General features: G+C 73.6%; 59 protein-coding genes (1 of these 59 running past the window's edge). 36 read left to right on the top strand and 23 right to left on the bottom strand.

The annotated features are described in order from the left end of the window. From OG767_RS00755 to OG767_RS00790, 8 genes are all read left to right on the top strand, one after another. A protein-coding gene (locus OG767_RS00755; RefSeq protein WP_405091723.1) for an LCP family protein crosses the window boundary here: on the top strand, window positions 1-55 show its end. It extends 1,190 nt beyond the left edge of the window; only the last 55 of its 1,245 coding nucleotides appear in the window; its start codon lies off the left edge, out of view; its stop codon occupies window positions 53-55. A 140-nt stretch (window positions 56-195) separates the two neighbouring features. Next, a complete protein-coding gene (locus OG767_RS00760) occupies window positions 196-1,416 on the top strand; it encodes an LCP family protein (RefSeq protein WP_405091724.1) in 1,221 nt (406 codons plus the stop codon). Between the two features lie 184 nt (window positions 1,417-1,600). After that, window positions 1,601-2,518 carry an LCP family protein gene (locus tag OG767_RS00765; RefSeq protein ID WP_405091725.1) on the top strand — a complete coding sequence of 306 codons (918 nt, stop codon included), beginning with the start codon at window positions 1,601-1,603 and terminating at the stop codon, window positions 2,516-2,518. Window positions 2,519-2,546: 28 nt separating this feature from the next. Further along, a complete protein-coding gene (locus tag OG767_RS00770; protein WP_405091726.1) occupies window positions 2,547-2,882 on the top strand; it encodes a rhodanese-like domain-containing protein in 336 nt (111 codons plus the stop codon). A 13-nt stretch (window positions 2,883-2,895) separates the two neighbouring features. Further along, on the top strand, window positions 2,896-3,687 hold the full coding sequence (locus OG767_RS00775; RefSeq protein WP_405091727.1) for a glycerophosphodiester phosphodiesterase: 792 nt from the start codon (window positions 2,896-2,898) through the stop codon (window positions 3,685-3,687). A 76-nt stretch (window positions 3,688-3,763) separates the two neighbouring features. Next, the gene (locus tag OG767_RS00780; RefSeq protein ID WP_405091728.1) at window positions 3,764-5,218 is read left to right on the top strand and encodes an ATP-binding protein; all 1,455 of its coding nucleotides are present in this window, start codon (window positions 3,764-3,766) and stop codon (window positions 5,216-5,218) included. A gap of 64 nt (window positions 5,219-5,282) precedes the next feature. After that, complete coding sequence (locus tag OG767_RS00785) at window positions 5,283-5,699, top strand: ATP-binding protein (protein ID WP_405094099.1); 417 nt, start codon at window positions 5,283-5,285, stop codon at window positions 5,697-5,699. 48 nt (window positions 5,700-5,747) lie between these two features. After that, on the top strand, window positions 5,748-6,632 hold the full coding sequence (locus OG767_RS00790) for a DUF5926 family protein (RefSeq protein WP_405091729.1): 885 nt from the start codon (window positions 5,748-5,750) through the stop codon (window positions 6,630-6,632). A 73-nt stretch (window positions 6,633-6,705) separates the two neighbouring features. On the opposite strand, the gene OG767_RS00795 is transcribed toward OG767_RS00790, so the two are convergent. Next, complete coding sequence (locus OG767_RS00795; protein WP_405091730.1) at window positions 6,706-7,920, bottom strand: arginine deiminase; 1,215 nt, start codon at window positions 7,918-7,920, stop codon at window positions 6,706-6,708. Window positions 7,921-8,082: 162 nt separating this feature from the next. On the opposite strand from OG767_RS00795, the gene OG767_RS00800 reads away from it, so the two are divergent. The 4 genes from OG767_RS00800 to pheA all read left to right on the top strand — a co-directional run bounded on the left by OG767_RS00800 (window position 8,083) and on the right by pheA (window position 11,029). Next, entirely contained in the window at window positions 8,083-8,817 is a 735-nt protein-coding gene (locus tag OG767_RS00800; RefSeq protein ID WP_107156450.1) for a hypothetical protein, read from the top strand. 231 nt (window positions 8,818-9,048) lie between these two features. Continuing rightward, on the top strand, window positions 9,049-9,504 hold the full coding sequence (locus OG767_RS00805; protein WP_107156449.1) for a hypothetical protein: 456 nt from the start codon (window positions 9,049-9,051) through the stop codon (window positions 9,502-9,504). A 30-nt stretch (window positions 9,505-9,534) separates the two neighbouring features. Further along, window positions 9,535-10,062, top strand: a complete 528-nt coding sequence (locus tag OG767_RS00810) for a hypothetical protein (protein ID WP_405091731.1) — start codon at window positions 9,535-9,537, stop codon at window positions 10,060-10,062. Window positions 10,063-10,072: 10 nt separating this feature from the next. Further along, complete coding sequence (pheA, locus tag OG767_RS00815) at window positions 10,073-11,029, top strand: prephenate dehydratase (protein WP_107156447.1); 957 nt, start codon at window positions 10,073-10,075, stop codon at window positions 11,027-11,029. 44 nt (window positions 11,030-11,073) lie between these two features. On the opposite strand, the gene OG767_RS00820 is transcribed toward pheA, so the two are convergent. The 3 genes from OG767_RS00820 to OG767_RS00830 all read right to left on the bottom strand — a co-directional run bounded on the left by OG767_RS00820 (window position 11,074) and on the right by OG767_RS00830 (window position 12,749). After that, entirely contained in the window at window positions 11,074-11,796 is a 723-nt protein-coding gene (locus tag OG767_RS00820) for an AIM24 family protein (RefSeq protein WP_281934036.1), read from the bottom strand. A 95-nt stretch (window positions 11,797-11,891) separates the two neighbouring features. Continuing rightward, the gene (locus OG767_RS00825; RefSeq protein WP_199199675.1) at window positions 11,892-12,236 is read right to left on the bottom strand and encodes a metallopeptidase family protein; all 345 of its coding nucleotides are present in this window, start codon (window positions 12,234-12,236) and stop codon (window positions 11,892-11,894) included. 84 nt (window positions 12,237-12,320) lie between these two features. Continuing rightward, on the bottom strand, window positions 12,321-12,749 hold the full coding sequence (locus OG767_RS00830; protein WP_281934034.1) for an OsmC family protein: 429 nt from the start codon (window positions 12,747-12,749) through the stop codon (window positions 12,321-12,323). 126 nt (window positions 12,750-12,875) lie between these two features. Here OG767_RS00830 and OG767_RS00835 point away from each other — a divergent pair, with 126 nt between their 5' ends. The 3 genes from OG767_RS00835 to OG767_RS00845 all read left to right on the top strand — a co-directional run bounded on the left by OG767_RS00835 (window position 12,876) and on the right by OG767_RS00845 (window position 15,481). After that, a complete protein-coding gene (locus OG767_RS00835; RefSeq protein WP_405091732.1) occupies window positions 12,876-13,610 on the top strand; it encodes a hypothetical protein in 735 nt (244 codons plus the stop codon). Window positions 13,611-13,847: 237 nt separating this feature from the next. Beyond that, window positions 13,848-14,669: an HAD family hydrolase gene (locus tag OG767_RS00840; protein ID WP_107156443.1), complete on the top strand. Its 822-nt coding sequence runs from the start codon at window positions 13,848-13,850 to the stop codon at window positions 14,667-14,669. Then, window positions 14,669-15,481 carry an HAD family hydrolase gene (locus OG767_RS00845; protein ID WP_405091733.1) on the top strand — a complete coding sequence of 271 codons (813 nt, stop codon included), beginning with the start codon at window positions 14,669-14,671 and terminating at the stop codon, window positions 15,479-15,481. The genes OG767_RS00840 and OG767_RS00845 overlap by 1 nt, the downstream gene beginning before the upstream one ends. Window positions 15,482-15,518: 37 nt before the next feature. Here OG767_RS00845 and OG767_RS00850 read toward each other — a convergent pair whose 3' ends face one another. Then, window positions 15,519-16,106, bottom strand: a complete 588-nt coding sequence (locus OG767_RS00850; protein ID WP_405091734.1) for a bacterial proteasome activator family protein — start codon at window positions 16,104-16,106, stop codon at window positions 15,519-15,521. Between the two features lie 56 nt (window positions 16,107-16,162). Here OG767_RS00850 and OG767_RS00855 point away from each other — a divergent pair, with 56 nt between their 5' ends. Together OG767_RS00855 and OG767_RS00860 are read left to right on the top strand one after the other, a co-directional pair. Further along, the gene (locus tag OG767_RS00855) at window positions 16,163-16,990 is read left to right on the top strand and encodes an alpha/beta hydrolase family protein (protein ID WP_405091735.1); all 828 of its coding nucleotides are present in this window, start codon (window positions 16,163-16,165) and stop codon (window positions 16,988-16,990) included. A gap of 47 nt (window positions 16,991-17,037) precedes the next feature. Continuing rightward, the gene (locus tag OG767_RS00860; protein ID WP_405091736.1) at window positions 17,038-18,258 is read left to right on the top strand and encodes an ABC transporter substrate-binding protein; all 1,221 of its coding nucleotides are present in this window, start codon (window positions 17,038-17,040) and stop codon (window positions 18,256-18,258) included. A 75-nt stretch (window positions 18,259-18,333) separates the two neighbouring features. Here OG767_RS00860 and ddaH read toward each other — a convergent pair whose 3' ends face one another. Continuing rightward, on the bottom strand, window positions 18,334-19,167 hold the full coding sequence (ddaH, locus tag OG767_RS00865; RefSeq protein ID WP_405091737.1) for a dimethylargininase: 834 nt from the start codon (window positions 19,165-19,167) through the stop codon (window positions 18,334-18,336). Window positions 19,168-19,226: 59 nt separating this feature from the next. On the opposite strand from ddaH, the gene OG767_RS00870 reads away from it, so the two are divergent. Both OG767_RS00870 and OG767_RS00875 read left to right on the top strand, forming a co-directional pair. Next, window positions 19,227-19,685 (top strand): Lrp/AsnC family transcriptional regulator, encoded by a 459-nt coding sequence (locus OG767_RS00870; protein ID WP_107156437.1) that lies wholly within the window; start codon window positions 19,227-19,229, stop codon window positions 19,683-19,685. Between the two features lie 56 nt (window positions 19,686-19,741). Then, entirely contained in the window at window positions 19,742-20,698 is a 957-nt protein-coding gene (locus OG767_RS00875; RefSeq protein WP_405091738.1) for a zinc-binding dehydrogenase, read from the top strand. Between the two features lie 14 nt (window positions 20,699-20,712). Here OG767_RS00875 and OG767_RS00880 read toward each other — a convergent pair whose 3' ends face one another. The 3 genes from OG767_RS00880 to OG767_RS00890 all read right to left on the bottom strand — a co-directional run bounded on the left by OG767_RS00880 (window position 20,713) and on the right by OG767_RS00890 (window position 22,743). After that, window positions 20,713-21,810, bottom strand: a complete 1,098-nt coding sequence (locus OG767_RS00880; protein ID WP_405091739.1) for a T3SS (YopN, CesT) and YbjN peptide-binding chaperone 1 — start codon at window positions 21,808-21,810, stop codon at window positions 20,713-20,715. Between the two features lie 79 nt (window positions 21,811-21,889). Next, window positions 21,890-22,147 (bottom strand): DUF6457 domain-containing protein, encoded by a 258-nt coding sequence (locus OG767_RS00885; RefSeq protein ID WP_281934018.1) that lies wholly within the window; start codon window positions 22,145-22,147, stop codon window positions 21,890-21,892. Continuing rightward, a complete protein-coding gene (locus OG767_RS00890) occupies window positions 22,144-22,743 on the bottom strand; it encodes a molybdenum cofactor guanylyltransferase (RefSeq protein ID WP_405091740.1) in 600 nt (199 codons plus the stop codon). The genes OG767_RS00885 and OG767_RS00890 overlap by 4 nt, the downstream gene beginning before the upstream one ends. A 92-nt stretch (window positions 22,744-22,835) precedes the next feature. On the opposite strand from OG767_RS00890, the gene fdhD reads away from it, so the two are divergent. After that, window positions 22,836-23,690 carry a formate dehydrogenase accessory sulfurtransferase FdhD gene (gene fdhD, locus OG767_RS00895; protein ID WP_405091741.1) on the top strand — a complete coding sequence of 285 codons (855 nt, stop codon included), beginning with the start codon at window positions 22,836-22,838 and terminating at the stop codon, window positions 23,688-23,690. Window positions 23,691-23,779: 89 nt separating this feature from the next. Here fdhD and OG767_RS00900 read toward each other — a convergent pair whose 3' ends face one another. Further along, window positions 23,780-24,883 (bottom strand): DUF4192 domain-containing protein, encoded by a 1,104-nt coding sequence (locus tag OG767_RS00900; protein WP_405091742.1) that lies wholly within the window; start codon window positions 24,881-24,883, stop codon window positions 23,780-23,782. A 161-nt stretch (window positions 24,884-25,044) separates the two neighbouring features. On the opposite strand from OG767_RS00900, the gene OG767_RS00905 reads away from it, so the two are divergent. The 5 genes from OG767_RS00905 (at window position 25,045) to OG767_RS00925 (ending at window position 31,873) form a co-directional block, all read left to right on the top strand. Beyond that, window positions 25,045-25,959 carry a fructosamine kinase family protein gene (locus OG767_RS00905; RefSeq protein WP_405091743.1) on the top strand — a complete coding sequence of 305 codons (915 nt, stop codon included), beginning with the start codon at window positions 25,045-25,047 and terminating at the stop codon, window positions 25,957-25,959. Further along, window positions 25,956-26,972: a GTP 3',8-cyclase MoaA gene (moaA, locus tag OG767_RS00910; protein WP_405091744.1), complete on the top strand. Its 1,017-nt coding sequence runs from the start codon at window positions 25,956-25,958 to the stop codon at window positions 26,970-26,972. Before OG767_RS00905 ends, moaA begins: the two co-directional genes overlap by 4 nt. A gap of 2 nt (window positions 26,973-26,974) precedes the next feature. Then, window positions 26,975-27,220: a MoaD/ThiS family protein gene (locus tag OG767_RS00915; RefSeq protein ID WP_107156430.1), complete on the top strand. Its 246-nt coding sequence runs from the start codon at window positions 26,975-26,977 to the stop codon at window positions 27,218-27,220. An 11-nt stretch (window positions 27,221-27,231) separates the two neighbouring features. Then, the gene (locus tag OG767_RS00920) at window positions 27,232-28,590 is read left to right on the top strand and encodes a metallophosphoesterase (protein ID WP_405091745.1); all 1,359 of its coding nucleotides are present in this window, start codon (window positions 27,232-27,234) and stop codon (window positions 28,588-28,590) included. Between the two features lie 94 nt (window positions 28,591-28,684). After that, window positions 28,685-31,873 (top strand): UvrD-helicase domain-containing protein, encoded by a 3,189-nt coding sequence (locus OG767_RS00925; RefSeq protein ID WP_405091746.1) that lies wholly within the window; start codon window positions 28,685-28,687, stop codon window positions 31,871-31,873. A gap of 112 nt (window positions 31,874-31,985) precedes the next feature. Here the strand turns inward: OG767_RS00925 and OG767_RS00930 are convergent, their stop codons facing one another. Beyond that, a complete protein-coding gene (locus tag OG767_RS00930) occupies window positions 31,986-32,699 on the bottom strand; it encodes a prepilin peptidase (protein ID WP_405091747.1) in 714 nt (237 codons plus the stop codon). An 11-nt stretch (window positions 32,700-32,710) separates the two neighbouring features. Next, window positions 32,711-33,754 carry an EamA family transporter gene (locus tag OG767_RS00935; RefSeq protein WP_405091748.1) on the bottom strand — a complete coding sequence of 348 codons (1,044 nt, stop codon included), beginning with the start codon at window positions 33,752-33,754 and terminating at the stop codon, window positions 32,711-32,713. 84 nt (window positions 33,755-33,838) lie between these two features. On the opposite strand from OG767_RS00935, the gene OG767_RS00940 reads away from it, so the two are divergent. Both OG767_RS00940 and OG767_RS00945 read left to right on the top strand, forming a co-directional pair. Further along, complete coding sequence (locus tag OG767_RS00940; protein WP_405091749.1) at window positions 33,839-34,756, top strand: flagellar basal body protein FliL; 918 nt, start codon at window positions 33,839-33,841, stop codon at window positions 34,754-34,756. Window positions 34,757-34,886: 130 nt separating this feature from the next. Beyond that, complete coding sequence (locus OG767_RS00945; protein ID WP_405091750.1) at window positions 34,887-36,122, top strand: ATP-binding protein; 1,236 nt, start codon at window positions 34,887-34,889, stop codon at window positions 36,120-36,122. Between the two features lie 81 nt (window positions 36,123-36,203). On the opposite strand, the gene OG767_RS00950 is transcribed toward OG767_RS00945, so the two are convergent. Beyond that, on the bottom strand, window positions 36,204-36,749 hold the full coding sequence (locus tag OG767_RS00950; protein WP_405091751.1) for a GNAT family N-acetyltransferase: 546 nt from the start codon (window positions 36,747-36,749) through the stop codon (window positions 36,204-36,206). Between the two features lie 125 nt (window positions 36,750-36,874). Here OG767_RS00950 and OG767_RS00955 point away from each other — a divergent pair, with 125 nt between their 5' ends. After that, window positions 36,875-37,420, top strand: coding sequence for a DoxX family protein (locus OG767_RS00955; protein WP_405091752.1), 546 nt, complete (start codon window positions 36,875-36,877; stop codon window positions 37,418-37,420). 203 nt (window positions 37,421-37,623) lie between these two features. Continuing rightward, entirely contained in the window at window positions 37,624-39,060 is a 1,437-nt protein-coding gene (locus tag OG767_RS00960) for a glycosyltransferase 87 family protein (RefSeq protein WP_405091753.1), read from the top strand. 10 nt (window positions 39,061-39,070) lie between these two features. Here the strand turns inward: OG767_RS00960 and OG767_RS00965 are convergent, their stop codons facing one another. The 4 genes from OG767_RS00965 to moaC are packed head-to-tail and all read right to left on the bottom strand — an operon-like array spanning window position 39,071 to window position 41,751. Continuing rightward, complete coding sequence (locus tag OG767_RS00965; protein WP_405091754.1) at window positions 39,071-39,502, bottom strand: molybdenum cofactor biosynthesis protein MoaE; 432 nt, start codon at window positions 39,500-39,502, stop codon at window positions 39,071-39,073. After that, window positions 39,499-40,755 carry a molybdopterin molybdotransferase MoeA gene (locus tag OG767_RS00970; RefSeq protein WP_405091755.1) on the bottom strand — a complete coding sequence of 419 codons (1,257 nt, stop codon included), beginning with the start codon at window positions 40,753-40,755 and terminating at the stop codon, window positions 39,499-39,501. Before OG767_RS00970 ends, OG767_RS00965 begins: the two co-directional genes overlap by 4 nt. A gap of 37 nt (window positions 40,756-40,792) precedes the next feature. Beyond that, window positions 40,793-41,263, bottom strand: a complete 471-nt coding sequence (locus tag OG767_RS00975; protein ID WP_405091756.1) for a molybdenum cofactor biosynthesis protein B — start codon at window positions 41,261-41,263, stop codon at window positions 40,793-40,795. Beyond that, the gene (gene moaC / locus OG767_RS00980; RefSeq protein ID WP_107156418.1) at window positions 41,260-41,751 is read right to left on the bottom strand and encodes a cyclic pyranopterin monophosphate synthase MoaC; all 492 of its coding nucleotides are present in this window, start codon (window positions 41,749-41,751) and stop codon (window positions 41,260-41,262) included. Before moaC ends, OG767_RS00975 begins: the two co-directional genes overlap by 4 nt. Window positions 41,752-42,506: 755 nt before the next feature. Between moaC and OG767_RS00985 the strand changes: the two genes are divergently transcribed. The 5 genes from OG767_RS00985 (at window position 42,507) to OG767_RS01005 (ending at window position 48,268) form a co-directional block, all read left to right on the top strand. After that, the gene (locus OG767_RS00985) at window positions 42,507-45,035 is read left to right on the top strand and encodes a putative bifunctional diguanylate cyclase/phosphodiesterase (RefSeq protein WP_405091757.1); all 2,529 of its coding nucleotides are present in this window, start codon (window positions 42,507-42,509) and stop codon (window positions 45,033-45,035) included. Window positions 45,036-45,088: 53 nt separating this feature from the next. After that, window positions 45,089-46,444 carry a glycosyltransferase 87 family protein gene (locus OG767_RS00990; protein ID WP_405091758.1) on the top strand — a complete coding sequence of 452 codons (1,356 nt, stop codon included), beginning with the start codon at window positions 45,089-45,091 and terminating at the stop codon, window positions 46,442-46,444. After that, window positions 46,441-47,073, top strand: coding sequence for a phosphoribosyltransferase (locus OG767_RS00995; protein WP_405091759.1), 633 nt, complete (start codon window positions 46,441-46,443; stop codon window positions 47,071-47,073). Before OG767_RS00990 ends, OG767_RS00995 begins: the two co-directional genes overlap by 4 nt. Before the next feature lie 23 nt (window positions 47,074-47,096). Further along, window positions 47,097-47,486, top strand: coding sequence for a zf-TFIIB domain-containing protein (locus OG767_RS01000; RefSeq protein ID WP_343444319.1), 390 nt, complete (start codon window positions 47,097-47,099; stop codon window positions 47,484-47,486). 98 nt (window positions 47,487-47,584) lie between these two features. Continuing rightward, on the top strand, window positions 47,585-48,268 hold the full coding sequence (locus tag OG767_RS01005; RefSeq protein ID WP_405091760.1) for a maleylpyruvate isomerase N-terminal domain-containing protein: 684 nt from the start codon (window positions 47,585-47,587) through the stop codon (window positions 48,266-48,268). A 17-nt stretch (window positions 48,269-48,285) separates the two neighbouring features. On the opposite strand, the gene OG767_RS01010 is transcribed toward OG767_RS01005, so the two are convergent. Continuing rightward, on the bottom strand, window positions 48,286-48,435 hold the full coding sequence (locus OG767_RS01010) for a hypothetical protein (RefSeq protein ID WP_405091761.1): 150 nt from the start codon (window positions 48,433-48,435) through the stop codon (window positions 48,286-48,288). Window positions 48,436-48,661: 226 nt separating this feature from the next. Between OG767_RS01010 and OG767_RS01015 the strand changes: the two genes are divergently transcribed. Beyond that, the gene (locus tag OG767_RS01015; RefSeq protein WP_405091762.1) at window positions 48,662-48,850 is read left to right on the top strand and encodes a hypothetical protein; all 189 of its coding nucleotides are present in this window, start codon (window positions 48,662-48,664) and stop codon (window positions 48,848-48,850) included. Window positions 48,851-48,992: 142 nt separating this feature from the next. On the opposite strand, the gene dnaB is transcribed toward OG767_RS01015, so the two are convergent. Continuing rightward, the gene (gene dnaB, locus OG767_RS01020; protein ID WP_405091763.1) at window positions 48,993-51,812 is read right to left on the bottom strand and encodes a replicative DNA helicase; all 2,820 of its coding nucleotides are present in this window, start codon (window positions 51,810-51,812) and stop codon (window positions 48,993-48,995) included. 483 nt (window positions 51,813-52,295) lie between these two features. Here dnaB and OG767_RS01025 point away from each other — a divergent pair, with 483 nt between their 5' ends. Further along, entirely contained in the window at window positions 52,296-53,714 is a 1,419-nt protein-coding gene (locus OG767_RS01025) for a hypothetical protein (protein ID WP_405091764.1), read from the top strand. Window positions 53,715-53,796: 82 nt separating this feature from the next. On the opposite strand, the gene rplI is transcribed toward OG767_RS01025, so the two are convergent. The 4 genes from rplI to rpsF form a co-directional block, all read right to left on the bottom strand. Further along, on the bottom strand, window positions 53,797-54,243 hold the full coding sequence (gene rplI, locus OG767_RS01030; RefSeq protein ID WP_405091765.1) for a 50S ribosomal protein L9: 447 nt from the start codon (window positions 54,241-54,243) through the stop codon (window positions 53,797-53,799). Window positions 54,244-54,257: 14 nt separating this feature from the next. Beyond that, on the bottom strand, window positions 54,258-54,497 hold the full coding sequence (rpsR, locus tag OG767_RS01035; RefSeq protein ID WP_007073789.1) for a 30S ribosomal protein S18: 240 nt from the start codon (window positions 54,495-54,497) through the stop codon (window positions 54,258-54,260). A gap of 41 nt (window positions 54,498-54,538) precedes the next feature. Beyond that, window positions 54,539-55,075: a single-stranded DNA-binding protein gene (locus OG767_RS01040; RefSeq protein WP_175441301.1), complete on the bottom strand. Its 537-nt coding sequence runs from the start codon at window positions 55,073-55,075 to the stop codon at window positions 54,539-54,541. Between the two features lie 80 nt (window positions 55,076-55,155). Beyond that, the gene (rpsF, locus tag OG767_RS01045; protein WP_088643630.1) at window positions 55,156-55,446 is read right to left on the bottom strand and encodes a 30S ribosomal protein S6; all 291 of its coding nucleotides are present in this window, start codon (window positions 55,444-55,446) and stop codon (window positions 55,156-55,158) included. Window positions 55,447-55,973 lie beyond the last annotated feature (527 nt).

The following is a 55,973-nucleotide window of genomic DNA, read 5'->3' on the forward strand; positions in this document are numbered from 1 at the left end:
GGCCGACTGGGTCGCGGCCAACCAGAAGAATTCGGGCGACAGCGCCGGCGGCTGACCGGGCGCGCAGCCTCGCCCGTTCGGCCACATCTCGGCACCATCGGCCGGGATTGACGGGAATACCCGCCTCAGGAGGTCGCGAGAACGGGAACGGATACGTAAAGTGGTCCCGCCCCCGATCACCGAGCTGGAGCACGCATGTCGGTCCAGACCAGTCGTCGCCCGCAGTCACCGGCACCCGGATCATCCGGGCGGGTTCCCCCGGTCATCCCCCCGCAGCCCGGTCCCGGCGGCCGTGGTCCCGGCGGCGGTGGCGGGAAGAAGAAGCGCACCAAGCGCAAGGACCCGCTCTGGGCGAAGCTCACCCTGGTGCTCGGCGCGGTGCTGATGGTGACCAGCGGCGTCGCGATCGTCGGCAGCAAGGCCGTGATCGGTCAGGCCACCAACAACATCGCCCAGCGCAACCTGCTCGGCGAGGCGGGCAAGAGCGAGGCCGAGGGCGGCAACAGCCTGGACGGCCCGATCGACATGCTGCTGCTCGGCGTGGACGCCCGGGCCCGCTGGGCCGCCGACGACGTCCGGTCGGACACGATCATCGTGCTGCACATCCCGGCCAGTCACGACCAGGCCTACCTGATCTCGATCCCCCGGGACACCGAGGCCCGCATCCCGGCGTTCAAGAACAGCGGCTACAAGGGCGGCGTTGACAAGATCAACGCTGCGTTCTTCCACGGCGCGCAGAACGGCGGCGGCTGGGAGGGCGGCGCCCAGTTGATGGCCAAGACGATCAAGGGGATGACCGGCATCAGCTTCGACGGCGCCGCGATCATCAACTTCGGCGGCTTCAAGAACGTCATCGACGCGCTCGGCACGGTGCGGATCTGCGTCAGCCACGAGGTCCCGTCGCACCACATGTCGATGGTCGAGGGCAAGCCGATGTGGAACGCGGACGCGAAGAAGACCGGAAAGCCCTACAAGCCGGTGGTGCACAAGAAGGGCTGCCGGGAAATGGAGGGCTGGGAGGCGCTCGACTACTCCCGCCAGCGCTACGGCCTGCCCAACAGCGACTACGACCGGCAGCAGAACCAGCAGCAGCTCATCAAGGCGATGGCCAAGAAGGCCACCGACGGCGGCATGCTGACCAACCCGATCAAGCTGAACTCGCTGATGAAGGCGGCCGGCAAGGCGTTCGTGCTGGACACCGGCGGGGTGCCGATCGCCGACTTCATCTTCACGCTCAAGAACCTCAGCGGAAACGACCTGGTCACGCTGCGCACCAACGGCGGGACGTTCGCCGGCAACAGCAACGGCCGGGAGACGTTCAACGAGACGACCATGGACATGTTCCAGGCGGTCAAGAACGACAAGCTGGCCGACTTCATCGTGGCCAACCCGACCGTCCTCTCCACCCGGAAGTGACGAAAGCCGGCACCGGCCGGCCCGTCCCCCCGTAGCCTGACCTGAGCGGGTCTCAGGTCGACGCCACGGGGGGATCGTCACGTCCAGACCAGCACGGAACCGACGCGGGCGGCCTCGACCGTCCCGCTGGCCCCGGTTCCTGCTCGGCAGCGGTCTCGCCCTGGTCCTGCTCGCCACGCTCGGCGTGGCCGGGCTGCACTGGCTCACCCACCGGTACGACCGCACGGTGGCCAAGGAGCAACTCCTCGACCCGACCGCCCGGAAGAAGCGGACGGACCTGGACGGCGCACTCAACTACCTGCTGATCGGCTCCGACCACCGGCCCGGCGCGAACGCCGCCGACCAGCGCTCGGACACCATCCTGATCGTGCACGTGCCGGCCGGCATGCGGCAGGCGTACCTGATCTCCGTCCCGCGCGACCTGCTGGTCGCCGTCCCGGCGGCGCCCGGCTGGCCCGGCGGCCAGGACAAGGTCAACGCCGCGTACGAGCACGGCGGCGGGGGCGAGGGCGGCGCGCGGCTGCTCAGCGCCACCCTGACCCGGCTCACCGGCGTCCGCTTCGACGGCGCCGCGCTCGTCGACTTCTCCGGCTTCACCCGGGTCATCGACCAGCTCGGCGGCATCCGCATGTGCGTGGACACGCCGGTCCGGTCGATCCACACCGGCACCCGGTTCGAACCCGGCTGCCAACAGATGGACGGGGCCCGGACGCTCGACTACGTGCGGCAGCGCTACGACCTGCCGAACGGCGACTACGACCGGCAGCGGCACCAGCAGCAGATGCTGCGGGCGGTGCTCGACCGGGCCGGCGAGACGCACCTGCGCGGCGACCCGGTGAAGCTGGACCGGGTGCTGCGCGCGGTCGGCGGGGCGCTGACCGTCGACACCAACGGCGTACCCCTGGACGAACTGGTGTTCGCGCTCCGCGCGCTGCCGGCGGACGCGCTGCGCGGCGTCCGGCTGCCCTCCCACCCGCAGACCATCGACCAGGTGTCGTACGTGGTGCTGGACCCCGACGGCGGTGATCTGTTCACCGCGTTGCAGGACACCCGGATGCCGGAGTGGGCCGGCGCCAACCCGCGCTGGGTCAACCGGCTCTGAACGCCGCCGGGCGACTAGGCTTTGACCCGTGTTCGGAGCCCAACTTCCCAGCGTGCCCGCGTCGGCCGTGCCCGACGACGTCTACCTGCTCGACGTCCGGGAGGACGACGAGTGGGCCGCCGGCCACGCGCCGGCCGCCCACCATCTGCCGATGACCGAGCTGCCGGCCCGGCTCGCCGAGATCCCCGACGACCGCGAGGTGGCGGTGATCTGCCGGTCCGGCGGCCGCTCCGGGCAGGTCGTCGGCTACCTGCTGCGCAACGGGTGGGACCAGATCCGCAACGTCGAAGGCGGGATGGGTGACTGGGCCGCCGCCGGCCGTCCCGTGGTCACCGACGACGGGCAGCCGGGTCGGGTCGTCTGAGGCACGTCCGGTCATGACCGAACCGCTGGTCTTCGCCCACCGCGGCTCCTCGTACGACCTGCCGGAGCACACGCTCGCCGCCTACCTGCGCGCGCTGGACGAGGGCGCGGACGGGCTGGAGTGCGACGTCCGGCTGACCCGCGACGGGCACCTGGTCTGCGTGCACGACCGTCGACTCGACCGGACCAGCAACGGTCACGGCCTGGTCAGCGCGCGTACGCTCGCCGAGCTGGAGGCGCTCGACTTCGGCTCCTGGCACCCCGCCGCGGCGGAGGCGGTCGCGGCGGCCCGGCTCGACGAGTCGCACATCCGGCTGCTCACGCTGGAACGGCTGCTCGATGCGGTGCTGGCGGCCGGACGGCCGGTCCGGCTGCTGATCGAGACGAAGCACCCCTCGCGTTACCGGGGCGACGTCGAGCGCCGGCTGGTCGACCTGCTGCGCCGGCACGGCCTGGCCGAGCCCGGCCCGGACGATCCGGTCCAGGTGACCGTGATGTCCTTCTCGCCGCTGGCCGTACGCCGGATCCGTGAGCTGGCGCCGGCGCTGCCCACCGTGCTGCTGCTGGAGGTGCTGCCGCGCTGGCTGCGGCTGGGCCGGCTGCCCTTCGGCAGTCGCATCGCCGGCCCGGGGGTGGAGCTGGTCCGGGCCCGCCCGCAGCTCGTCCCGGCGCTGCGGGCCGCCGGCAACGCGGTCTACGTCTGGACCGTGAACGAACCGGAGGACCTGGAACTCGTGCTGGCCGCCGGCGTGGACGGCGTGATCACCGACCGGCCGGCCCGCGCGTTGGCCCGGTTGGGCCGGTGAGCCCCGTCGATCCGCCAAGGGGCCGGTCGCCCGCCCGGGGGTGTCCCCGGCGCGGCCGGCGCGGCACACTCGGGGCATGCCGGAGCGAACCGACTACCCCACCCTCATCGCCGGCCACACGAGCGCGATCCACATGATCAATTCTGGCGAGTCCGGCCTCTCCGTGCTCACCCGCCTGCTCGGCGAGGTCGAACCGGCCCTCGGCGCGGCGGGCCTGGTCTTCGTGGAGTTCACCCCGGCCGGCGGGCGGGTGATCGCGGCGACCGGCAGCGCCGAGTTCGTCATCGGCCGCCCGCTGCCGGCCACCGACCCGGCCACCGTCTGCCTGCTGGCCGGCCCGCCGGTCCGGGAGGTCCGGGTGGACGCGATCCCGGGCGCGCTCGCCGACGAGGTGGTCGGCCGGGGGCTACGCCGGATGATCGTGGCCCGCGCCGAGATCGCCGGGCTGACCGTCGGCAGCCTGCACGCCCTCTACCGGACCGCCGAGCCGCTGGACGCCTCGCAGCGCGCCGTCGTCGGGTACGTCGCCGCCTGCATCGCGCACATGTACGGCGACCAGACCGGCCTGCCGGTGCACGGCGACGGCCCGGTCGTGGCGGCGCTCGCCGACGGCCTGGCCGTGGTCGACCGCGACCAGCGGGTCCGGCTCTGGAACCCGGCCGCCGCCCAGGTGACCGGCCGGTCGGCGGACGAGGCGCTGAGCCGGCCGCTGCCGTTCCCGCTGCCCCCGCCCGGGCAGGTGCTGGACCATCGGCTGCCGGACGGCCGCTGGCTGCGGATCACCTCCGGTGAGCTGCCCGGCCCCACCGCGCTGCGGGTGGTCACCTTCCGGGACATCACCGACCAGCAGCGGCGCGACCACGACCGGGACCTCTTCGTGGCGGTGACCAGCCACGAGCTGCGCACCCCGGTCACCGTGATCAAGGGGTACGCGGACACGCTCACCGACCACTGGGAGTCACTCACCGACACCGACCGGAGGCAGGCCGCCCGGATCATCGGCCAACGCGCCAACGAGCTGGCCCGGCTGGTCGACCGACTGCTCACCGCCGCCACCGAGAACCGCCCCGGTGGCGAACCGGCCGCCCCGTTCGACCTGGTCGACGCGCTGCGGGCGGCGGTGCTCGACCTGCCCGCCGACCTACGCCACCGGATCGTGCTCGCCCTGCCCGCCGACCTGCCCAAGGCGCTCGGCGACCGGCACAGCCTGACCACCGTCCTCACCGAGCTGGGCACCAACGCGGGGAAGTACTCGCTGCCGGACACGCCGATCGAGATCGGCGCCGACGCGAACGAGCGGACGGTCTCGTTCCGGGTCGCCGACCGGGGCATCGGCATCCGACCGGAGCACGTGGAACGGGCCTTCGACCGGTTCTGGCAGGGCGAGTCCGGTGACCGCCGGCGCTACCCCGGCGCGGGCCTGGGCCTCTATCTCGTCCGGCAGATCGTGGAACAGCAGAACGGCTGGGTGTCCCTCCGGCCGAGGGCCGGCGGAGGTACGGTCGCGGAGGTGCGGCTGCCCCGGGGTTGATCCGGGGCGTCCACGGGTGGAGAGGAACGGCGTGTCGACGGGACCGGCGGAACGGTCGTGGTGCGTGGTGGTGCCCCACCACGCGACCGGCGCGCGCGTGGCCCGGCACCGGCTCGCCGACGAGCTGACCGGCGTCGTACCCCCGGCGCTGCTGGCGGATCTGGTGGCGGTCCTGGCCGAGCTGGTCGGCAACGCGGTCCGGCACGCCGAGGCGCTGCCCGGCGGCGTGGTCCGGGTGGCCTGGCGGTTGCGGGCCACCGACCGGGGGCCGGCCGTCCTGCTCCGGGTGACCGACGGGGGTGCCGGCGCCGGCCCGCGGATGCGCGTCGCGCCCCCCGACGCGGTCGACGGGCGCGGGCTGCACATCGTCGCCGGGATGGCCAGCCGCTGGGGTGTCGAGCGGGACGGCCTGGGCCAGAGCGTGTGGGCGGAGTTCGACCCGACCGGGTCGCACCGGGCGGACCTGGTCGCCGCCGGCTGATCGGGTCCGGCCCACGGGCGTTCCTTCCGGCATCTAGGCTGTCTGGCCGTGAGCAAGCGTCGAAAGAGCCAACGGGCCACCGAAGCCACCCCGAAGCGGGAGAAGGTGCGCGACATCTTCGTGCCCCGACCGTTCGAGGGCCTGGTCGACGAGCCGGAGTGGATCGCCCTGCGGGAGCTGGTGCCGGCCGCGTCCGCGCCGCTGCGGTTGACCCCCGAGCTGGTCGAGGAGTACGGCGACCCGCCGGTCGTCCTGGCCACCGTGCTGCCGATGGCCGCCCCGGCGGTGGCCAAGGCGGACGGCCGGGTCCTGATCGGCCTCCAGCGGCACCAGCAGTCCGGCGACGTCTCCCGGGACCTGGCCGACGCGCTGCTCTGCGCGCTGCGGACCGAGCCGGGTGGTCAGGTGAGCGTGCCGCCGCTGCCCGGGCCCGGCCCTCGCCTCCAGGACATCCTGGTGGACGGGCCGCTGGAGATCAGCATGCACGACGGGTTCGAGTTCTGGCTCGACCCGGGCGCCACCGACGACCCGACCGTGCAGGCGTCCCTGGAGCGGGCCAACGCGGCGGTCTACCCGACGGTCAAGCTGGACGCGGCCCGGGCGGCGTACTGGTGCCAGGTGCCGGAGAAGGCCCACGTGCGCTGGGTGCTGCCGGACGACGAGGACGCGGCGCTGGACGCCCTGTCCCGGCTGGGCGCGACCGGCACGCTGACGCTCGGCGACGACACCCGGTTCGCCGGCATGTTCCGGGCGCACGGCCGCCTGGCACCGGTCTGGGACCTGCCGGAGGACACCCCGGCCACCGCGTGGGAGGGCCCGGTCGCCGAGTTCGCCAAGCGCTACGCCGAGGCGCTGGCCGTGCGGGAGCCGCTGGACGCCGCCGGTCGCCGGGCCCGGCAGGGCCTGCTCGGCCGCCAGCTCACCCTCCGCTGACCGCCCCGGGTGCAAGCACGGGCCCCTTCTTAACACTCACGCGTGAGAAGGGGCCCCTTCTCTACCGGAGGCGTTAAGAGGGGGCCCCGCCTTTCTCGCGGACCAGGGGGCAGGACATGCAGCGGGGGCCGCCTCGGCCGGAGCCCAGTTCGGAGCCGGCTATGGCGATCACCTCGATGCCGGCCCGCTCCAGTTGCGCGTTGGTCTCCACGTTGCGTTCGTAGCCCACGCACAGGCGTGGCGCGAGCGCGAGCGTGTTGTTGCCGTCGTCCCACTGCTCCCGTTCGGCGGTCACCGGGTCGAGGCCGGTGTCGATCACCCGGAGCTGGTCGAGGTCCATCGCGTCGGCGGCGGCCCGCAGGAACGGCGCCGGGCCGTCGACCCGGGGCTCGCCGTCCGCGCCGGCGACGACGGTGTACGCGGACAGCTCGCTGGCGATGTTCGGGTACATCAGCACGGCGTCCACGTCGACCATGGTGCAGACCGTGTCCAGGTGCATGGTGGCGCGTTCCTGGGCGATCGGCACCACCAGGATGGTGTGCGCCAGCCCGGCGGCGAAGACCTGCCGGGCCAGCCGCTCCGCGCCGGCCGGGGTGGTGCGCTCGCCGACGCCGACGGCGAGCACGCCCGGGGCGAGCAGCAGCACGTCGCCACCCTCCAGGTGCTCCAGCCCGGGGTGGTAGACCAACTCGGTGCCGACGAAGCGCGGGTGGTGGCGGTAGATCGCGTCGGTGAGCGTGGTCTCCCGCCGCCGGGCCGGCATGGCCAGGCTGGTCACGCCCACCCGGTCGCCGATCCACACCGACGAGTCGCGGGTGAAGAGCAGGTTGGGCAGCGGGTCGATGACGAAGTCGTGCCGGTCCATCAGCGTCCAGACCAGACCGCCCGGTCGTTCCGCGCCGATCCGCAGTTCCTCGTGGGCGAGCCCGGCCATGAACACGTCGGCGAGGGCCGCCGGGTCGAGGTAGGCCAGGTGGTCGGCGACCCGGGCGCGGAGGGTGTCGCCGAGGCGGGGGGACCGCAGCACCTGCTCGGTCAGTTCGGCCCGGGCGTCCGCCACGGCGAGCGTCTCGGTCAGCAGGTCGGCCAGGTAGAGCACCTCCACGCCACGCGAGCGAAGCGCCGCCGCGAACGCGTCGTGCTCCTCCTGCGCCCGTCCCACCCATGGGATAGCGTCGAAGAGGAGGGAGTCGTTGTTGCGTGGGGTGAGGCGGGCGAGTTCCGGCCCCGGGCGGTGCAGCAGTACCGTCCCGAGTCGAGCCACTTCGCTGTCCACGTAGTGCGTCACCCCCGCAGCCTAGGGCAGGCTTCCGCACCATCCGGAAAAGAAGTGTGAATGAATATGGCATTCATCCGCACTCACTCCGGCGGTCCAACTTGCCGAACCCCCGGGTGTGCAACGTAGGGTAGTGGAGACATAACTTCGAGAGACCTTTTGCCGGAGGTCGCGATGACTGTCTTTCCCGCTCGCCGGGCCGTGCCGAGCCGGGCCCTGCCGCCTCCCGCGGCACATCCCCGGGTCGATACCGCGTCGGCGCTCGAGCCGGCTCGACCGACTCCCCTGGAGTGGGCCCGCCGCCGCCGTGCCGAGCGGGGTGCCCGCCGGCTGGAGGCCGCCGGGGCCCGCGCCCTGGGGCAGCTCGACCACCTCGGTCCCGCCTGGCACGTCATCGAGTGGCCCCGGACGGACCCGGCCGACGCGCTGTTCGACCAGGGCGATTCCGACCGGGCCGGGTTCCTCGCGATCGGGCCGAGCGGCCTCTTCGCGGTCACCGTCGCCGACCACGGCCGGGCCCGGGTGCTGGTCGCCGGCGATGTCGTGCAGATCAACGGCAAGCGTCCGCCCTATGTGGCCGAAGCGCGCCGGGACGCCAAGCGGGCCAGCAAGGCGCTCTCCGACGCGGTCGGGCTGCCGATCCCGGTGACGCCGGTGCTGACGTTCGTCGGTTCCGGCGTGATCAGCGTCTACGGCCTCCCGAAGGACTGCCTCATGGCCACCCACCGGGAGCTGGACCGGCTGCTCGTTGCCGCCGGCAACCGGATCAGCCCGGCCACCGCCGAGAAATTGTCGCGGGTCGCCCAGGCGCCCTCGACGTGGCTGAACGGCACGTACCGTCCATCCGCCGACTACCGGTGGTATGACGAGGGCCGAACGGCCGCTGACAAGCGGGCCGCCCGCCGGTAACGTCTCCGGCGACGCCACGCGGTCCGCGGCACCGCCCCGACCGGTTCGTCGGTCCGCGTCGTCGCCGGCCGCCCACCCCCCGGGGCTCCCGCCGCACCGACGCATGTCCCCGGCGCCTGAGCCACCCCGGCCCCATGGGCGGCACCGGCGGCCGGAGAGCGCAGCGCGGCCGGAAGGTCGCCGTGCCGACCGGCTAGCGTGGACGGACCGTCGGTGTACATAGGAGGCGCGGTGGCCCACGTCGAGCTCTCACTCTCGGAAGTGTTCACGTCCCCGGCGGAGGCATGCACCGAGCAGGAGTCCGACAACTTCGCGCAGTGGTGCGGGACGGTCTCCCGGGCCGCCGAGCCATGCCTGTTGATCGACGTCGACACGACCGTGGTGGCGATCTCCTCCTCCGGCTGCGACCTGCTCTGCCTGGGCGCCCCGGCAGACGTGGTCGGCCGGCCGCTGCTCGAAGGCGGCCTGCGCCTGGTCGACTTCACCGCCAGCCCGAGTGAGCTGACCGAGCAGGAGACCGACAAGATCCCGCCGCTGCTCGCGCTGCTCTCCGGCCGGCTCGCCCGTGGCCTGCTCCGGGTCCAGGGTCCCGGCTCCGACGCCGGGACGACAGTGGACGCCATCTCCACGCCCGTGCTCACCGGCGCCGCGGTGGCCGGCTCGCTCACGTTCTTCTCCGTGCTCTGACCGCTCGCCCGAGGTCGAGGACCATCCCCCGTGCCCGCTACCCCGTCCGCCCGTCGGCATGCCCCGGTGACGTTGCTCGCGCTGCTCGCGCTGACCGCCTGCGGCACGCCGCCCGAGCTGCGTGACCCGCCGCCCAGCCCGACCGGCGCTCCCCGCGCCTCGGCGTCGGCCACGCCCACTCCCACGCCGAGCGCGACCCCGATCGTGCCGGCCGTCCCGTCCCTGCCGGCGCGCACTCCACCGGCCCCCGATCCGGTCGCCGTGCCCTGCCGGGGCACGCCGTCCGGCGACCGGATCGTGGCGATGCTGCGCGGCTCCGCCGGGGTGCTGCCCCGCAACGTCCGGATCACCGTACGGACCGGGCCGCTGTGCGCCGAGGGCTGGCAGTACACCGTGCTGGCGGTCTCCGGGCACGAGGAACTCCAGGTGGTCACGCGCGGCCGGTCCGGCACCCCCAGGCTGGTGACCGCCGGGACGGACGTGTGCGGCGTCGAGGTACGCGCCACCGCGCCCACGGGCATCCGCACCCTGGCCTGCGACAGTCCCCCGGGTGCGTAGGCTGGTCGCCATGCCCGGAACACCGCCGACCCGTTTCGTCTACCTCGGTCCCGAGGGCACCTTCGCCGAACAGGCGCTGCGCACCGTGCCCGCCGCCGAGCGGGGGAGCCGCACGCCGGCCCGCAGCGTGGGCGAGGCGTTGGACGCCGTACGGGCCGGGGAGGCGGATGCCGCCCTGGTGCCGCTGGAGAACTCCATCGGCGGCGCGGTCGGGGTGACGCTCGACGAGTTGGCCGAGGGCGACCCGTTGGTGATCACCCGGGAGGTGGTGCTGCCGGTCGAGTTCGTGCTCGCCGGTCGGCCCGGGGTGACGCCGGCCGGGGTGCGCAGCGTGGCGGCCCATCCGCAGGCGTCCACCCAGTGCCGGGGCTGGCTCCGGGACCACCTGCCCGACGCCACCGTGGTCGACGTGCTCTCCAACGGCGCCGCCGCGGCCGGCGCGGCGACCGGCGAGTACGACGCCGCGATCTGCGCCCCGATCGGAGCCGCCCGGCACCGGCTCACCGTGCTCGCCGACAAGATCGCCGACCATCCCGACGCGGTGACCCGGTTCGCGCTGCTGTCCCGCCCCGGGACTCCCCCGCCACCGACCGGTGACGACCTCACCTCACTGGCGGTCTACATCGCGCACGACCGGGTGGGCGCGCTGCTGTCCGTGCTCATGGAGCTGGCCGTCCGCGGCGTGAACCTGACCCGCATCGAGTCCCGCCCGACCGGTGAGGCGCTCGGGCGGTACGTGTTCTTCCTGGACTGCACCGGGCACGTCGCCGACGTCCGCCTCGGCGAGGCGTTGCAGGGGCTGCACCGGGTCTGCGCCGGCGTGCGCTTCCTCGGGTCGTACCCCCGGCACCGCTGGAGCACGGCGGCGGGCGACCGGCCGACGCCCGCGCCGGCCGGTCTCTCCGACGCCGACTACGCCGACGCGGCGGCCTGGCTGGCCCGGCTGCGCGCCGGCGAGCTGAGCTGACCGGGCCGGGTGCGCCCCCCAGGGTCGCACCCGGCCCGGAGACTTCACTGCAACAGGCCGCCGAGCAGGCCGCCCTGCTGCTGCTGGGCGCCGCTGCCGGCCACCGGCGGCTCCTCCGACGGCTGGACCACGACGAAGCCGTGACCGGCGAAGCTCATCGTGAACGCCTCGCCGGTGCTGCGGCCGAGCAGCGTGCCCAGGCCGAGTTGCTCGGCCCGGTGGTAGCCGGTCTGGAGGTTGGCCGACCAGCAGACCGCCGCCTGCGGGTCGACGTACGTCGGCGCGTCCACGTTCAGCACCACCGGGGTGCCCTTGGTGGTGATCGCGATCCGGCCGTGCCCGGTGAAGACGCAGTTGAACAGGCCGGCCGAGGAGGCCACGCCCATGCCGCTGACCATCTTGATGTCGTACTGGAGGCTGGAGTCGAACGCCAGCACGCTGGAGCCGTTGATGGAGAGCGCGTCGCCCGGCTCCAGGTCGATGATATGCACGTCCTTGGCGGCCTCGGCGAGGAAGACGTCGCCGCGACCGGAGAGCTTCATCAGCGGGACGCCCTCGCCGGTGAGCCGCTGCTTGATGAACTTGCCGATGCCGCCGGAGCCGAGCGCCTGGAACTGCACCTGACCCTGGTACGCGACCATGGACCCGACCCGGGCCATCGCCTCGCCGTTCAGCTCGATCTTGAGCATCTTGGAGTTCTGCAGCCGCATGCCCGGCTGCTGGGACTCCTTCTCCAGGTTCTCCGCGGAGAACAGCTCGCTGCGCATCGGGTTTCCTCCTGCATCGGGATGTGCCTGATCCGCAGGTTAGGGGACGGGCGCAACCGCGGGGATCGGCCGAGCGGGGGTCGGGCGGGACCCGGTCAGCCCCAGCCGAGGGCGTGCAGGCGCTCGTCGTCGATGCCGAAGTGGTGGGCGATCTCGTGCACCACGGTCACCGCGACCTCGTCGACGACGTCGTCGTCGGTGTCGCAGATCGCCAGGATCGGGTTCCGGTAGATCAGGATGCGGTCCGGCAGCACGCCGGAGTAGTCCCAGCCGCGCGCGGTGAGCGCGTGCCCCTCGTAGAGCCCGAGCAGGTTCTCGCCGGGCGGTGGGTCGTCCTCCACCAGGATGACCACGTTGCTCATCAGCCCGAGCAGTTCCTCGGGCACCTCGTCGAGCGCCTCGCCGACCAGTTCCTCGAACCGGTCCCGGCTCATCTCCACGGCCACGCGGCCGGTCCCTCCCTCACGGTCGGCACGCGGCACGGCGAGGACGCCCCCGGGGGCGCCCCCACCGCGTCGGACGGGTCAGGCCAGGCGGGCGGTCAGGGTGATCTCGGCGCCGGGGGAGAGCAGCCGGGAGATCGGGCAGCCCTCCTTGGCGGCCTCGGCCAGCTTGGTGAAGCCGGCCTCGTCGAGGCCCGGAGCCTGGCCGACGGTCTCCAGGTCGATGCGGGTCACGGTCATGCCGGCGTCGGTCTTGTCGAAGTGCACCTTCGCGGTGGTCTCCACCGACGTGTCGGTGACGCCCGAGTCGGCGAGCTGCTTGGAGAGCGCCATCGAGAAGCAGCTCGCGTGCGCGGCGCCGATCAGCTCCTCGGGGTTCGTGCCCTCACCCTCCTCGAACCGGGACTTGAAGGAGTAGTTGCCGGACAGGCCGCCCTTGCCGGTGCGGACGGTGCCGGACCCCTCGGCGAGGTTGCCCTGCCAACGAGCGGAAGCGGTACGGATAGGCATGGCACCGACGCTAACCGAAAGCGGGCCGTCCCGCACCGCCTGTCCTGCTCACCTCGCGGTCCGGGTGACCGGGGGCCGGCTGTGCCATGATTCGACGCAGACCCGCGTACCGGAGAAGGGTGGCCGATGTCGCAGGATCCCCCGGTCCCCAGGCAGGACAATCGCGCCGACGGCACCACGGTGGTGGAGTGGGGCGACGCCGACACCGGGGCGGTTCCGTCCGGCCGGTTCGGTCGGGCGCTGGCCGGTCTGGGCCGGGATCATCGCCTGCCGCCGGTGCTCGCCGGGCTCGGCGCGGTCGCCGCGCTCGCCTCGCTGATCGGCGAGTGGCTGGTGATCACGGTGCCCGACGAGGGGGAGGACGGGAACACGACGTTCCGGCTGCCCAGTGGCGTCGCCGAGATCGGCGGCTTCGGGGCGGCGTACCTCGTGGGGTTGCTCGGGCTGTCGGTCGCGGTGGCGCTGGCGCTGCGCGGCGCCCCGGCGGTGCGGCAGCACGCCCGGATCGCCGGGCTGGGCCTGGCGGCGACGCTGCTCGGCGTGCTGGTCGCGACCGCTTCCTCGCTCCAGCCGCTCGCCCGGCGCATCCTCTTCTTCCCGGTGGAACGGGACATCCAGGTGGAGCACGGGCGCGGCCTGGTCACCGCGTTCCTCGCGGTGGCGTTGCTGGCGGTCGCGCTGCATCTGGCCGGGCGGGCCACCGACCGGGCGGGCGTCGAGGCGGCGCCGGACGACGAGACGCCGGACGACCGGCCGTTCCGGCGACGTCGCCGGGCCCGGGACGACGAGGCGCCGCCGGCGCCGGCCGACCTCACGGTGGAGCCGACCGTGCCGTTCGCCGGCCCTGAACGCTCCCGCTGAGCGGGCCGACCCACCGACTCCGCCGGTCCGCCGATCTCGGCGACGCCACCGGCCCGCCGACCTGCCGCCCCGTCGGTGCGGCGGCCACCGGATCGCCGCCGTGGATTCGCGGCGGATTCGCCGGAACGCCATGGTCGCCCCCTGCCGCGCGAGATACGGTTGCTGCCCGCCGTTCGACGGTCCTGGCACGAGAACCGGACCGGCCGGCGTGACGGCGGCGGGGCCGAAGGAGGAGCCATGACCCGCCCGGGCCTGCCCAAGCTGATCGCCACCGACCTCGACGGCACGCTCGTCCGCAGCGACGACACCGTCTCCGCGTACACCCACGGGGTGCTGGACCGGGTGCGGGCCGCCGGGATCCCGGTGGTCGGCGCCACCGGACGCGGGCCCCGGCTGGCCGAACTGAGCCGCAACGACATCCGGGCCGCGGACTTCCTGGTGATGGCCGGCGGCGGGTGGGTGGTCGACCAGAGCGACCCGGCCGGCCCGCTGGTGCTGCGCGACGAGCGCCTCCGGGGCGAGGTGCTCGCCCGCCTGATCGCCGACCTGGAGGCCGCGGTCGGCCCGCTCACCGTGATGGTGGAGGCGTCCGGCGAGGACGACACGCCGCTGTGGGGCGACTACCACCCGAGCTGGCCCTACCCGGACCGGTTCGAGGCGCGCAGCCGGGCGGAGTGCCTCTCCTGCGACGTGGTCAAGGCGTTCGCGCGGACCGAGGACCACCACGTCGACGAACTGCTGGCGGTGGCCCGCCGGATCGTGCCGGCGGAGGTCGCCTCGCTCACCCAGGCCGGGCTCGGCTTCGTCGAGATCTGCCCGCCCGGGGTGGACAAGGCCTCCGGGCTGAGCGTGGTCGCCGAGCGGCTCGGGGTGGACCCGGCGGACGTGCTGGTCTTCGGCGACCAGCCCAACGACCTGCCGATGTTCGGCTGGGCCGGCTGGGCCCGGGTGGCGGTGGCGAACGCCCACCCGGAGGTGCGCGCCGCCGCGGACGAGGTCACCCTGCGCAACGACGACGACGGCGTCGCGGTCTACCTGGACCGACTACTCTCCCGGTGATGGGAGAACCACCCCGCCTCGTCGCCAGCGACATCGACGGCACGCTGCTCACCGACGACCGCACGCTCAGCCCGCGTACCGCGCGGGTGCTGGCCCGGATCGCCGCCGCGGGCACGCCGGTCGTGCTGGTCACCGGCCGTCCGATCCGCTGGCTCAAACTCGTGTACGACCAGCTCGCCGCGCCGCTGCCGGCCATCTGCGCCAACGGCGCGGTGGTGTACGACCCGGCCGCCGACGAGGTGCTGCGCGCCGACCCGCTCGCCCCGGAGCTGCTCGCCGAGGTGGCCCGGCGGTTACGCGCCGAGGTGCCCGGGGTGAGCTTCGCGGTGGAGATCGTGGACAGCCGGCAGATGCGACACGAGTCGCACTACCCGCTGCGCTGGGACGCCGACGCGGACGCGATCCGCGCCGTCGAGTCGCCGGAGGAGCTGCTCGCCGCGCCGGCGGTGAAGCTGCTGGTCCGGGCCGGGGAGCAGGACCCGGATGTGTTCGTCCGGGTGGTCGCCGGTGCGCTCGAAGGGCTGGCCGAGGCGACGCACTCGTCGTACAGCGGCCTGATCGAGGTCTCCGCCGCCGGGGTGACCAAGGCGGCCGGCCTGGCCTGGTACGCGGCCCGGCTGGGCATCGACGAGCGGGACGTGCTGGCGTTCGGCGACATGCCGAACGACGTGCCGATGCTGACCTGGGCCGGTCGGGCGGTGGCGGTGGCGAACGCCCACCCGGCCGTCCGGGAGATCGCGGACGAGGTGACCGGGGCGAACACCGAGGACGGCGTGGCCGCGTACCTGGAGAAGATCTTCGGGGTGGACTGACCGGCCGGGGCGCGTCAGGCGCCCCGGCCGGTGTCGGTCAGAGGTACTGGCCGGGCGCGTGGCCCTCGGTGCCGGGCATGCCCGGCATGCCGGGGACCATCCCGCCGGGGCCGCTGGGCAGCGCCTGCCGGCCGGAGCGCATCTGCTCCAACTGGACGCGGGCGGCCATCTGCTGGGCGACAAGCGCGGCCTGGATGCCGTGGAACAGCCCCTCCAGCCAGCCGACGAGCTGGGCGTGGGCGATGCGCAGCTCGCCCTCGCTGGGCGCCTGCTGCTCGGTGAACGGCAGCGAGATCCGCTCCAGCTCCTCGCGGAGCTCGGGGGCGAGGCCCTCCTTCAGCTCGACGATCGACCGTTCGTGGATCTCGCGCATCCGGTGCCGGCTGGCGTCGTCGAGCGGGGCGGCCTTCACCTCCTCCAGCAGCTGCTTGATCATGCTGCCGATCCGCATCACCTTGGCCGGCTGCTCGACCAGGCGGGTCGGGTCCTCGCCCTTGCCCTCCTCGGTCTGCACCGTGCCGACCGGTCGACCGTCCGGGCCGACCACCACCACGGTGCCGGGGATGCCGTCGTTGGCCTGTTCGTCGTCGTGTCCACCGGAGTGTGCTTCGGTCATGGCACCCATCTTTACCCACCCCGGCCACGCGCACGCGCCCGGACCGGGCAGGCTACCGTCCCGGCATGCCCGGCGACCCGCGTGAGGTGCTGACCCGACCGGCCCCGCCGCCGGACGCCACCGTCGCCTACGGCGACCATCCGGACCAGTGCGCCGACCTGCGCGGCCCGGCCGGTGAGGGGCCCGCCCGGCCGCTGGTGGTCGTGGTGCACGGCGGCTTCTGGCGGGCCGAGTACGACCGGACCCACACCGGCCCGATGGCGGCGGCGCTGGCCGCGCTCGGTCATCCGGTGGCCCAGCTCGAATACCGCCGGACCGGTCGGCCGGACAGCGGCTGGCCGGACCCGCTCACCGACGTGCTCGCCGGCGTCGCCGCGCTGCCGGGGCTGGCCGCCGCCGCATGGCCCGGCCGGGTGGCGCCGGTGCCGCCGATCCTTCTCGGCCACTCCGCCGGTGGGCATCTGGCGCTGTACGTGGCGGCCCACGCCCCGGAAACGACCGGCGGGGTGCTCGCGTTGGCCCCGGTCGCGGACCTCGCCGAGGCGTACCGGCTGGACCTGGACTCCGGGGCGGTGGCCGCGCTGATCGGCGGGGGCCCGGCCGACGTGCCAGAGCGGTACGCCGCCACGGATCCATCGGCATTGGTGCCGATACGAACACGCACAGTAGTCATGCACGGCGTTCTCGACCGGCAGGTTCCGGTGTCGATGAGCCGCTCATGGGTGGCCGCCGACCGGGCCGCCGGCGGCTCCGCCACGCTCATTGAGCTGCCAGAATGCGAGCATTTCGGGCTGATCGCCCCCGACTCGGCCGCGTGGCCGCGGGTGGTGACGGCGTTGCGGTCCCTGCTCGGTGATCCACCCGGCATTGACGCAGCGTCGTCGACCAGGTAGAACGCCGGAGGGGTGTGCACGATGGCCACCCCCGCGGAAGGAAGTCGGTGGCACAGATGAACCGCAGGCGGGCCCTGCAACTGCTGGCCGCACTGGGCACCACCGGGCTCGCCGCGGGCTGCGGCCCCGGCGACGACGGCACGGACCAGGCCGCCCCGGGCAGCCCGGTCAAGATCGGGCTGATCGTGCCCGGCAGCGGCCCGAACAAGGTCATCGGGGACGAGATCGCCAACGGCTTCCAACTCTTCCTCGCCACGCACGGGCAGCAGCTCGGCGGGCACCCGGTCACCGTGGTGCCGGCCGAGGAGGGCGACAGCGTCGCGACCGGCAAGGCCGCCGTCGACCGGCTGCTCAAGGAGGGCGTGCTGGCGCTCACCGGCGTGGTCAACCCGGCCGTCATGACCGGCATCCGGGACACCGTGGAGGACGCCCGGGTGCCGCTGATCGGCTCCAACGCCTCCCCCGCCACGCTCCAGGGCGTCGTCTTCATCTGGCGCACCTCGTACGTGCTGGACGAGCCGGGCGTGGCACTCGGCGAGTACCTGCGGCAGAACCTGGACCCGTCGAGCCGGATCGCCATCTTCGGCACCCAGGGCGCCGGCAGCCGGGACGTCGTCAACGGGCTGCGGCGCGGCTACGAGCAGGGCCGCCGGCTCACCGAGGACCCGATCTACACGCCCGACTACGCCAACCCCAGCAAGGGCGCGTACGCCGGTCCGATCCGCAAGGCGCTGGGGCGCCGGCCGGACGCGGTCTTCTGCCACTACACCGGCGTGCAGGCGGTGCAGTTCGTCAAGCAGCTCTACGACGAGGGCTACCGCGGGCCGATCTACGCGCCCGGGTTCCTCACCGAGGGGACCGTCCTCGACCAGCTCGACGACGGCGAGAAGGGCCGGGACCGGGCGCTGATCGAGAAGTACGGCATCGAGACCGCGCTGAACTACTCGGCCGACCTGAACAACACCGCGAACCGGGTGTTCGCCTCGGCGTACCGCAAGACGTTCAACACGTCCCCGACCACGTACGCGATGGCCTCGTACGACGCCGCGCTGGTGCTGGACAAGGCGATCCGGGCGACCGGCGGGAACGTGTCCCCGCAGCAGGTCAACCTCGCCCTCGGCACGATCGGCCAGGTCGACAGCCCACGGGGTCCCTGGCAGTTCAACCAGCCGCGTACCCCGCAGCAGAAGTGGTACCTGCGCAAGGTGCAGCTCGACGGCCGGATGCTCTCCAACGTGGTGATCAACGAGCTGGCCACGCTCGGCTGACGCGACGACGACGAGGGCGGTCTCCCCCGGGGGAGACCGCCCTCGCGCATGTCCAGCTCGGTGCCGCCGCTCGGCTCAGTGCCGCAGCTCGGCGATGCAGCACTTCACGCTGCCGCCGCCCTTCTTCAGCTCGGCCAGCTCCACCGGCACGGGGTGGTAGCCGGCCGCCTTCAGCTTGCCGGCCAGCCGGGTGGCGTCGCTGTTCAACACCACGTTGAGCCCGTCGCTGACCAGGTTCAGGCCGAACGCCAGGGCGTCCTCGTCGTCCGCGACGACCGCGTCCGGAAACAGCTGGGCCAGCACCTTCTGGCTGGCCGCGGAGAACGCGCCCGGGTAGTAGACGACGTTCCCGTCGTCAATCGAGGCGAGCGCCACGTCGAGGTGGTAGAAGCGCGGGTCGACCAGCCGCAGCGAGATCACTGGCCGGCCGAGCGCCTCCTGCGCCTCGGCGTGCGCGGCCAGCTCGGTACGGAAGCCGTGGCCGGCCAGGACCAGACCGCCGTGCGCCTCCGGCAGGTACGCGAAGTCGCCCTCGCCCTCGTTGGTCTCGCTCGGCGCGATGAAGTGCCAGCCCTGCGCCTCGTAGAACGCCCGGTGGGCGGCGGCCTCGGCGGCACGCTGCTCGTGCTTGAACCGGGCGCCGTAGACGGTGCCGTCCACCACGAACGCCCCGTTCGCGGCGAAGACCATGTCCGGCAGGCCGGCCTCGGGGGTGAGCAGGTGCACGTCGTGGCCGAGCCCGACCAACGTCTCGCGCAGCCGGTCCCACTGCTTGACCGCCAGGTCGGCGTCGACCGGCGTGGCCAGGTCCATCCACGGGTTGATCGCGTACTCGACGGCGAAGTGCTCCGGCGAGCACATGAGATATGTCCGCTTTCGCGGGACTCGCTGCTGGTTCACGGTCACCAAGAGTAGGTAGGCTGGAACTTTGGTAACAGCCACAACCATTGCTTCCCGAGGGCGGAACGTTGCAGATAGACGCGGTTGACCAACGAATCATTGCGTTGCTCGTGGCGGACGCCCGCGCCTCGTACGCCGACATCGGCGCCCGGGTGTCACTCTCCGCCCCCGCGGTCAAGCGACGAGTCGACCGGCTGCGCGCCACCGGCGTGATCCGCGGCTTCACCGCGGTCGTCGACCCGGCCGCCGTGGGATGGACCACCGAGGCGTTCGTCGAGCTGTTCTGCGCCGGCCGGACCACGCCCGCGCAGATCGGCGTCGCCGCCCGCCGACACCCCGAGGTGGTCGGCGCCTACACCGTCTCCGGCGAGGCGGACGCGCTGGTGCACCTGCGCGCCGCCGACATCGCCCACCTGGAGGAGGCACTGGAACGGCTGCGCGCCGAGTCGTTCGTCACCTCGTCCCGCAGCACCATCGTGCTGTCCCGACTCGTCGAGTCCCCCGGCGTCGGCCCGTCCACGAGTTGACCTCAAGCCCGCTTCACGTCGTTCACTCCTTCGAGGTGGACGATCCGGGAGGCGCGATGCGTGCGGTGTGGCTGCGAGAATTCGGTGGACCCGAGGTGCTGGTGCCCGGTCCGGCGCCCGACCCGGAGCCCGGTCCGGGTCAGGTGCTCGTCGAGGTGGCGCACGCGAACCTGACCTTCGTCGAGACGATGTTCCGGGCCACCGGGTTCGGCCCGTTCACCGGCGAACCGCCGCTGATCCCCGGCAACGGCGTCGGCGGCACGATCGGCGCGGTCGGCCCCGGAGTCGATCCGGCGCTGGTCGGCCGACTCGTCGTCACCGGCACCGGCGGCACCGGCGGGTACGCCGAGCGCGTCGTGGTCGACCAGCACGCGCCCATCCCCGTACCCCCCGGGTTGCCGCTGGACACGGCCGTGGCGCTGCTCGCCGACGGCCGGACCGCGCTGATGCTGGCTCGGGCGGCCGGGCTGCGGGCCGGCGACCGGGTACTGGTGGAGGCCGCTGCCGGCGGGGTCGGCACCCTGCTGGTGCAGCTCGTCGCGCGGGCCGGCGCGACGGTGGTGGCCGCTGCCGGCGGCCCCGCCAAGGTCAACCTGCTCCGCGCCGCCGCGGTCGACGTGGTGGTCGACTACCGGCAGCCGGACTGGGCCGGGCGGGTGCGGGCCGCCGTCGACGCGCTCGACGTGGTCTTCGACGGCGTCGGCGGCACCATCGCCCGGGAGGCGTTCGACCTGCTCGACCGGGGCGGACGGATGCTCAGTTTCGGGCTCGCCGGCGGCGCCTGGGCGGACGTCCCGGCCGACGTCGCCGCCGCCCGAGGCGTGACGCTGCTGCGCCCCCGGCCCCGACCGGACGAACTGCGCGCGCTCACCGAGGAAGCCCTCGCCATGGCCGCCGACGGACGGCTCCGGCCACTGATCGCCCAGCGCTTCCCGCTGGAGCGCGCCGCCGAGGCACACGCCGCGATCCAGTCCCGGTCCACCGTCGGCAAGACACTGCTCGACGTACGCTGACCCGGGCTCCCCGCTCAGAGGTACATGCCGGTGCGATGCTCCTGCGGCCGGGCCGGCTTGTCACCCTCACCGAAGAAACGCTTGCCGCCGAACTCGCCGTGCAGCCGATCGTCCAACTCGTCGGCGAGACCGGTCATCACCTGCACGGCCAGCATCAGGTGAGTGGCCTGGAAGTTGCGGCCGAAGACCGGGATGGACGCCCAGACCGTGTCGTCGGCGCAGTAGAGCCGGCCGATCGGCATCCGGTTGGTCAGCTCCGAGAGCTTCACGTAGAGGCGCTCGGTCGGCTCGACCTCGGTCAGCACCGGGGAGAAGACGTCGACAAGCGGCGGATTGTCGCGGACCCGCACGAAGACCATCGCCGAGCCGGCCCGGATGTTGATGTCACCGTCGGAGTCGACCTGCACCTGGTCGGAGTTCGACTTCAACATCGTCGAGACGACCGTACGGACCCGCTCCTCCAGGGCCAACACGTCGTTCTCACCCGTCTGGGCGGCCGCCGCGGCGGCCAGCGCCTCCTCCAGGTCGGCCTCCACGTCCCGGTCCGGGCCGAACTCGCTGCGGGCGGTGCCGAGCGGCTCCACCGGCAGCGGCTCACCGTCGGCGTCGTGCACCAGATAGACCAGGAACGCGGGATGCGGGGCGCCGTAGACGTCCCGCAGCGTCCGGGAGAGCACCGCGGACAACCGGGTCGCCTCGTCGACGCCGCAGTCCAGGCCGAACTGCTCGCCGGAACCCGCCACCACGCCGGGCGGCGACCAGCCCAGCGCCACCATGTCGGCCACCGCCGCCCGGTCCAGCCGATAACCCGCCGGCAGCGTGGCGTTGCCGATCGCCCGGGCCGACAGCGCGCCGTCCTCGCCGGCGTCCGCGCTGACCGAGTAGACGGCATCCCCGGTGCCCGAGGCGGTCGGGTCGAGCGTGACCTCCAGGTGACCACCGGCCGGCAACCCGCGCAGCCGCTCGGCCAGCGCCCGGGCGAACTCCCGCCAGGCCTCGGTCACCTTGGCCCGCAGGTCAGCCGTGGTCGGCTCGTCGAGCAGGATCGAATCGTGCTGCTCCGGCGTACCGCCGGAAGGCTTGTCGACCGGCGAGGGGTGGTCTGCCGTCATGATCGCCTCCGTCCGTTCCCGCCACCCTACCCACGGGCGGCGGGGGCCGAATCACAGCCGACCAGGATCGGACAAGTCGCTACGCCACCGGCGTCGTCCCGTCCAGCTCCACCGGCCACGACCCCGCCAGCGCGCTGAGCCGGGCCGCCACCGCGGCCGGATCGGCGCCGCGCCCCACGGCCACCCCCAGGAGGTACGCGCTGACCGGCGCGCCCGGCCGCACCACCTGATGCGCCACGTCCCGGGCCACGTCCAGCACGGCCGACACCGGCACCTCGGCCGGATCCAGCTCCAACTCGGCGCAGGCCGCGGTGACCCAGTCGTCCAACACGGTCATGTCGTCCACTCCTCGGCCCGGCGTACGTCCTCGTCAGTGTCGCAGTCGAACCAGGGCGGCGGCCCGGCACCGGACCAGGCCACCTCCCGAACCGTGGCACCGGCCAGCAGGCCCCGCACCGCCGCGCCGTCGACCGTGCCGCCCCGCTCCGCCGCCAGCCGGTCCACCGCCGCGCGCAGCGCCGGCAGCCGCCAGACGCCGCAGAGCTGCTGCCGGCGACCGTCGCCGTCCACGTAGCAGGCCAGACCGGCGGTCGACCGGTCGAGCGCGCGCCGCAGCTCCGCCACTGCGGCGGCGGTGAGCAGCGGCAGGTCGGCGGCGAGCAGGGCGACCGTGGTCGTACCGGGTCGCAGCAGGGCCAGCCCGGCCGCGGTCGCCGCCACCGGGCCACCGCCGGCGGGCTCCTCGCGCGTCACCCGCACCGCCGCGGGCACCGGGCCGGACGGACCGACCACGATCCGCTCGTCCGCGTCGGCCACCGCGGCCAGCACCCGGTGCAGCATCGGCCGGCCACCGACCGGACGGGCCGGCTTGTCCACCCCACCCATCCGGCGGGCCGCACCGCCGGCGAGCAGTACCGCCGCGTACCTGGTCACCGCCTCACCCTACCCACGCCCCGCGCCGGAACACCGGGTCAGACGGGCGTGCTGAGGTGCGGGTGGGACCGGGCGCGGGAGAGGATGGCGGCATGGGACGGGCGACAGACCGGCGTGGCGTGCTGCGGATCGCCCTCGGGGCGGCGGACGACCGCCGGGACCGGGTCCGCCGGCAGGACACGCTGGCCGTGGAGGAGCCGCTGGAGATCCGGGTCGGACCGGCCGGCCCCGGCCGTCGCCGGCCGCTCGCGGTGACCATGCGCACGCCCGGCGACGACCTGGACCTGGCCATCGGCTTCCTGCTGACCGAGGGGCTGATCCGGTCGGCGGAGGATGTGCACACCGCGCAGCTCTGCTCCGGAGCGGAGACCCCCAACACCTACAACGTGGTCGACGTGGTGCTCTCCCCCGGCGTGCCGGAACCGGCCACCGACCCGGCACGCAACTTCTACACCACCAGCTCCTGCGGAGTGTGCGGCAAGGCGAGCATCGAGTCGGTCCGCACCCGCTCCCGGTTCGCCGTACGGGAGGACCCGCTGGAGGTCACCGCCGCACTGCTGGCCGGGCTGCCCGACCGGCTGCGTGCCGCGCAACGCGCCTTCGACCGCACCGGCGGCCTGCACGCGGCCGGGCTCTTCACCCCGGACGGCGAACTGCTGACGCTCCGCGAGGACGTGGGCCGGCACAACGCGGTGGACAAGGTGATCGGCTGGGCCACCCGGTCGGACCGGCTGCCGCTGGCCGGTCACGTCCTGCTGGTCTCCGGCCGGGCCAGCTTCGAGCTCACCCAGAAGGCGTGGATGGCCGGCGTGCCGCTGCTCGCGGCGGTCTCCGCGCCCAGCACGCTCGCCGCCGAACTGGCCGAGGAGGCCGGGATGACGCTTGTCGGATTCCTCCGTGGCCCGACCATGAACGTCTACACCGGGGCGCAGCGCGTGCCTCGCTGAGGCGGCGGCACAGCGACCCGGCCGCACGTCGGCGCGGACGGCACCACTGCCTCCGGCCCAACGGCGCGGACGGCACCACTGCCTCCGGTTCAGCGGCGCGGACGACGCCGGCGGCGGCGTAGGACCGCCGGGCCGGCGACACCCGGCCAGCCGTCCAGCTCGGACGGGGCCACGCCACGGCGGAGCGCGTCGTCGAGGAGCACCGCGAGGGAGTAGTCGGGATCCGTCGCGAGCACCCGCTCCAGGGCGACGGCGGCCAGCGCGCCGTGCCCGGACCGCCAGGCGGCGAACGCGAGCAGCGTTCCGGGGGCCGCGGTCAGTTCGGGTTCGGCCCGTCGGAGCACGTCGGTCCACAGGCTGATGTCCGTGTCCCGGCCGTCGGTGCGGGACCAGGCGTGGTCGCGCACCACGAGGTGGGTGAGGAGCACGGTCAGCCAGGCCACCTCGTCGTCGGTGAGTCGCTCACCGTGCCGCTGCCGGCGAAACGCGGCCCGTACCGCCGCCGTGCCGGCCGCCCGCACGGCCCGCGTCCCGTCGGACCGGAGACCACCGGACTCCGCACCGCCGGGCGAGGGGTCACCGGACGCCGCACCGCCCGGTGAGTGGCCGTCGGGCGGCTCCCCGGTGAGTGCGGCCAGCCGGCGGCGGGCCCGCACGGTGGCCTGGCGCATCGCGAGCCGGACCGGGCCGCCGAACGGCGACACCTGGGCGGCCAGGGCGGCGCGGTCGGGCAGGGCGACCTGACCGGCGAAGACGGCCGCCGCGCTGACCCGGCTCGCGGCCGGGTCGTACGGCGTGCCCTCCACCGGGCAGCAGGTGGGCTCGTCGCAGAGGTACGACCACCAGCGACCGTCCGTCACCCGGAGCGCGTCGAGGACGATCAACCCCGCGTCGTCCAGCGCCGCGCCCACCGCGTCCACCACGCCGGTGACGCGGGTGGCCGGGCCGAAGCCGATGACCGTCGCGGCGTCGGCGTCCTGCCGGGCCACCACCTGCGCCAGGTGCCGGGCCGCCGGGCCGGGGTCGACACCCGGCTCGGGGAGGTCGCCGCGGGCCGCGAACACCACCCGCCGGCCCCGCACCGCGACCACCACCACGCTGTCCTCCGGGTGGAAGCCGAGCAGGTAGGGCACGGCGGCGACGAGGTCGGCCGGGGAGCGGACGGAGAGGCGGGGACGCTCGGTGGAGTTCATGCCGGGAGCGTGCGGGGGGCGCCGCCGCCGCGACAGGCCCTGTTGACGACACGCGGCTCATCCACAACCACCGAACGTATCGGCCCAGGTGGGCGGCGTCCGCCACCGGCCACGGTACGACAGGGCCGACGTCTGTCCCAGGTACCGGCTACCTTGCGCTCATGGACCTGGCGTACCTGCGGGCACACCCGGAGCACCTGCCGACCTTCCTGACCCACCAGCGGATCCGGGAGACGCCGGTCTCCGGCGGTGAGATCTGCGCCGCCTCGCGACTCACGCTCGACGACGGCCACTCCGTCTTCGCGAAGACCTGGCCGGAGCGGGCGACGCGGCCGGTGCCGGAGGGCTTCTTCGCCACCGAGGCGGCCGGTCTGCGGTGGCTGCGCGAGGCCGACGCGGTTCCGGTGCCGGAGGTGCTGGTCGCGCTGCCGGAGCTGCTGGCGCTGGACTGGGTGGAGCCGGGCGAGCCGGGCCCGGAGGCGGCGGAGGCGTTCGGCCACGGGCTGGCCGCGCTGCACCGGGCCGGCGCGCCCGCGTTCGGCGCGGAGTGGACCGGGTTCATCGGCGCGCTGCCGCAGGACAACACGCCCGACCGGGGGCCGTGGCCGGAGTGGTTCGCCCGGTGCCGGCTGCTGCCGTACCTTCGAATGTCGGTCGACGGGGGCGCGCTCACCGGCGCCGCGACGGCGCTCGTCGAGCAGGTCGTCGACCGGGTCGGCGAGTGGGGCGGCGACGAGCCGCCGGCCCGGCTGCACGGCGACCTCTGGCCCGGCAACCTGCTCTGGGGCACCGACGGCCGGGTCTGGCTGGTCGACCCGGCCGCGCACGGCGGCCACCGCGAGACCGACCTGGCGCAGCTCGCGCTCTTCGGTGGTCCGCCGCAGTTCGAGCGGATCCTGTCCGCCTACCAGGAGTCCTGGCCGTTGGCCGACGGCTGGCGGGAGCGGGTGCCGCTGCACCAACTGCACCTGCTGCTGGTGCACACCGCGCTGTTCGGGGCGGCGTACGCGGAGGCGGTGGTCTCCGCCGCCCGTGCCGCGCTCGGCGGCGTCCGACGCGCTACGGTCGACGGATGACCGCCCCCCGGACGACGGCAGACGGGGTCCTCACCGACCGGTTCGGCCGGGTCGCCCGGGACCTGCGGGTCTCGCTGACCGACAAGTGCAACCTGCGCTGCACCTACTGCATGCCGGCCGAGGGCCTGCCCTGGCTGGCCGGCCCGCAACTGCTCACCGACGACGAGATCGTCCGGCTGGTCGGAGTCGCGGTGCGCCGGCTCGGCGTCACCGAGGTGCGCTTCACCGGCGGTGAGCCGCTCATCCGGCCCGGCCTGCCCGGCATCGTGGCGGCCGTGGCCGCGCTGTCGCCCCGGCCGCGCATCTCGCTGACCACCAACGGCATCGGTCTGGCCCGACTCGCGCCGGCGCTGCGCGCGGCCGGGCTGGACCGGGTCAACGTCTCGCTCGACACGCTCGACCCGGCCCGGTTCGCCGCGTTGACCCGGCGCGACCGGCACGCCGACGTGCTCGCCGGCTTGGCCGGCGCGGCGGAGGCCGGGCTGACCCCCGTCAAGATCAACGCGGTGCTGATGCGCGGCGTCAACGACGACGAGGCCCCGGCGCTGCTCCGGTTCGCCCTGGCGCACGGCTACGAGCTGCGGTTCATCGAGCAGATGCCGCTGGATGCCCAGCACGGCTGGGACCGCTCGACCATGGTCACCGCCGACGAGATCCTGGCCGCCCTGCGCGCCGAGTCCGCGTTGCGGCCCGACCCGACCGAGCGGGGCGCCGCGCCGGCCGAGACCTGGCTGGTGGACGACGGTCCGGCCAAGGTCGGGGTGATCGCCAGTGTGACCCGGCCGTTCTGTGGCGACTGCGACCGCACCCGGCTCACCGCCGACGGTCAGGTGCGCAACTGCCTCTTCGCCACCGACGAGTCGGATCTGCGGGCCGCGCTGCGGGCCGGCGCCGACGACGAGGAGTTGGCCCGGCGCTGGCGGGCCGCGATGTGGGGCAAGCGGGCCGGGCACGGCATCGACGATCCGACCTTCCTCCAGCCGGCCCGGCCGATGTCCGCGATCGGAGGTTGACCGTGGAGTTGACCGTCCGTTATTTCGCCGGTGCGCGGGCCGCCGCCGGCCGGGCCGAGGAGACCGCATCCGCCGGCCGGTCGCTGGACGAACTCCTCGACGACCTGTCCGCCCGCCACGGTGACCGACTGGCCGTGGTGCTCAAGGCGGCGAGTTTCCTGGTCGACGGCGTCGCCTGTCATGATCGTCAGGCACCGTTGCCGGCCGGGGTCACGGTGGACGTGCTGCCACCCTTCGCGGGCGGCTGAGGGAGGCCGACGTGCTGGCGATGGCGACATTCGTGGGTTTCGTCGTGCTCGTGATCGGGCTGATCCACTACTACCTGTGGCGGCGGCTGGTCCGGGACACCACCCGTCCGGGGCGGGCCCGCCGGGTCGGGGCGGCGGTGGCGGTCCTGCTCGCGCTGCTCGTGCCGGCGACCATGGCCGGCACCCAGAACGGCTTCTACTGGCTGGCCTGGCCGGGCTACGTGTGGCTGGCCCTGATGTTCTACCTGCTGGTGCTGCTGCTGGTGCTGGAGGTGCCGACCGCGGTGACGCGGCTCGTCCTGCGCCGCCGGGCCCGGTCGGTCACGTCCCCGGGGCCGGCGGCCGAGCCGGCGCTGGTCGGCGCCGGCACCTCCGCCGCGGCACCCGCCGAGGCCGGTGACCCGCCGCCGACCAGCGACGCCGGCAACCCACCGCCGTCCGTCGATGCCGGTGACACCCCGCCCGGCCGTCCCGGTGACACTCCGCGCGGGGCGCCCGGCCGACCGGCCGGCGGCGCACCCGTGGACCACGACCCGTCCCGCCGGCTGCTGCTCGCGCGTGGCGCGGCGATCTTCGCCGGGCTCACCGCCGCCGGTGTCACCGGGTACGGCGTCCGCACCGCGATGGGGCCGCCCCGGCTGGACCGGGTACGCATCCCATTGGCGAAGCTGCCGCGGAGCATGGACGGGCTGCGGATCGCCACCGTCTCCGACATCCACCTCGGGCCGCTGCGTGGCCGGGCGCACACCGAGCGCATCGTCGCCATGATCAACCGACTGGACGCCGACCTGGTGGCCGTGGTCGGCGACCTGGTCGACGGCTCGGTGGCCGAGCTGGGCCGGGCGGCCGAGCCGCTGCGTGACCTGCGCTCCCGTTACGGCAGCTTCTTCGTGACCGGCAACCACGAGTACTACTCCGGCGTGGAGGAGTGGGTCCGCGAGGTGGACCGGCTGGGCCTGCGGGTGCTGCAGAACGAACGGCAGGAGATCCGGGCCCGGGGTGGCGTGCTGGACCTGGCCGGCGTCAACGACGTGACCGCCGACGGCACCGGGCTGGCCGCGCCCGCCGACTACGCGGCCGCGCTCGGCGACCGCGACCCGAGCCGCCCGGTGGTGCTGCTGGCGCACCAGCCGGTGGCCGCGCACGAGGCGGCGAAGTTCGGCGTCGACCTCCAGCTCTCCGGGCACACCCACGGCGGTCAGATGGTGCCGTTCAACCTGGCGGTGAAGCTCCAGCAGCCGGTGGTCTCCGGTCTGGGCGAGGTGGACGGCACCAAGGTCTACGTCACCAACGGGGCCGGCTTCTGGGGGCCGCCGGTGCGGGTCGGCGCCCCGCCGCAGGTGACGCTCGTCGAGCTGCGTGCTCCCTAGCGGGTCGGGGGCGCGCCGTCCAGCACCGCATTGCTCAGGTCACGCGTACGCGTGGCGGCGGGCGGGTAGGCAAGCGGACGTGACAGGATGCGGCGTGCCTCCGTTCAGTGCCGCACCCCCCGGTGGCCTCCCGCCCTACGTCGCGGATCTGCACATCCACTCGAAGTACTCCCGCGCGTGCAGCCGTGACCTGACGCTGCCCAACCTCGGTTGGTGGGCCCGGCGCAAGGGCATCGGGGTGCTCGGCACCGGTGACTTCACTCACCCCGCCTGGTACGACCACCTGCGCGAGACGCTGCACCCGGCCGAGCCCGGCCTCTACCGGCTGTCGCCGGAGGCGGAGCGGGACATCGCCCGGCGGCTGCCGCCCCGGCTGGCCAGCGAGGCGAAGGCGGACCCGGTCCGGTTCATGCTGAGCGTGGAGATCTCCACGATCTACAAGCGGGACGACCGGACCCGGAAGGTGCACCACCTGATCTACCTGCCGGACCTGGATGCGGTGGGCCGGTTCAACACCGCGCTGGGCCGGATCGGCAACCTCGGGTCGGACGGCCGGCCGATCCTCGGGCTGGACTCCCGCGACCTGCTGGAGATCACGCTGGAGGCAAGCGCGGACGGCTTCCTGGTGCCGGCGCACATCTGGACGCCCTGGTTCTCCGCGCTCGGCTCGAAGTCCGGCTTCGACGCGATCGCCGACTGCTACGCCGACCTGGCCGAGCACATCTTCGCGGTGGAGACCGGGCTGTCGTCCGATCCGGAGATGAACTGGCGGGTCGGCAGCCTGGACCGCTACCAGTTGGTGTCCAACTCGGACGCCCACTCACCGCCGGCGCTGGCCCGGGAGGCCACCGTCCTGACCGCCGACCGCGACTACTTCGCGATCCGGGAGGCGCTGCGCACCGGGGACGGGCTGGCCGGCACCGTCGAGTTCTTCCCGGAGGAGGGCAAGTACCACGCCGACGGGCACCGGCTCTGCGGCGTGAACTGGTCGCCGGAGCGGACCCGCGAGGCGGGCGGACGCTGCCCGGAGTGCGGCAAGCCGCTGACCGTGGGCGTGCTCAGCCGCGTCGAGGCGCTTGCCGACCGGCCGGCGGGGCACCGGCCCGCGCACGCCCGCGAGGTGGCCCACCTGGTGCCGTTGGCCGAGATCCTGGGCGAGATCAACAAGGTGGGTGCCCGGTCGAAGAAGGTCGAGGGCAAGCTCAACGAGCTGGTCGCGGCGCTCGGCCCGGAGTTGGAGATCCTCACGCGTACCCCGGTGGAGGAGATCGGCCGGGTCGGCGGCGAACTGCTCGCGGAGGGCATCGGCCGGCTGCGTCGCGGCGAGGTCCGCCGGGTGCCGGGCTACGACGGCGAGTACGGCGTGATCACGCTCTTCGACCCGGCGGAACTGGGCGCTCCGGGCGGCGGGGCCGGTCAGGAGACGCTCTTCGACGTACCCGTGCCCGTGCCCGCGCAGCGGCGGCCCACGGAGCCGGCGCCGAAGCCGAAGGCCAAGCGCCCGGCGGCGGCCCGGCCGGAGCCGAAGCGCAAGCCGCCCGCGCCGCCGCTGGCGCCGCCGCCCTCCCCGCACGAGCCGTTCGAGCCGATGCTCGCCGGCATGGAGGAGGTCGGCACCGGCCTGCTGGACCGGCTGGACGCGATGCAGCGGGTGGCCGCCTCCGCGCCGGGTGGCCCGCTGCTGATCGTGGCCGGTCCGGGCACCGGCAAGACGCGCACGCTGACCCACCGGATCGCCTACCTGTGCGCGGAGCTGAACGTCTTCCCGGACCAGTGTCTGGCGATCACGTTCACCCGCCGGGCGGCCGAGGAGCTGCGGCATCGCCTCGACGCGCTGCTCGGGCCGGTCGCCGAGGACGTCACGGTGGGCACGTTCCACGCGCTCGGGCTGACCGTCCTGCGGGAGAACGCGGCGGCGGCCGGCCTGCCGGCGGAGTTCCGGATCGCCGACGACGCGGACCGGACGGCGGCCCGGGCGGAGGCCGGCGAGGACGACGAGCGGTACGTCGCGCTGCTGCGCAAGCGGGACCTGGTCGACCTGGACGAGCTGCTCACGTTGCCGGTGGCGGTGCTGAAGGGGGACCGGAAGCTGGTCCGGGAGTACCGCGAACGGTGGAAGTGGATCTTCGTCGACGAGTACCAGGACGTCGACGCGGTGCAGTACGAGCTGTTGCGGCTGCTCAGCCCGCCGGACGGCAACCTGTGCGCGATCGGCGACCCGGACCAGGCGATCTACTCGTTCCGGGGCGCCGACGTGGGCTACTTCCTGCGCTTCTCGCAGGACTTCACCGACGCCCGGCTGGTGCGGCTGAACCGCAACTACCGGTCCTCCGCGCCGATCCTGGCCGCCGCCGTGCAGGCCATCGCGCCGTCGTCGCTGGTCCGGGGCCGTCGGCTCGACCCGGCCCGGCTCGACCCGGAGGCGCCGCTGGTCGGCCGGTACGCCGCGACCTCGGTGGCCGACGAGGCCGACTTCGTGGCCCGCACCGTCGACGAGCTGGTCGGCGGCCTGTCCCACCGGTCGCTCGACTCGGGGCGGATCGACGGGCGGACGACCACGCTCTCGTTCTCCGACATCGCCGTGCTGTACCGCACCGACTCGCAGGCCGCGCCGATCGTGGACGCGTTGACCCGGGCGAACATCCCGGTGCAGAAGCGCTCACACAACCGGCTGCGGGACCGTCCGGGCGTGGCGGCCATCGCCCGCGAGCTGCGGCACGCCGGCCTGGACGGCTCCCTGACCACCCGGGTACGCGAGGCCGGCCGGCTGGTGGCCGAGCGCTTCGCCGTGCCCACGCTCGACGGTTCCGGCACGGTACGCCCCGACGACGTCCGCAGCGCCGTGGACCTGCTCACGCCGCTGGCCCGCCGCTGCGGCGACGACCTCGGGCTCTTCCTCAGCCAGCTCGCCACCGGTGCGGAGGTGGACGCGCTCGACCCGCGCGCCGAGGCGGTCACGCTGCTCACCCTGCACGCGGCCAAGGGCCTGGAGTTCCCGGTGGTGTTCCTGGTCGGCGCCGAGGACCGCCTGCTGCCGCTGCGTTGGCCGGGCACCGAGCCGGACGACGACGCGGTCGCCGAGGAACGCCGGCTCTTCTTCGTCGGCCTGACCCGGGCGCAGGACCGGCTCTACGTGAGTCACGCCGCCCGGCGTACCCGGCACGGTGCGGAGCGGGACACCCGCCCGACCCCGTTCCTCGACGCGATCGATCCGGCGCTGTTCGACCGGCTGGGCGCGGCGGAGCCACGCCGCCCCAAGGACCACCAACTCCGCCTGATCTGAAAGGCCGGGCCCCCCGTTAACGCCTGCGGTAGAGGCGGGGCCCCCTATTAACTGCTCGGTGTTGAGCGAGGGCTCGGCGGCATCGGGCGCGGCGAGCCGAGCCGGCTGAGGATCAGGTGAGGACGGCGGCGAGCCAGGTGCCGGCCAGGATCGCCGGGCCGAACGGCAGCGGTGTGTCCCGGCGGATCCGACCGGCGGCGAGCAGGACGAGGACGGTCACGCCGGCGAGCAGGTGTGGGAGGAACAGCCCGAGCCGGAGCGCCGGCCAGCCGAGCCAGCCCAGGGGGAACCCGAGCGCGGCGGCCAGCTTCACGTCGCCGAAGCCGAGCCGGACACCGGGCAGCAGGGCGAGCAGCAGATAGCCGCCCAGGGAGAGGCCGACCCCGACCAGGGCGGTCGTCAGGCGCCCCGGCTCGCCGGCCACCAGCGCGGTCGCCGGCAGGCCGAGCCCACCGCCGAGCGCCACCGCGCCGACCAGCGGGTCGGGCAGCCGCAACGCGCTCAGGTCGGTCACCGCGAGCACCAGCCCGACGGCGGCGACCAGCAGCAGCGCCGGCAACCCGGGCTCGTCCCCGCGCGCGACGGCCAGGGCGCCGTACACCACCGCCCCGACCACGGCCACGGTGCACCGCCGTGGCCCGACGGCCGGACCGCCGCACCCCACCGCCCACCGCGCCCTCGGGGCGCCCGCCTCCGCCCGCCCGACCCCGGTGAACCGGCGTGGCGCGGCGCGGCCGACACCGACGGCGCGGCGGCCGATCGGCACCGCGGCCAGACCGGCCAACGCGCCGAGCACCGCCGTTCCCGCCACCGTCACCGCCGACACGGGCCGGGACGCTACCGGCCGGCGCGTCTCCGGGCGGCCCCGTCGCCGGCAGCCGGCGGGGTCCGGGCCGTCCCGTCGCCGCCGGCAGCCGGCGGGGTGCGGCTCGGCCGCTCGGTGCTCACCACCACGGCGACGCCGGCCACGAGCACCGCGCCGCCGAGGAGCACCTGCGTGGTGACCGGCTCGGCGGCGAGCAGCGCGCCGAGCGCCACCGCGACCGCCGGGTTCACGTACGCGTACGTGGAGACCAGCGAGATCGGCGCGTGGGCGAGCAACCAGACGTACGCGGTGAAGGCGACCAGCGAGCCGGCCACCATCAGGTACGCCAGCGCCGCCCAGGACCGCCCGGTCACCTCGGCGGGGTCGAAGTCGGCCAGCTCGCCGCGTCCGGCCCCGATCAGCAGGAGCGCCAGCGCGCCGGCCACCATCTCGTAGACGGTCGCCACGAACGGGTCGGCCGGCATCCGGATCCGCCCGGACAGATAGGAACCGATCGACCAGCTCGCGGCGGCGGCGACCACGGTCAGCGCGCCCGCCAGCGGCACCCCGTCCACGCCGTCACGGGGCAGGACGAGCAGGACGAGCCCGACGAAGCCCAGCGCGACGCCGGCGAACGTCCACGGGCGGGGTCGGTCCCCGCCGACCGTACGCAGCACCACCACCAGCAGCGGGACGGTGGCGATCAGCAGGGCGGCGACCCCGGAGGGCACCGCGTCGCCGGGCGGGCCGGACTCGGCGAGCACCACCAGCCCGTTGCCGCCGGCCAGCAGCAGCACCCCGACCAGCGCGGCCGCGCCGAGGCGACGCGGTGGCACGCGCAGCGCCCCGGGCCCGCGACGGAGCCGCAGCACGATGGCGAGCACCACGGCGGCGGCGGCGAACCGCATCGCGGCGGAGGTGAGTGGCGGCAGGGATTCGACGGCGATCCGGATGCCCAGGTAGGTCGAGCCCCACAGCAGGTAGACCAGCGCCAATGCGGTCCAGACCAGGGCGGCGCGGACCGGCGGCACCGGGGAGCCGGCGACGTCCGGCGTACTCGGGGGGCGTGAGCTCATCGTGGGACCACGCTACGGTGACCACGGCGTCGGCGTCCCGTGTTGGTGGCCGGCCTCTCAGCACCGGCTACACAGGAGGCGTTCATGTCGAACTTCGGACCACCGGGCGGCGGCGCACCCGAGCCGTGGCGGGGACGACGCCCGGACGACGGCTACGCCCCCGATCCGCACCACGACCCGGCGCCCGGCGGCCCGCAGTACGGCCCGCCCGCGCAGTACGGCCCGCCGCAGGAGCAGTACGGCCCGCCCCAGCAGTACGGGCCACCGCCCGAGCAGTACGGCCCGCCCGCCCAGCAGTACGGGCCACCGCACGAGCAGTACGGCCCGCCCGCCGAGCAGTACGGGCCACCGCAGGAGCAGTACGGCCCGGGCGCCGCGCCCCGTCCGGGTTATCCGGCCGGTCCCGGCTACCCCGGCCAGGTGCCCTATCCCGGGCAGCAGCCCTACGCCGGCGGGCAGCCGTCGTACGGCGCGGCGCAGCCCTACGCCGGCGGGCCACCGCCGTACGGCGCGGGACAACAGCCCTACGACGAGCCGACGCCACCGAAGCGGGGCAGGGGCCCGTGGCTGGTGGTGGTGATCGTGCTGGCGGTGCTGCTGCTGGGCGGCGGCGGGGCGTACTGGCTGCTCGGCCGGGACGGGGACGAGCCGACGGCCGGGACGACGGCGACCACCGCGCCGGCCCCGGCGCCGACCTCGGCGGCGCCGAGCGATCCGGCGGAGGCGACGCCCACCACGGCGGCCCCGGCCTCCTCGACCGATCCGCGGTTCGTGAAGGCGGGCCAGTGCGTCGCCAACCAGGGCGGTGGCGCCCAGCCGAAGCTGGTGATCGCCGACTGCGCCCCGAAGACGTACGAGGTGCTGCGCCGGATCGACGGCGCGACCAGCGGAAAGAAGGACGCCGAGGCCAAGTGCGGCAAGGTGGCCGGCTACACCGACTGGTACTTCTTCGACAGCGAGCTGGACACGCTCGACTTCGTGCTCTGCCTGAAGCGTCGATAGGCCGCTAGCCGACTCTAGGGCTGTCTGGGGTGGACGCTAGAGAGACCTAGATTCGACTCGACGCCGACACGCGGTAGCCGCCTCTACGCGCGTCTAGCCTGGTCACTAGACGACCGGATACTGTGCGAGCGTGGATCCGGTCCGCAACCCGTACGCTCCCGGCGCCGGTCAGCGCCCGCCCGAACTCGCCGGGCGGGGGCGGGAGCTGGACGTCTTCGACGTGGTGCTGGAACGCATCGCCCGGGGCCGGCCGGAACGCAGCCTGATGCTCACCGGCCTGCGTGGGGTCGGCAAGACGGTGCTGCTCAACACGCTCCGGTCGGAGGCGATCAACCACCTCTGGGGCACCGGCAAGATCGAGGCCCGGCCGGACCAGTCGCTGCGCCGGCCGATCGCCGCCGCGCTGCACATGGCGGTCCGCGAGCTGGCCCCCCGACACCGCGCGCCGGACCGGATCGACGGCTTCCTCGGCGTGCTCAAGGCGTTCGCGCAGCGGTCCGCGCCGGCCGGGCGGGCCGGTACGGCGCCGAAGCTGCGCGACAGGTGGCAACCGGGCATCGACGTGCCGGCCAGCAGCGGCCGGGCCGACTCGGGCGACATCGAGATCGACCTGGTCGAGCTGCTCAGCGACGCGGCGGCGGTCGCCACCGACGTGGGCACCGGCATCGCGATCTTCATCGACGAGATGCAGGACGTGGGCGCCGAGGACGTGTCCGCGCTCTGCGCCGCCTGCCACGAGCTGTCCCAGCTCGGCGCGCCGCTCATCGTGGTCGGCGCCGGGCTGCCGCACCTGCCGGCCGTGCTCAGCGCCGCCAAGTCGTACTCCGAACGGCTCTACCGCTACCAGCGGATCGACCGGCTGGACCGGATCGCCGCCGACCAGGCGCTGTGCGCGCCGGCCGAGCGGGAGGAGGTCGAGTACGAGCAGAAGGCGCTCGACCTGCTCTACGAGAAGTCCGGCGGCTACCCCTACTTCGTCCAGGCGTACGGGAAGGCGACCTGGGACCACGCGCCCCGCTCGCCGATCACCGCCGCCGACGTGCGGGTCGCCGCGCCCGAGGCGGAGGCGGAACTGGCGGTGGGCTTCTTCGGCTCCCGGTTCGAGCGGGCCACCCCGGCCGAACGGGAGTACATGCGGGCCATGGCCACGCTGGCGCTGGTGGACGGCGAGGAGGGCGCCCGGGACGACATGGACGCGGCGGTGCCCACCGCCGAGATCGCCCGGTCGCTCGGTCGCAAGCCGGCCAGCCTCTCCCCGGCCCGGGACGCGCTGATCAAGAAGGGCCTGATCTATTCCGGCGAGCGGGGCACGGTCGCGTTCACCGTCCCGCACTTCGGCCGCTACCTGCGCACCCAGCCGGCCTGAGCGGCGGCCGGGCCGGCGGGTGAGCGGTGCCCACCTTGGCCACGACTGCGGGGCTCGCAAGCTCACTCCTCGCGTGGCCGGTCAGACCCGTGACCAGGGCGACGGGAAGACCACCTCACCGGCCGGCGGTGGCGGCTCCTCGCCGGTGGACGGCGGCAGCACCAGCGCCTGCCACGGCTCTCCCAGCCCGGACCACGGGCTGGTCAACCCCAACCGGTCCGCCGGGCCGAACCCGAAGCGCCGGTAGTACGCCGGGTCGCCCAGCACCACCACGAGCCGTTCCCCCAGCTCGGTGGCGGCGTCGAGCGCCGCCTGCACCACCGCCGTGCCGTGCCCGACGCGCTGCCGGTGCGGGGCCACCGCCACCGGCCCGAGCGCCAGCGCCGGCCAGCCACCACCGTCGGCGCGGACCCGCACGCGGGTGAGCAGCGCGAAGCCCACCACCTCGCCGCCGTACTCGGCGACCATGGCCAGCTCCGGGATCCACGCGGCACTGTGCCGCAGCTCCTCGACCAGGCCGACCTCGGGCGGGGTGGTCACGTCGGGTCGGGCGAACGCGGCGGCGAGCACCCGGGCCACCGGCGTTTCGTCGGCCGGGTCCTCCGGGCGCAGTCGCAGCGTCGTCACCCGCGCGACCTTACCGAACGCAACCGGTCCATCCGCGACGGTCGCTGAAATCGATACCGGACGGACGTCGATACCTTTCGTGTGTTGCACGGGTGACCGGCCCCCGGACGGGGTAAGACTGAACCATGAAGCCCGTGCGCTCCCTCGCCCGAGTCATGTTGAGCGGCATCTTCGTGGTCAGCGGCGCCCGCAACCTGCGCAACGCGGAACGGCTGGCGCCCGCCGCGAAGCCGGTCACCGACCGGGTCGCCCCGCTGATCCAGAGCCTGCACCCGCGCATCCCGACCGACACCGAGACGCTGATCCGGGCCAACGCCGCCACCCAACTGGTCGGCGGTCTGATGCTGGCCACCGGCCGGTTCACCCGCCCGGCCGCGCTCGTCCTGGCCGGCACGCTGCTCCCGGCGACCGCCGCCGGTCATCCCTTCTGGAACAACGACGACCCGACCGAGCGCAACAACAACCAGGTCCACTTCCTGAAGAACCTCGGGCTGCTCGGTGGGCTCCTGCTCGCCGCCGCGGACACCGAGGGCAAGCCGGGCCTGCGCTGGCGCGCCGGCCACCGGATCGACCACTCACGCCGGTCGGTCAAGCGCGCGGTCCGCACCGCCCGCCGGGAGGCGAAGATCGCCGTACGCTCCGCGGCGACCGCTCGCCGGATGCCCGGCTGACCTGCGTTCGCACGGCCCCCACCCCCGCAAGGCCACCAATCACCTGAACCGTCCGACACCCGTTAACGCGGTGGAAATGTCGCAAACACGTGTGGGATCGGACACGGTCGCGTAACGCGGGAGGCAACATCGTGAGGCACCGTTCTAGGCTCCGTTCTGGACCTGGACGGGCACGACGACCTTGGTACGGGGGTGGCCACGCCATGCCGACGACAGTCGGTAGACGGACCAACCGCCTCCCACCGGCGCCCCGCGTCGTCCTCGGGGTCGACCAGCGGCTCGTGGTGCGCATCGGCATCGTGGCCGCCGTCTCGTACGCGGCCTGGCTCGCGATCGGCGCCTTCGGCCGGCCGTACAACTTCTTCGACATGAAGATCTACCACGGCGCGGTGCTGTGGTGGGCCAACGGCAACGAGCTGTACGACTTCGTCGCCCCCTCGACGACCCTCGGCTTCACCTATCCACCCTTCGCCGGCCTGGTCATGCTGCCGATGTCCTGGCTGCCGGTGGACGCCGCCGGGTTCGTCAACGCGCTGGCCAGCATCGCTGCGCTCGCGGTCGTGCTGGCGGCGTTGCTGCGTCCCATCGTGGACCGGCTCGGCTGGTCGCTCTGGTTCACCGTCGGCATCGCCACCCCGCTCGCCGTGGCGATCGAGCCGTCCCGCGAGACGCTCGGCTACGGCCAGGTCAACCTGCTGCTCTTCGCGTTGATCATGGCGGATCTGGTGGGCCTGCGGTGGCGCGCCAAGCGGGGCACCCACCACGAGACCGCCGAGTCGCCGCTGGCCCGCTTCCTCTACAGCGGCGCCTGGGCCGGCGTCGGCATCGGGCTCGCCACCGCCGTCAAGCTCACCCCGGCGCTGTTCATCGGCTACCTGATGCTCACCCGGCAGTGGCGGGCCGCCTGGATCGCGGTCGGCACCACGATCGGGGTGACGCTCGCGACGTTCGGTGCGGTCGGCGAGGAGTCCCGCGCGTACTTCACCAGCGTGCTGTGGCAGACCGAGCGGGTCGGCGCGGCCGACATGACCGCCAACCAGTCCCTCGCCGGGCTGCTGGCCCGGCTCTACGACTCGATCGAGACGCCCGGGCTGCTCTGGCTCGCGTTCTCGGTGCTGGTGCTGGCGCTGGGGCTGTCCCGGGCGATCAGCGCCCGCACCGACGGCGACGAGTTGACCGCGTTCACGCTGGTCGGGCTCACCGCCAACGTGATCAGCCCGATCTCCTGGTCGCACCACCTGGTCTGGGTCATCCCGGCGATCGTGGTGCTGGCCGACGCCGCGGTACGCCGCCGCGAGGCCAGCCGCGGGCTGCCGCTGCGGAACAGCGGGCCGACCCCGGCGACCGGCGTGCCCGCGCTGCGCCCGCCGATCTGGTACCCGACGCTGACCGGGTTCCGGCACGCGGCCGGCGCGCTCGGGCTCTATCTCCTCTTCCTGATCTCACCGATCTGGCCGTACGAGCACCAGCTCCCCGAGGTGTCCCACTACCAGGACGGCCTGTTCGGCGCGCTGATGGAGAACTCGCTGGCCATCGCGTTGATCGTGCTGGTCGCGGCGCTGCCCTGGCGTCCCGGTGCCGAGCCGGCGTTCTACCACGACCGGTTGGGCCGTACGGCCCCGCTCACCGCCCGGCGCTGACCGGCCCGGCTCAGGGGCAGTTCACCCACTCCTCGGTGCCGTCGTCGAAGACCTGCCGCTTCCAGATCGGCAGCCGCGCCTTCACCTCGTCGACGAGCCGGGCGCACGCCGCGAACGCCGCCGCGCGGTGCGCGGTGCTGACGGCGGCGACCAGCGCGACGTCATCGATCTCCAGCGGGCCGATCCGGTGCGAGACCGCCACCGCGTGCACCGCCGGGTCGGCGGCGATGTCGGCCGCCACCTCGCGCAGCACCGCCTCGGCGGTGGGGTGACCCTCGTACTCCAGCCGGGTGACCGTCCGCCCGTGGTCGTGGTCACGGACCACGCCCTGGAAGGAGACCACCGCACCGGCCCGCCGGTCGGCGACCGCCGCCTCGTGCGCGGCCAGGTCGAGCGGCTGGTCCGTCACCGCACCCAGCACCACCCGCGTCTCCACAGTCATGAGCGTTCTCCTGGAGTCAGGGGCAGCGGCACCAGGGGAACCCGGTCACCGGCGGCGCCGCTGGTGCCGGGCCGGATCACCGCGAAGCCGTCCGCGCCGGCCAGCCCGCGCAGCATCGCCGAGCCGACGTGCCGCACCGGGTGCGCGGTGCCGGCGACCCGGTCCCAGCGGGCCAGCGCCAGGTGGGTGTGGTCCCCGCGCCCGGGCACCGGCTCGGCGAGGGTGACCTGCGGCAGCACCGGCATCGGCCGGCCGGTGAGACCGGCGAGCAGGGGAGCGACAAGCGAGACCAGCGCCACCACCGCGGACTGCGGATTGCCCGGCAGGCCGGCCACGAAGCGCACCCGGCCGTCGCCGTCGACCAGCCGGGCGAGCAGCATCGGGAAGCCGGGACGCACCGCCACGGTGTTGACCACGTAGTCGGCGCCGAGCGCCTCCAGCGTCGGGTGCAGGTGGTCCACCGGGCCGTGCATGGTGCCACCGGTGGTGCAGACCAGATCGGCGTTGGCGAGCGCACCGCGCAGGGCCGCGACGTGCGCGGGCAGCGTGTCGGCGACCGGCCCGACGACGTCGCCGCCCCGCACCTGGCAGCCGTAGCGGCGTAGCCAGGCCGGCACCGAGGGGCCGAGCGCGTCACGCACCCGGCCGGCGCCGGGCGGGCCGGAGGTGAGCAGCTCGTCGCCGAAGACCAGCAGCGCGGCCCGGGGCGCGCGGCGGACCCGCAGCGTGTCGTGCCCGCAGGAGGCGGCCAGACCGATCACCGCCGGGTCCACCGGCGTGCCGGCGGGCAGCAGCTCCTCCCCGCGGTGCGCCTCCTCGCCCGGCTCGCGCCACTCCGGCTGGGGTCGGGGCGTGCCGGTCACCCGACCGTCCACCGTCCGGGTCGAATCCTCGATCCGGAGGATCGCGGTGGTGCCCGCCGGCACCATCGCGCCGGTGGCGATCTCCACGGTGGTGCCGTCGGTGTCCAGCGGCGACGCGGTGTGCCCGGCCAGCAGCCGGCCCACCACCCGCCACGGCCCCGGGCCGCGCACCGCCCAGCCGTCCACGCTGGAAGTGGGGAACGCCGGCAGGTCGGTGCGGGTGGTCAGCGGCTCGGCCAGGGTGTGCCCGTCGGTGTCGGCCAGCGGCCGGTTGACCGCGGGGAGCGCGGCAGAGAGCCCGACCGCGTACACCCGGGAGCGGGCCTCCTCCCACCCGGCCGGCGGAGGCGTGCCCACCTCGACGGCGGCGGCTTCGGTTTCCGTGCTCATCCGGCGAGCCTAGCGCCGGTGTGCGCGGCCCGCGGGCTCAGTGGTCGCCGCCGCGGAGCTGGTCGACCGCGTGCCGCAGGATCGGCCCGAGCACGGCCAGGCCGTCCCGCGCGCCGCCGCGCGAGCCCGGCAGGTTCACCACCAGCGTCCGGCCCGTGACGCCGGCCCGGCCCCGGGACAGCGCGGCGGTGGGCACCGCGTCGCGGCTGTGCGCGCGGATCGCCTCGGCGATGCCGGGGATCTCGTAGTCGAGCAGCGCGCCGGTCACCTCGGGCGTGCGGTCGGTCGGGGTGATGCCGGTGCCGCCGCTGGTCAGCACCACGTCGACGCCGTCGTCGCGGGCGGCACGCAGCGCGTCGCCGACCGGGTCGCCGTCGGGCACCACCACCGGCGCGTCGACCGTGCACCCCAGCTCCCGCAGGCCGGCGACGAGCAGGGGGCCGCTGGTGTCGGCGTAGACCCCGGCGGCGGCCCGGTTGGAGGCCACGATCACCCGGGCCCGGATCACGACCGGTCCTCCGGCCGGACCCACTCGCCGGTCTTCCCGCCCTCTTTCCGGAGCACCCGGACGGCGTCCACCGACGCGGCCGGGTCGACCGCCTTCACCATGTCGACCAGGGCGAGCCCGGCGACCGCCACCGCGGTGAGCGCCTCCATCTCCACGCCGGTGCGGTCGGCCGTCCGCGCGGTGGCGGTGATCTCCACGGTGTCGGCGGTGAGGCGCAGGTCGACGGTGACGCCGTGCAGGGCGATCGGGTGGCAGAGCGGGATCAGGTCCGGGGTCCGCTTGGCCCCCATGATCCCGGCGAGCCGGCCGACCGCGAGCGCGTCGCCCTTGGGCAGGTCGTCGCGGCGGAGCAGCTCCACCACCTCGGCGGTGGTGCGGAGCCGGCCGGCGGCCACCGCGAGCCGGCCGGAGACCGGCTTGGCGGAGACGTCGACCATCCGGGCGGCGCCAGCCGGATCGACGTGGGTGAGCTGCGCGGGTTCGGTCACCGCCCGACCCTATCCGCCGGGTACGACGACCCGCACGAATCAGCCCGCCGCCCGAACGGCGAGTAGCGCGAACACCAACTGCTGCTTTGGCGTTCCCCAGCGGGAGATCGGCCTTTCCCCGCCGGGCCGTAAGACCCCCGACAACTCGGATTTCCGCGCTGCTGTTCCAGCCCCGGTTGGTTGCCGTCCAAGTCGAAACGCCAGCTTAATCCAGTTATCACAAAATCGTTGTTCCGGCGGTCCCCGGCAGCGCAAGCCGTCCATCCGAGCGGTCCGACCCGACTGGTCAAGCCGGCCGAGTCCGGTTGTAATGTTCCTCGGCCGAGACGACGCTACAGATGTCGCGCGCGTCGAAACATTCTGGATGGCACTGAGCGACCACGTGAGTACGCGAGGCAGAAGGTCGGCTCCGCTCCGCACATAACTTGTGGACAGAACGTCATTTAAGCGGCGAGAGTTGCTTATATTGCGCATACCGACATTAATTCTTCCTTACTACCCCTTCCTCCCTCTAACCTTCCTTCCAGTCAACAAGGCGCGGATACACGCACAGGCGATGTCTGCGGCGGGTCGTGCCAATGCGCCACAACCGATTGCGGGTGACGACTCCGATCGGCGGCGATTCCGGCCCGACGGGATATTGGAGGAGGGACGAACAATGCGTAGCACCGAATGGGGATGAGAGTTTCCCGCACCGGAACGAAGCGGTAGGCTGCCGCTCATCGCGTACCGACGGTGAGCGGCGGGTGACTCGGGTGAGCCGGACGACGGAGAGCCGCACGGGTGTCGACCCCGGCCTGCGCGGCCTCGTCTACACCCTGGTGGCCGGCGCATCGCTCGTCGCGCTCATCGCGGTCTCCGCCACGCGCAGGCAACACCCCGAATCGGTACGCGACTTCGTCACCGTGGCAACCCTCGTGGTGACCGTCGCGCTGGCCACCGTCATCAAGACGCGGCTACGGATCAGGTCGACCACCTTCTACTTCGCCTGGGTGGAAACCGCAATCGTCATCGGCCTGGCCGTCGCGCCGGCCTCCTGGGTCGTCCTGGCCACCGGCCTCGGGGTGGCCGCCGGATCGGTGACCCGCCTGGCACCCATCAAGGTGGCGTTCGCCATCGCGAAGCACACCCTCGTGGCCGGAGGCGCCACCGTCGCCACCTTGCTGCTCGGCGGCGCCTGGCCACCTCGAGAGCCACTCCGCATCGTCGTACTGCTGGGAATCGTCTATCTGGTCGCCGCGATCCTCGACGACGTACTTGCGATTCCGGTCATCGCGCTCGCGTCCCGAACGCCGATCCTGCGCCAGTTCCGCAACAACCTCGACCTACGGATCGCCGGCTTCGGCGTGCGATTCGTCGTAGCCGCCTCCACCGTGCTGATCCTCCGGGTCGATCCCCGGCTGTTGCTCGCCGTGCCGCCCCTGGTGCTCAGCCTGCACCTGGCCTACTCCGCCAGGATCCGCGCCCGCACCGAGCAGCAGGCCTGGCAGCGACTCGCCCGCACCACCGACGCGCTCAACGTGGTCGACCTCGACCAGGTCCTCACCACCGCGGTCACCGAGGCCGCCGAACTCTTCTCCGCCGACGAGGTCGAGATCGAACTACGCGAGGGCGGGCGCACGGTCCGCGGCGGCGCGGCCGGCATCGCGTACGACGGGACCGCACCACGCCCCAGCGCCACGGACGGCCGGATCATGCCGGTCACGCTGGAAGGACACGACCGGGCGGAGAACATCGGCGAGCTGCGGCTCCGCTTCGTCGGGCCGGTCGAGCTCTCCGAGCGGGAGCAGTACACCCTGCGTACCTTCGCCTCCGCGCTGTGCACCGCGGTCCGCAACGCCCAGGCGTACGCCGAACTGGCCCGCGTCGCCGCCGACCACGCCTACGCCGCCACCCACGACGCCCTCACCGGCCTGTCCAACCGCCGGCACCTGCTGGACGAGGGCACCGCCCAGCTCACCACCCGGCACGCCGACGGCGTCACCGCCCTGGTGCTGATCGACCTCAACCACTTCAAGGAGGTCAACGACACGCTCGGGCACGGCGCCGGCGACCGGGTGCTGATCCAGGTCGCCGAACGGCTCCGCGACGCGGCACGCGCCGACGACCTGGTCGCCCGGCTCGGCGGCGACGAGTTCGCCGTGCTGCTACGCGGCCTGCCCGCCCCGGCGGTCGCCGCGCACCGCGCCGAAGCCCTGCTCGCCGCGCTGCACGACCCGATCGACCTCGACGGCATGCGGATCAGCGTGGAAGCCAGCGGCGGCATCGCCGTCGCCCCCGCCACCGGCGGGATGCCCGAGCTGCTGCGCCGCGCCGACGTGGCGATGTACCAGGCCAAGCGCGCCGGCCAGCGGATCGCCACGTACGCGGCGACCCGCGACACCGCCGACCTCAGCCGGCTCACACTCGGCGGCGAACTGCCCCGGGCCGTCGCCGACCACGAGTTCACCGTCAACTTCCAACCCATCGTCGACCTGGGCAGCGGCCAGGTCACCGGCGCGGAGGCGCTGGCCCGCTGGCACCACCCCACCCACGGCCTGATCGACCCGCTGCGCTTCCTGGAGGCGGTGGAACGCTCCGGGCTGCTGCCCGCGTTCGCCGAGGCCATCCTCGACCAGGCGCTGATCGCGGCCGGCTCGTGGCACGACGCCGGCTTCGACCTGCCCGTCTCGGTGAACGTGTCACCACGCAGCCTCCTCGACGCCCGCTTCCCCGGCGCCGTGCTGGCCCGGCTGCGCGCCCACGACCTCCCACCCGACCGGCTCGTCCTGGAACTCACCGAGACGCTCACCCTCAGCCAACTCGACGTGGTCGACCGGGTGCTCAGCCGGCTCCGCGACTCCGGCGTCCGGCTGGCCCTCGACGACTTCGGCACCGGCTACTCCTCACTCTCCCTGCTCTCCCGCATCCCGGTCCACGAACTCAAGATCGACCGCAGCTTCGTCACCGCCATGGAAACCGCACCCGAGGCCGCCGCCGTGATCCGCTCCACCCTCGACCTGGGCCGCAGCCTCGACCTCACCGTGGTCGCCGAGGGCGTGGAGAGCGAACCGCAACGCCGCACGCTCTGGGAGCTGGGCTGCACGGCCGGCCAGGGCCACCTGTTCGCCCGGCCGCTGCCGGCCGGCGCGCTGCTCGCCGCCCTCCAACGCGGCGCCGGCGGCCGACCCGGCGCACTCGCCGCACCGCTGCACGACACCGGCGCCGTCATCCGGCTGCCCGGCCGCCGCGCCGCCGGCACCCGTACCCGCCCGGCCCCCGCCACCGACGTCCGGCACCCCTGACCAACCGGCCCGACCCGGCCGGACCGCACCCCCGGTCTGCCAGACTGGCCCGCGTGACCGCCCACGCCGACCCGGCCACCGCCACCTCCCGCCGCTGGTCGGCGCTCGACACCGCCGCCGGCGGTCTCGCCCTCGACCTGGGCCTCTACGCCGCCGCCACGATCTTCGCCGCGGTCACCGCCGCCACCTCCACCCTGCCGCCGCACCGCGCGTGGGGCACCGTCGCCACCATCGGGTACGCGATCGCCGCGCTCGCCGCGACCACCCAGCTCATCGCCCGCCGCCGACACCCCGGCACCCCCCTGGCCGGCTTGCCCGCCCGCTGGACGGTCACCGGCCTCACCTGGGCCACCACCGCGCTGCTCCCGGTCGTCGTCCAGAGCATCCAACGGGCCGGCGGACGCACCGACCGGGCCCAGGAGGAGGTGCTCGTGGTGGAACACGCCGGCACCCGCCTCGCCGAGCACGGCACCCCGTACCTCGGCCCCGACGCCATCGCCGCCCTGCCCCCCGGCGAGCAACTCCTCGGCTACACCCCCTACCAACCCGGAATGGCGCTGTTCGGGCTGCCCCGGGCCGCCGCCGACGCCTGGTGGACCGACGCCCGCGTCTGGTTCGCGGTCGGCACCGCGCTCGCGCTCGCCGCCCTGGTCACCACGCTGCGCACCAGCACCGGCCCCACCTCACCCCGCCGCTCCGCCGCGCTGCTGCGCGCCGTCCAGGCCGCCACCGTCCTGCCCGTCGCCGCGCTCACGCTCGCCACCGGCGGTGACGACCTCCCCGTACTCGCGCTCTGCCTGCTCGCCCTCGCGCTGGCCGCCGCCGACCGGCCCGGCCGCGCCGGCCTCGCGGTCGGCGTCGCCGGCGCGCTGAAGCTCTTCGCGTGGCCGGTGGCGGTCGTGCTGGTCTGCTGGGCCGCCACCCGCCGGGCCGCGCCGCGCACCGCCCTGGGCGCCCTCGGCCTGCCCGTCCTCGCGCTGCTGCCGGTCCTGCTCGTCGACCGGGACGCACTCGTCGAGAACGTGCTCCGGTTCCCGCTCGGCCACGGCCTGGTGACCAGCCCCGCCCAGTCCCCGTTCCCCGGCCACCTGATCGCCGAGACGCTCCCCGCCGGCCGGGTGGTCGCCGCCGCGCTGCTCGTCGCGGTCGGCCTGGCGATCGCCGTCCGACTGCTGCGCCACCCGCCGCGCACCACCGCCGCCACGGCCCTCATCTGCGGGTACGGGCTGCTCGCCGCGATCCTGCTGATGCCCTCCACCCGCTTCGGTTACCTGCTCTACCCGGCCGCGCTGCTCGTCCTCGCCCCCGCGCTGGCACTCGCCGAGGCGCCCACCGGGCAGCCCGGCCGGCCGGCATTCCCGGCAACCGCCCGGCGCGAGCCGGCCGGAAGGCGTACACCTGAGGCATGACCACCTACCGTGACCGGACCGAAGCGGGACGGGACCTCGCCGAGCGACTCACCGACCTCGCCGACCGGCCCGACGTCGTCGTGCTCGCCCTGGTCCGCGGCGGCGTCCCCGTCGCCCGGGTGATCGCCGACCGGCTCCACGCCCCGCTCGACGTGCTGGTCGTCCGCAAACTCGGTGTGCCCTGGGCGCCCGAGGTCGCCTTCGGGGCGCTCGGCCCCGGCGGCGTGCAGGTCCTCAACGACATGGTCGCCGGCCGGATCAGCGAGAACGACCGGGCCCAGGTCCGCCGCCGCGAACAGGCCGAACTGGACCGCCGCGAGCAGCGCTACCGCGCCGGCCGGCCACCGCTGGACCTGACCGGCCGCACCGCCCTGATCGTCGACGACGGGCTCGCCACCGGCGCCACCGCCCGCGCCGCCGTCCAGGTCGCCCGCCAGCTCGGCGCCGCCCGGGTGGTCGTCGCCGTCCCGGTCGGCTCCCCGCCGGCGTACGAGCTGCTCGCCGCCACGGCCGACACGGTCGTGAGCAGCCAACTCCCATCCGACTTCGCCGCCGTCGGCGCCTACTACGACGACTTCCACGAGGTCTCCGACGACGAGGTGACGCACGCGCTGACCGCCAACGCGTGAAAACACCCGGTACCGTCGGTGTCATGCAGCTCACCTGTCCCAAATGCCGTGGAGAGATGCGCCAGTACGAGCGCAGCGGAGTAGTCATCGACCAGTGCGGCGAGTGCCGCGGAATCTTCCTCGACCGAGGCGAGCTCGAAAAGCTGTTCGAGGCCGAGGCCAACTGGAACCGGCAGCAGGGCGGCGCCCCGCAGGCCGCACCCGCCGGGGCCGGCTACCCACCGCCTCCGCCACCCCCGCCCGCCGCCCCGCACCAGCCGGGCTACGGCGCCGTCCCCCCGCCCCCTCCGCCGCCGCCCGGCCACGGCTACCCGCAGCCCGCGTACGGCCACGGTCAGCAGCAGCACTACGGCTACCACGGCCACTACCGCCGCAAGAAGAAGCACGGCTTCCTCGGCGAACTGTTCGACTGACGAGCGTGTAAGGAGGGGCCCCTTCTTAACGCCTGGGCGATAGGAAGGGGCCCCGCCTAACCGTGCCGGTGGCCGCGCGCCGTGGCAGGCTGCACCCCATGAGCCCGATCCGGCCGCACGAGGCGCTGGCCCAGGCGTACGACGGCATCACCGCCGCCGTCGCCCCGCTCGACGACGCCGGCCTGCAACGACCCACCCGCTGCCAGGGCTGGCTCGTCGCCGACCTGCTCTTCCACGTGCTCTGCGACGCCCAACGCGCGCTCGTCGCGCTGGCCAGCCCGGTGCCCGGCCCGGCCGACGTGGACGACATCAGCTACTGGCGGGCGTTCGGCGCCGACGGCGACGACGGGGCCGGCGCGCGGCACGCCTGGTGGGCCCGCCGCTCGGCAGCCGCGTTCGACCGGCCCACCGGCGTGGTCCGGATCTGGTCCGACACCGCTCCCGCCGCCGCCCGCGCGGCTGCCGCCGCGGACGCCACCGGGCACGTCACCACCCAGGGCCACGTGCTGCGCGTACCGGATCTGCTCGCCACCCTGACCACCGAGGCGGTCGTGCACCACCTCGATCTGGTGGTGGACCTGCCGGACGCGCCACCGCCGGCGACCGGCCCGACCCGGGTGGCGGTGACCACGATGGACGGCCTGCTGTGCGACGACGCGGTACGCCCGGCCGCCTGGGACGACCACGAGTATCTGCTCAAGGCCACCGGGCGGGTGCCGTTGACCGACCGGGACCGGTTCGAGCTGGGCGAGGCGGCGGGCTGGTTCCCGCTGCTCGGCTGAGAACCCTCCCGCCGTGATCAGCGGAGTGTGGGGCGTGCGGTCCAGCCGACGAAGCGGTCGAACAGTTCCTGCGGGTCCGGGTTCTGCCTCAGCAGGTCGGCGGTGGCGTCGAACAGGCAGGCCGCCATGTAGATCGACAGGGCTACGCGGTCACGTCGGTAGTCCATCAGCAGCAACAGGCGCGCCGGCTGGCACGGCCAAGGGCCGGCGCAGACGCGGCAGAGCCAGCGCGGCCGCATCGGAGTGTGCGGTCGCATGGCTCGGCCACCGCGATCGGGTACGGGGGAGGCATTCGGCGCACTCATCCCCCGATCGTGTCGACTCCCGTTGACTACGTCAATAGTCTCCGTAGTTGTCGCCGTCTGCGGACTACGCCGCTGCCATCGTCAACGCGTGGAGCTGGTGGGTGTGTCGGAGATCCGGGCGATGCTCGGCAACGTCTCGCGCCAGCGCGCGTCCGTGATCGCCAATCAGCGCAACTTCCCCGAGCCCATCGCCGTGCTGGCCATGGGCAAGGTGTGGCGCAAGTCCGACGTCGAGAAGTGGATCCGGGAGCACCGCCCGGACCTCTCGTCCGACTGAACCGCCGATCCGTACGGTCGCTGGACCGCTCCCCCGCGCGGGAGATGAAGGTGATCATGAACTTGACGGCATCAACGTAGATCAACAACGCCGCCAACCTCATGATCAGGCCTCGGAGGAGCCCTCCGGGCGAGGCGGTCGCTCAGACGATGGCCATGTCCACGAATCGCGACAGGTGCAACTGGGCGGCGACCGTCACCGTGTCGGTCGGCCCATTCCTGTGTTTGGCGATGATGAAGTCCGCCTCCCCGGCCCGCGGCGACTCCTTGTCATAATAGTCATCGCGGTGCAAAAGTATGACAACGTCGGCATCTTGCTCAATAGAGCCAGATTCGCGCAAATCGGACAACTGCGGTCGCTTGTCCGTACGCTGCTCCGGGCCACGGTTCAGCTGACTCACCGCGATCACCGGGCACTCGACCTCCTTGGCGAGCAGCTTCAGGCCACGGGACAGGTCCGCGACTTCCTGCTGCCGGCTCTCGGTGCGCTTCGGTGAGGTCATGAGCTGGAGATAGTCGACCACGATCAGCTTCAGGTCGTGCTTCTGCTTGAGCCGTCGTGCCTTCGCCCGGATCTCCATCAGGTTCATGCTCGGGGTGTCGTCGACGAAGAGCGGCGCCTCGCTGATCTCGCCCATGCAGCGGGCCAGCTTGGTCCAGTCGTCGTCGGAGAGCTGCCCACTGCGCAGCACGTGCAGCGGCACGCGCGCCTCGGCCGAGAGCAGTCGCATGACGATCTCGACCTTGCTCATCTCCAGCGAGAAGATGGCCGCGGCCTGGTTGGCACGAATAGCGGCATTCCGGGCGAAGTCCATGCTGGCTGTGCTGTTGTGCGTCGGGATCATCGACCGACCCGCCAGGTACAGGTGGTCGGCGTTGTCCACGGTCACGCAGCGCACCGGAACGCTGGCCACGGGCCGGACGTCCACGATGAAGCGGGAGTGGGAACGCACGTCCGAGGACGTCCGCCGCCGGGCCAGGTGCGCGGCCCGCTTCCTTTCCAGGCGGAAGACCGGATCAGGGGTGGAGAAGTTCGCCGTGTAGGCGACCGATGAGTCCTCGGTGCGTCCGCGCACCCTCCGCTCGGTGATCGAGCATCGGTAGCCCAGGCTGACCACGAGTTCCCGAACACCCTCGATCAACCGCTTCGACGTGGAGGTGTACTGGAGGTTCCCGGCCGGCGCCACCGTACCGTCGGTGTCCATCAGCCCGGCGAGCAGCGCCCGGCGCTGGGCCTCCGAGGCTCGTAGGTAGTCCTGGGGGATGTGCTTGTCGGAAGCCACCCCGATTCGGCGGATCAGCGCCAGGAACGAGCCGCCTCGCTCGTGACACTCGGCGCATCGGCGGACCGCCTGGTTCTCGCGCAGTGCTCGGGTGGAGCCTCCGCAGTCGACACAGGTACGGTCCGTTGCCCGCCCCACGGTGGGCAGCAGGATGGTGAACACCATTGGGCCGCTGGGTCGCACGAGGAAGCCGTCCCGGGCCACCAGGTCGACCATCTCGGCGTCCGCGGTGGTGAATCGGCTGGCTCCGGTGTGACCGTCGCCGAGCCACACCCCGAGGGTGTACGGAGGGACGACCAGTTCACGTTCCGGGAGCCGGAGCGGCGCGCAGTTCTCCACCGCGTGGTTGAGGCGCCGGTCGGCGGTGTCCGTGCGAAGCGTCGCCGCGATATGTGCGGTGGTCACGACTCCGTCGTGCCGAACGGGGGCGCCGTCGTTGGCGTGTCGCTCGGCCCGCTGGCGCAGGCCGGAGACGAGAGCGCCTGCCGGGTAGCCGGGAGCGGTCCAGTTGCGTGACTTGCCGGCCCGGGTCACCGGACGGGCGACCCGTCCGTTCGCGCCGACCTGGTGCGCCACCGTGTGCAGCACGTTGCGGAACTCGGGGCCGACCTGCTCGAGCGTGTCCGCCAGGGTGACCAGGCGGTGCGGCTCGGCGGACGCCGCCGCTTCGGCCGCCCGTACCCTCGACAGCGCCGCCTCGGGCCAGTAGTGACGGGGACGTGCCTCGGACTGCCGACGGCTGGCCCGGGTGGTCGTCTTCCAGAGGTGTTCGGCGTCCGCCACGATGACCGAGCCATCGGAGAACTCGACCTCGTAGCAGGGGCGATCGTGCATCACGTCGAAGACGTTGGTGATGGTGGTCGGGTTGCCGTCGGCCGCGAGCAGCTGGTCGCCGACGCGTACCGCACCCATTGTGGTCCAACCCTCCGGGGTGGGCAGGGGCGTGTCGAGCGCCAGCGCCTTTCCCAGACCCGGTCGACCCGCCACGATGATCAACTGCCCGGCGTGCAGGCCGTTGAGCAGGCGGTCGAGGTCGGTGAAGCCGGTCGGGACGCCGGTCATCACGCCGCCCTGGGCGCCGACCGCCTCGATCTCGTCCAGCGTGGGCTGGAGCATGTCGGCCAGGATCGCGAAGTCCTCGCTGACCCGCTTCTCGGTGATCTCGTAGACGGCCTGCTGGGCGAGGTCGACGATGTCGTCCACGTCCCGGCTGCCGCTCGGGCCGGTGCCGTAGCCGAGCTGCACGATCCGGGTGCCGGCCTCGACCAGTCGGCGGAGCACGGCCCGCTCGCCGACGATGCGGGCGTAGTAGGCGGCGTTGGCGGCGGTGGGCACGCTGGCGATCAGCGTGTGCAGGTAGGGCGCGCCGCCGATGCGGGCGAGGTCGCCGGAGTCGGCCAGCGCCGCGGCCACCGTGATCGGGTCGGCCGGTTCGCCCCGACCGTAGATGTCCAGGATCGCGTCGAAGATGGTGGCGTGCACCGGGCGGTAGAAGTCGTTTGTCTTGAGGATCTCCACGACGTCCGCGATGGCGTCCTTGGAGAGCAGCATGCCGCCGAGGACGCACTGTTCGGCGGCCACGTCCTGGGGTGGTGTCTTCTCGAAGGACGCGTCCCGCGGCGGCGGCTCGGACGCTTGCCCCCCGGCCCGTCCCGCGCGCGTCTCGTCGGTGACCGACACGGGTTCCCCCCTTGCTGCGTCGGATCGAGTCCGGCTCTGTCGCCGGGGTGTGACAACTTCCGCCGACCCTCCGGTCGATCGGGGGCCATCGCCCGGCGGTCGCTGGCCACGATACGGAACCCGAGGTCAGCCACCAACAGGGCCGGTGGACGAGCCTCGGGACAACCTGTGGACGCAGGGGGCCAGCATGTGCGCAGGGTGTGCACAGGGGTGTGGAAAAGTGATGGCGTTTTCCGGGCGTATCGCTCCTGACCTGGGCTTCTGCCGTCCCCACCCTGTGGACGGAAGATTTCTGGTCGAGCCTTGGCGTCGTTCGTCCCGTACTATCGCTGCGAACGGCTGCACCTTGACAGCGGATTGCACTTTCGGGTTGAGAAGGGTCACGCTCCCGCCGTGAGACACCGGGACTGGGCAAGCGGGGAGGACAGCCCGCGCGAGCGCCGGCCGAGCGCTTCCTGGGACGCTTCCGCTGGTCCGCGGCGCGTGGACCCGTACGCGCCGGAGCGTCAGCGCACGCCGAGCCGGCGCCGGGCGATCGAGCGCGGTCAGGACGAGCCGGTGGACGCCTACCTTCCGCGGTGGGCGGTGGAGTCGGGGATCAGTCGGGCGGACGGCGGTGGGCGGCATGCCGCGCCGGACGACGACGAGGCGGAGGCCGGGTCGCCCGCTTCCGACGGTGGTTGGCGGCCCGAGGCCGGTCGGTGTCGGGACGACGGCCGGCGCGGGCTGCGGGCCGTCGGGGCCGGGCCGGTGTCCGACCACACCGCCGAGTGGACCATGGACGCCCCGCAGGAACAGGGCTACGTCGGGAGCCGGCGGGCCGAGTCCGGGGAGGACGGGCCGGTGTCCGGGACGGCGCCCCGCAGCCGTCCACGACGTGCGGCGACCCGACGGCCGGAGGTGATCTGGTCGGGGCTGCCGGAGGAGGCGGGCCCGGGTGGTGACACCGGCGGGTGGGAGGCCGAGCAGCCGGCCCGGCGGAGTCCGCGGGCGGCGACCGGTTCCTCCTGGCCGCCGCCGGCGGTGGATCCCTGGGAGCGGGGTCGGGCGGCCGAGCCGGCCCCGGCGGAGCAGCCGGCGGTCGACCCGTGGGACGCCTCGGGCGTGCACGCGTGGGGTCGGGCGGACGCCGGGAGCCGGTGGGAGCAGGCCGGGAGCCGGTGGGACCGCACCGAGCACACCGGTGAGTGGGACCGGTTCACCGACACCGGTCACCTCGACCGGGTGCGGGACGCCGGTCCGCGGTATCCGGCGGCCGACCCGTGGGACCGTACGGCACCGCCGGTCCGGGAGGGTTGGGCGTCGCCGGAGCAGGTCGAGGAGTTCTGGTCGGGGACCCGGTTGGCGGGTGACGATCCGCGGTGGATGGAGACGCCGACGTCGGCCCCGCAGTCGCCGGTGGTCGCGTACTCCGCGCCGCGTCCCCGGGCCGCGCCCCGGCGTCGGGCGGTGGAGCCGGTCGGGCCGGGCGGGTCCGCGGTGCGCCGACGGATGGACCCGATCGGCGGCGGTTCGTGGAGCCGGCGGTTGGAGGACGACCTGCTGGACCCGGATCCGGGTGGGCCGTTGCGACCGCTCGTCTACACGGCCGCCTGCTATCTGGTGCCGGCGGTGCTGCTCTTCCTCGGTCTGGTCCTCCTGGACGGGCAGGCCCCGGCGGGGTGTGTCACCGACATCAGTGGTGGAGGTTGCGACTCGCCGCGGGCGCACGCGTTCGCGTCGTTGTCGGCGGCGGCGCCGAGGTTCGGGCTGGCGCTGGTGAGCAGCCTCGTGGTGGCGGTGCTGCTGCGTCAGGTCGGTACGACGTGGCGGTCGGCGACGGTGGCGTTGGCGGCGGCCGTGGTGGGCGGTGGGCTGTCCACGGTGGTGATCAGCGCGGTGACCGGCCAGCCGATCGGCTGACGTGCCGGCGGCGGGTCGCCGGGAGATGCGGAAAGGGCCCGCACCGGAGAACCGGTGCGGGCCCTTTCGTGGTGCGGTGGGGTCAGCTCTTGACCACGTTCAGGTCGAACTTGGCGGTCACCTCGGGGTGCAGCCGGATGCTGACCGGGTAGGCGCCGAGCGACTTGATGTGGCCGGGCGTCTCCAGCCGGCGACGGTCCAGGCTCGGACCACCGGCCGCCTTGACGGCGTCGACGATCTCGGCCGGGGTGACCGAACCGAAGAGCCGACCGCCGTCGCCGGCGCGGGCCTTCAGGTTGACCTTCAGGCCCTCGAGCTGGCCCTTGATCTCCTTGGCGTGGTCGAGGTCGCGGACCTCGCGGGCCGAGCGGGCCCGCTTGATGACCGTGACCTGCTTCTCGGCACCCTTGGTCCAGGCGATCGCGAAGCCCTGCGGCAGCAGGTAGTTACGGCCGAAGCCGTCCTTGACCTCGACGATGTCGCCCGGAGAGCCGAGGCCGGACACCTCCTGAGTGAGGATGATCTTCATGTCCGTGCCTCCCCTCAGCGGGCCGTGGCCGTGTAGGGCAGGAGCGCCATCTCACGGGCGTTCTTGACCGCACGGGCGATCTGCCGCTGCTGCTGCGAGGTCACGCCGGTCACCCGTCGAGCGCGGATCTTGCCGCGGTCGGAGATGAACTTGCGCAGCAGCGCGGTGTCCTTGTAATCGATATAGGTGATCCCGTCCTTGTCGAGCGGGTTCACCTTCTTCTTCGGCTTGCGCAGTGCCGCAGCCTTCGCCATTGCTCTTGCTCCTGGTTTGCGATCGCGGGCGCTCGGCGCCATCAGAACGGGGGCTCCTCGTCGAAGTTTCCGCCGCCCGAACCAGCGCGGGAGGGGGCCGGGGCAGCCGAGGCCCAGGGGTCGTCGAAGTTGCCTCCGCCGCCGCCCTGGCCACCACCGCCACCACCGCCGAAGCCGCCGCCTCCGCCACCGGAGCGGGACATCTTCTGCACCTTCGCCGTGGCGTAGCGCAGGGACGGGCCGATCTCGTCGACCTCCAGCTCGATGACGGTGCGCTTCTCACCCTCGCGGGTCTCGTACGACCGCTGACGCAGCCGGCCGGACACGATCACCCGGGCGCCGCGCTGCAGCGACTCGGCGACGTTCTCGGCGGCCTGGCGCCAAACTGTGCACGAGAGGAACAGCGGCTCGCCGTCCTTCCACTCGCCGGACGCCTTGTCCATGAACCGGGGCGTCGAAGCGACCCGGAACTTGGCCACCGCCGCACCGGAGGGGGTGAACCGCAACTCGGGGTCATCGGTCAGGTTGCCGATGACCGTGATGGTGGTGTCTCCTGCCATGACCATCTCCTCGCGCACTCATCGTTGTGCCGTACAGGCTCTCAGAGCCCTCCGACAGCGCGGATGAGGCTTGATCCGGACGTGCCGGGTCTAGATGCTCAGCGCATCTCCGGGCGAATGACCTTGGTGCGCAGCACCGACTCGTTGAGTCGGAGCTGACGGTCCAGCTCAGCCACGGCCTCCGGCGTCGCCTGGAGGTCGACGACGGCGTAGATGCCCTCGGCCTTTTTGTTGATCTCGTACGCGAGGCGCCGGCGGCCCCACACGTCGGTCTTCTCCACCGAGCCACCCGCGGTCCGGATCACGTTCAGGTACGTGTCGAGAGACGGGGCGACGGTGCGCTCCTCGAGGCTGGGATCGAGGATCACCATGACTTCATAGTGACGCAAGACGTGCTCACCTCCTGTGGGCTAGGCGGCCACGGTCCTTCCGTGGCAGGAGGTCGTGCGTCGTGGCCCGCCCGATGCCGGGGGAACCCGGCCGGACGCGGACAACCGCACAAGGATAGCCGGTCCGGACGATCATGCCGGGGCCGGTGGTCCGGGTGTCCCCGGAGGCGGCGACAGGGGCCCACCTCCGGCGTCGGGCGCCGAGAAGGTGGACCCCTGTCCACAGGGCCGCGGGGCGTCCCGTCCGCATTCCTTGGGTGGGACCTGGGGAGGAACGACCACACCGATGAGGTTGGATCGAAAACGCCCCGCGGAGCTTTATCATGTTGTCGTCTGGTCTGACCATACAGCGGCTGTCGTCACCACTTGGGGTAAATGCTGGAATTAATCCATCTGACCGGTTGCCGTGTGGGTGGCGAGTGGACCCGCCCCGTCGTGCCGGGCCGCACGGCGGGGCGATCCGTCGCCGGAGGCCGGCGCTCGCCGTCCGTGCTGTGGACCACGTCGGGCGGAGCGTCGACCATCGA

The sequence above is a fragment of the Micromonospora sp. NBC_01392 genome, assembly GCF_045040125.1.
Taxonomy (GTDB): Bacteria; Actinomycetota; Actinomycetes; order Mycobacteriales; family Micromonosporaceae; genus Micromonospora.

Bases quoted from the DNA above. Each gene is read 5' to 3' on its own strand.
- OG767_RS00965 (WP_405091754.1), bottom strand. From the start codon at position 39,502: ATGACTGTGGAGACGCGGGTGGTGCTGGGTGCGGTGACGGACCAGCCG.
- OG767_RS00940 (WP_405091749.1), top strand. From the start codon at position 33,839: ATGTCGAACTTCGGACCACCGGGCGGCGGCGCACCCGAGCCGTGGCGG.
- OG767_RS00935 (WP_405091748.1), bottom strand. From the start codon at position 33,754: ATGAGCTCACGCCCCCCGAGTACGCCGGACGTCGCCGGCTCCCCGGTG.
- OG767_RS00955 (WP_405091752.1), top strand. From the start codon at position 36,875: ATGAAGCCCGTGCGCTCCCTCGCCCGAGTCATGTTGAGCGGCATCTTC.
- OG767_RS00875 (WP_405091738.1), top strand. From the start codon at position 19,742: ATGCGTGCGGTGTGGCTGCGAGAATTCGGTGGACCCGAGGTGCTGGTG.
- OG767_RS01000 (WP_343444319.1), top strand. From the start codon at position 47,097: ATGCAGCTCACCTGTCCCAAATGCCGTGGAGAGATGCGCCAGTACGAG.
- OG767_RS00995 (WP_405091759.1), top strand. From the start codon at position 46,441: ATGACCACCTACCGTGACCGGACCGAAGCGGGACGGGACCTCGCCGAG.
- rpsR (WP_007073789.1), bottom strand. From the start codon at position 54,497: ATGGCGAAGGCTGCGGCACTGCGCAAGCCGAAGAAGAAGGTGAACCCG.
- OG767_RS00900 (WP_405091742.1), bottom strand. From the start codon at position 24,883: ATGAACTCCACCGAGCGTCCCCGCCTCTCCGTCCGCTCCCCGGCCGAC.
- fdhD (WP_405091741.1), top strand. From the start codon at position 22,836: ATGGGACGGGCGACAGACCGGCGTGGCGTGCTGCGGATCGCCCTCGGG.
- OG767_RS01005 (WP_405091760.1), top strand. From the start codon at position 47,585: ATGAGCCCGATCCGGCCGCACGAGGCGCTGGCCCAGGCGTACGACGGC.
- OG767_RS00970 (WP_405091755.1), bottom strand. From the start codon at position 40,755: ATGAGCACGGAAACCGAAGCCGCCGCCGTCGAGGTGGGCACGCCTCCG.
- OG767_RS00835 (WP_405091732.1), top strand. From the start codon at position 12,876: ATGTCGCAGGATCCCCCGGTCCCCAGGCAGGACAATCGCGCCGACGGC.
- OG767_RS00880 (WP_405091739.1), bottom strand. From the start codon at position 21,810: ATGACGGCAGACCACCCCTCGCCGGTCGACAAGCCTTCCGGCGGTACG.
- moaA (WP_405091744.1), top strand. From the start codon at position 25,956: ATGACCGCCCCCCGGACGACGGCAGACGGGGTCCTCACCGACCGGTTC.
- OG767_RS00960 (WP_405091753.1), top strand. From the start codon at position 37,624: ATGCCGACGACAGTCGGTAGACGGACCAACCGCCTCCCACCGGCGCCC.
- OG767_RS00905 (WP_405091743.1), top strand. From the start codon at position 25,045: ATGGACCTGGCGTACCTGCGGGCACACCCGGAGCACCTGCCGACCTTC.
- rplI (WP_405091765.1), bottom strand. From the start codon at position 54,243: ATGAAGATCATCCTCACTCAGGAGGTGTCCGGCCTCGGCTCTCCGGGC.
- OG767_RS00840 (WP_107156443.1), top strand. From the start codon at position 13,848: ATGACCCGCCCGGGCCTGCCCAAGCTGATCGCCACCGACCTCGACGGC.
- OG767_RS00800 (WP_107156450.1), top strand. From the start codon at position 8,083: ATGACTGTCTTTCCCGCTCGCCGGGCCGTGCCGAGCCGGGCCCTGCCG.
- OG767_RS00760 (WP_405091724.1), top strand. From the start codon at position 196: ATGTCGGTCCAGACCAGTCGTCGCCCGCAGTCACCGGCACCCGGATCA.
- OG767_RS00855 (WP_405091735.1), top strand. From the start codon at position 16,163: ATGCCCGGCGACCCGCGTGAGGTGCTGACCCGACCGGCCCCGCCGCCG.
- pheA (WP_107156447.1), top strand. From the start codon at position 10,073: ATGCCCGGAACACCGCCGACCCGTTTCGTCTACCTCGGTCCCGAGGGC.
- OG767_RS01010 (WP_405091761.1), bottom strand. From the start codon at position 48,435: ATGGACTACCGACGTGACCGCGTAGCCCTGTCGATCTACATGGCGGCC.
- OG767_RS00850 (WP_405091734.1), bottom strand. From the start codon at position 16,106: ATGGGTGCCATGACCGAAGCACACTCCGGTGGACACGACGACGAACAG.
- OG767_RS00775 (WP_405091727.1), top strand. From the start codon at position 2,896: ATGACCGAACCGCTGGTCTTCGCCCACCGCGGCTCCTCGTACGACCTG.
- OG767_RS00830 (WP_281934034.1), bottom strand. From the start codon at position 12,749: ATGCCTATCCGTACCGCTTCCGCTCGTTGGCAGGGCAACCTCGCCGAG.
- OG767_RS00885 (WP_281934018.1), bottom strand. From the start codon at position 22,147: ATGACCGTGTTGGACGACTGGGTCACCGCGGCCTGCGCCGAGTTGGAG.
- OG767_RS00780 (WP_405091728.1), top strand. From the start codon at position 3,764: ATGCCGGAGCGAACCGACTACCCCACCCTCATCGCCGGCCACACGAGC.
- OG767_RS00820 (WP_281934036.1), bottom strand. From the start codon at position 11,796: ATGCGCAGCGAGCTGTTCTCCGCGGAGAACCTGGAGAAGGAGTCCCAG.
- OG767_RS00845 (WP_405091733.1), top strand. From the start codon at position 14,669: ATGGGAGAACCACCCCGCCTCGTCGCCAGCGACATCGACGGCACGCTG.